The organism is Paenisporosarcina sp. P4_B8, assembly GCF_056402175.1.
This window is the reverse complement of sequence record NZ_JBFUHX010000010.1, coordinates 54,584-112,254: the sequence shown is the minus strand read 5'-3', so window position 1 is coordinate 112,254 and position 57,671 is coordinate 54,584. Positions and strand designations below refer to the sequence as shown.

Annotated in this window: 63 protein-coding genes and 2 other annotated features (2 of these 65 running past the window's edge); of the genes, 4 read left to right on the top strand and 59 right to left on the bottom strand. The window is 42.4% G+C overall.

Annotated elements, in window-relative coordinates:
• From rplF to AC1DSK_RS10960, 53 genes are all read right to left on the bottom strand, one after another.
• Window positions 1-397, bottom strand: partial view of a 50S ribosomal protein L6 gene (gene rplF, locus AC1DSK_RS11220; protein ID WP_477547176.1) — the 5' portion only. Its footprint begins 143 nt before the window's first position; 397 of the gene's 540 nt are visible here — the first part of the coding sequence; the start codon lies at window positions 395-397; its stop codon lies beyond the left edge, outside the window.
• A 30-nt stretch (window positions 398-427) separates the two neighbouring features.
• Window positions 428-826: a 30S ribosomal protein S8 gene (rpsH, locus tag AC1DSK_RS11215; protein WP_016429896.1), complete on the bottom strand. Its 399-nt coding sequence runs from the start codon at window positions 824-826 to the stop codon at window positions 428-430.
• A 29-nt stretch (window positions 827-855) separates the two neighbouring features.
• Window positions 856-1,041, bottom strand: a complete 186-nt coding sequence (locus AC1DSK_RS11210; protein ID WP_016429895.1) for a type Z 30S ribosomal protein S14 — start codon at window positions 1,039-1,041, stop codon at window positions 856-858.
• A gap of 19 nt (window positions 1,042-1,060) precedes the next feature.
• Window positions 1,061-1,600, bottom strand: a complete 540-nt coding sequence (rplE, locus tag AC1DSK_RS11205) for a 50S ribosomal protein L5 (protein WP_016429894.1) — start codon at window positions 1,598-1,600, stop codon at window positions 1,061-1,063.
• Between the two features lie 25 nt (window positions 1,601-1,625).
• Window positions 1,626-1,937, bottom strand: coding sequence for a 50S ribosomal protein L24 (gene rplX / locus AC1DSK_RS11200; protein ID WP_016429893.1), 312 nt, complete (start codon window positions 1,935-1,937; stop codon window positions 1,626-1,628).
• Window positions 1,938-1,973: 36 nt separating this feature from the next.
• On the bottom strand, window positions 1,974-2,342 hold the full coding sequence (rplN, locus tag AC1DSK_RS11195; protein WP_016429892.1) for a 50S ribosomal protein L14: 369 nt from the start codon (window positions 2,340-2,342) through the stop codon (window positions 1,974-1,976).
• Window positions 2,343-2,387: 45 nt separating this feature from the next.
• Window positions 2,388-2,651, bottom strand: a complete 264-nt coding sequence (gene rpsQ, locus AC1DSK_RS11190) for a 30S ribosomal protein S17 (protein ID WP_016429891.1) — start codon at window positions 2,649-2,651, stop codon at window positions 2,388-2,390.
• Between the two features lie 18 nt (window positions 2,652-2,669).
• A complete protein-coding gene (gene rpmC, locus AC1DSK_RS11185) occupies window positions 2,670-2,870 on the bottom strand; it encodes a 50S ribosomal protein L29 (protein ID WP_016429890.1) in 201 nt (66 codons plus the stop codon).
• Entirely contained in the window at window positions 2,860-3,294 is a 435-nt protein-coding gene (gene rplP / locus AC1DSK_RS11180) for a 50S ribosomal protein L16 (protein ID WP_016429889.1), read from the bottom strand. The genes rpmC and rplP overlap by 11 nt, the downstream gene beginning before the upstream one ends.
• 1 nt (window position 3,295) lies before the next feature.
• Window positions 3,296-3,952, bottom strand: coding sequence for a 30S ribosomal protein S3 (gene rpsC / locus AC1DSK_RS11175; RefSeq protein WP_016429888.1), 657 nt, complete (start codon window positions 3,950-3,952; stop codon window positions 3,296-3,298).
• Between the two features lie 3 nt (window positions 3,953-3,955).
• Window positions 3,956-4,297 carry a 50S ribosomal protein L22 gene (rplV, locus tag AC1DSK_RS11170; protein WP_016429887.1) on the bottom strand — a complete coding sequence of 114 codons (342 nt, stop codon included), beginning with the start codon at window positions 4,295-4,297 and terminating at the stop codon, window positions 3,956-3,958.
• 19 nt (window positions 4,298-4,316) lie between these two features.
• Window positions 4,317-4,595, bottom strand: a complete 279-nt coding sequence (gene rpsS, locus AC1DSK_RS11165; protein WP_016429886.1) for a 30S ribosomal protein S19 — start codon at window positions 4,593-4,595, stop codon at window positions 4,317-4,319.
• 60 nt (window positions 4,596-4,655) lie between these two features.
• Window positions 4,656-5,486, bottom strand: coding sequence for a 50S ribosomal protein L2 (gene rplB, locus AC1DSK_RS11160; protein ID WP_016429885.1), 831 nt, complete (start codon window positions 5,484-5,486; stop codon window positions 4,656-4,658).
• Window positions 5,487-5,531: 45 nt separating this feature from the next.
• Window positions 5,532-5,816 carry a 50S ribosomal protein L23 gene (gene rplW, locus AC1DSK_RS11155; RefSeq protein ID WP_016429884.1) on the bottom strand — a complete coding sequence of 95 codons (285 nt, stop codon included), beginning with the start codon at window positions 5,814-5,816 and terminating at the stop codon, window positions 5,532-5,534.
• Entirely contained in the window at window positions 5,816-6,439 is a 624-nt protein-coding gene (rplD, locus tag AC1DSK_RS11150; protein ID WP_016429883.1) for a 50S ribosomal protein L4, read from the bottom strand. The genes rplW and rplD overlap by 1 nt, the downstream gene beginning before the upstream one ends.
• A 26-nt stretch (window positions 6,440-6,465) precedes the next feature.
• Window positions 6,466-7,095 carry a 50S ribosomal protein L3 gene (gene rplC / locus AC1DSK_RS11145; RefSeq protein WP_269926748.1) on the bottom strand — a complete coding sequence of 210 codons (630 nt, stop codon included), beginning with the start codon at window positions 7,093-7,095 and terminating at the stop codon, window positions 6,466-6,468.
• A 50-nt stretch (window positions 7,096-7,145) separates the two neighbouring features.
• Window positions 7,146-7,454 carry a 30S ribosomal protein S10 gene (gene rpsJ / locus AC1DSK_RS11140; protein WP_004233624.1) on the bottom strand — a complete coding sequence of 103 codons (309 nt, stop codon included), beginning with the start codon at window positions 7,452-7,454 and terminating at the stop codon, window positions 7,146-7,148.
• A 259-nt stretch (window positions 7,455-7,713) separates the two neighbouring features.
• Window positions 7,714-9,030 carry a Na+/H+ antiporter family protein gene (locus tag AC1DSK_RS11135; RefSeq protein WP_477547174.1) on the bottom strand — a complete coding sequence of 439 codons (1,317 nt, stop codon included), beginning with the start codon at window positions 9,028-9,030 and terminating at the stop codon, window positions 7,714-7,716.
• A gap of 633 nt (window positions 9,031-9,663) precedes the next feature.
• Complete coding sequence (gene tuf / locus AC1DSK_RS11130; protein ID WP_016429880.1) at window positions 9,664-10,851, bottom strand: elongation factor Tu; 1,188 nt, start codon at window positions 10,849-10,851, stop codon at window positions 9,664-9,666.
• A 120-nt stretch (window positions 10,852-10,971) separates the two neighbouring features.
• The gene (gene fusA, locus AC1DSK_RS11125; protein WP_477547173.1) at window positions 10,972-13,047 is read right to left on the bottom strand and encodes an elongation factor G; all 2,076 of its coding nucleotides are present in this window, start codon (window positions 13,045-13,047) and stop codon (window positions 10,972-10,974) included.
• 51 nt (window positions 13,048-13,098) lie between these two features.
• Window positions 13,099-13,569, bottom strand: a complete 471-nt coding sequence (rpsG, locus tag AC1DSK_RS11120; protein WP_016429878.1) for a 30S ribosomal protein S7 — start codon at window positions 13,567-13,569, stop codon at window positions 13,099-13,101.
• Between the two features lie 42 nt (window positions 13,570-13,611).
• Window positions 13,612-14,034 (bottom strand): 30S ribosomal protein S12, encoded by a 423-nt coding sequence (gene rpsL, locus AC1DSK_RS11115; RefSeq protein WP_016429877.1) that lies wholly within the window; start codon window positions 14,032-14,034, stop codon window positions 13,612-13,614.
• Window positions 14,035-14,135: 101 nt separating this feature from the next.
• The gene (locus tag AC1DSK_RS11110) at window positions 14,136-14,384 is read right to left on the bottom strand and encodes a ribosomal L7Ae/L30e/S12e/Gadd45 family protein (RefSeq protein ID WP_477547172.1); all 249 of its coding nucleotides are present in this window, start codon (window positions 14,382-14,384) and stop codon (window positions 14,136-14,138) included.
• A 172-nt stretch (window positions 14,385-14,556) separates the two neighbouring features.
• A complete protein-coding gene (gene rpoC, locus AC1DSK_RS11105) occupies window positions 14,557-18,159 on the bottom strand; it encodes a DNA-directed RNA polymerase subunit beta' (RefSeq protein WP_477547171.1) in 3,603 nt (1,200 codons plus the stop codon).
• Window positions 18,160-18,296: 137 nt separating this feature from the next.
• Window positions 18,297-21,848, bottom strand: a complete 3,552-nt coding sequence (gene rpoB / locus AC1DSK_RS11100; protein ID WP_477547170.1) for a DNA-directed RNA polymerase subunit beta — start codon at window positions 21,846-21,848, stop codon at window positions 18,297-18,299.
• A gap of 235 nt (window positions 21,849-22,083) precedes the next feature.
• Window positions 22,084-22,689 carry a class I SAM-dependent methyltransferase gene (locus AC1DSK_RS11095; RefSeq protein ID WP_016429873.1) on the bottom strand — a complete coding sequence of 202 codons (606 nt, stop codon included), beginning with the start codon at window positions 22,687-22,689 and terminating at the stop codon, window positions 22,084-22,086.
• Between the two features lie 82 nt (window positions 22,690-22,771).
• On the bottom strand, window positions 22,772-23,134 hold the full coding sequence (gene rplL, locus AC1DSK_RS11090; protein ID WP_016429872.1) for a 50S ribosomal protein L7/L12: 363 nt from the start codon (window positions 23,132-23,134) through the stop codon (window positions 22,772-22,774).
• Between the two features lie 75 nt (window positions 23,135-23,209).
• On the bottom strand, window positions 23,210-23,710 hold the full coding sequence (rplJ, locus tag AC1DSK_RS11085) for a 50S ribosomal protein L10 (protein WP_477547169.1): 501 nt from the start codon (window positions 23,708-23,710) through the stop codon (window positions 23,210-23,212).
• A 33-nt stretch (window positions 23,711-23,743) separates the two neighbouring features.
• Window positions 23,744-23,883, bottom strand: a sequence feature (ribosomal protein L10 leader region).
• A 41-nt stretch (window positions 23,884-23,924) separates the two neighbouring features.
• The gene (gene rplA / locus AC1DSK_RS11080; protein ID WP_477547168.1) at window positions 23,925-24,626 is read right to left on the bottom strand and encodes a 50S ribosomal protein L1; all 702 of its coding nucleotides are present in this window, start codon (window positions 24,624-24,626) and stop codon (window positions 23,925-23,927) included.
• Between the two features lie 117 nt (window positions 24,627-24,743).
• Window positions 24,744-25,169 (bottom strand): 50S ribosomal protein L11, encoded by a 426-nt coding sequence (gene rplK / locus AC1DSK_RS11075; protein WP_016429869.1) that lies wholly within the window; start codon window positions 25,167-25,169, stop codon window positions 24,744-24,746.
• A gap of 405 nt (window positions 25,170-25,574) precedes the next feature.
• A complete protein-coding gene (gene nusG / locus AC1DSK_RS11070; RefSeq protein WP_016429868.1) occupies window positions 25,575-26,108 on the bottom strand; it encodes a transcription termination/antitermination protein NusG in 534 nt (177 codons plus the stop codon).
• Window positions 26,109-26,212: 104 nt separating this feature from the next.
• Window positions 26,213-26,398 carry a preprotein translocase subunit SecE gene (gene secE / locus AC1DSK_RS11065; RefSeq protein ID WP_477547167.1) on the bottom strand — a complete coding sequence of 62 codons (186 nt, stop codon included), beginning with the start codon at window positions 26,396-26,398 and terminating at the stop codon, window positions 26,213-26,215.
• A 41-nt stretch (window positions 26,399-26,439) separates the two neighbouring features.
• On the bottom strand, window positions 26,440-26,589 hold the full coding sequence (gene rpmG, locus AC1DSK_RS11060; RefSeq protein WP_081637847.1) for a 50S ribosomal protein L33: 150 nt from the start codon (window positions 26,587-26,589) through the stop codon (window positions 26,440-26,442).
• Between the two features lie 84 nt (window positions 26,590-26,673).
• On the bottom strand, window positions 26,674-27,324 hold the full coding sequence (gene sigH / locus AC1DSK_RS11055; protein ID WP_477547166.1) for an RNA polymerase sporulation sigma factor SigH: 651 nt from the start codon (window positions 27,322-27,324) through the stop codon (window positions 26,674-26,676).
• 69 nt (window positions 27,325-27,393) lie between these two features.
• Window positions 27,394-27,903 carry an NYN domain-containing protein gene (locus tag AC1DSK_RS11050; protein ID WP_016429865.1) on the bottom strand — a complete coding sequence of 170 codons (510 nt, stop codon included), beginning with the start codon at window positions 27,901-27,903 and terminating at the stop codon, window positions 27,394-27,396.
• Between the two features lies 1 nt (window position 27,904).
• Complete coding sequence (rlmB, locus tag AC1DSK_RS11045; RefSeq protein WP_477547165.1) at window positions 27,905-28,657, bottom strand: 23S rRNA (guanosine(2251)-2'-O)-methyltransferase RlmB; 753 nt, start codon at window positions 28,655-28,657, stop codon at window positions 27,905-27,907.
• Window positions 28,654-29,085, bottom strand: coding sequence for a Mini-ribonuclease 3 (locus AC1DSK_RS11040; RefSeq protein WP_016429863.1), 432 nt, complete (start codon window positions 29,083-29,085; stop codon window positions 28,654-28,656). Before AC1DSK_RS11040 ends, rlmB begins: the two co-directional genes overlap by 4 nt.
• A complete protein-coding gene (gene cysS / locus AC1DSK_RS11035; protein ID WP_477547164.1) occupies window positions 29,082-30,482 on the bottom strand; it encodes a cysteine--tRNA ligase in 1,401 nt (466 codons plus the stop codon). Before cysS ends, AC1DSK_RS11040 begins: the two co-directional genes overlap by 4 nt.
• Window positions 30,479-31,141: a serine O-acetyltransferase gene (cysE, locus tag AC1DSK_RS11030; RefSeq protein WP_016429861.1), complete on the bottom strand. Its 663-nt coding sequence runs from the start codon at window positions 31,139-31,141 to the stop codon at window positions 30,479-30,481. Before cysE ends, cysS begins: the two co-directional genes overlap by 4 nt.
• Before the next feature lie 259 nt (window positions 31,142-31,400).
• Window positions 31,401-31,625: a binding site (T-box leader), on the bottom strand.
• 54 nt (window positions 31,626-31,679) lie between these two features.
• Window positions 31,680-33,143 (bottom strand): glutamate--tRNA ligase, encoded by a 1,464-nt coding sequence (gltX, locus tag AC1DSK_RS11025; protein ID WP_477547163.1) that lies wholly within the window; start codon window positions 33,141-33,143, stop codon window positions 31,680-31,682.
• A 56-nt stretch (window positions 33,144-33,199) separates the two neighbouring features.
• Complete coding sequence (ispF, locus tag AC1DSK_RS11020; RefSeq protein WP_016429859.1) at window positions 33,200-33,676, bottom strand: 2-C-methyl-D-erythritol 2,4-cyclodiphosphate synthase; 477 nt, start codon at window positions 33,674-33,676, stop codon at window positions 33,200-33,202.
• Window positions 33,677-34,372, bottom strand: a complete 696-nt coding sequence (ispD, locus tag AC1DSK_RS11015) for a 2-C-methyl-D-erythritol 4-phosphate cytidylyltransferase (protein WP_477547162.1) — start codon at window positions 34,370-34,372, stop codon at window positions 33,677-33,679. It abuts the gene before it with no gap.
• A gap of 97 nt (window positions 34,373-34,469) precedes the next feature.
• Window positions 34,470-35,549, bottom strand: coding sequence for a PIN/TRAM domain-containing protein (locus AC1DSK_RS11010; protein WP_016429857.1), 1,080 nt, complete (start codon window positions 35,547-35,549; stop codon window positions 34,470-34,472).
• A gap of 243 nt (window positions 35,550-35,792) precedes the next feature.
• Window positions 35,793-37,169, bottom strand: coding sequence for a DNA repair protein RadA (radA, locus tag AC1DSK_RS11005; RefSeq protein ID WP_477598221.1), 1,377 nt, complete (start codon window positions 37,167-37,169; stop codon window positions 35,793-35,795).
• A gap of 111 nt (window positions 37,170-37,280) precedes the next feature.
• Window positions 37,281-39,719, bottom strand: a complete 2,439-nt coding sequence (gene clpC, locus AC1DSK_RS11000; RefSeq protein ID WP_477547160.1) for an ATP-dependent protease ATP-binding subunit ClpC — start codon at window positions 39,717-39,719, stop codon at window positions 37,281-37,283.
• A complete protein-coding gene (locus AC1DSK_RS10995; protein WP_016429854.1) occupies window positions 39,709-40,809 on the bottom strand; it encodes a protein arginine kinase in 1,101 nt (366 codons plus the stop codon). Before AC1DSK_RS10995 ends, clpC begins: the two co-directional genes overlap by 11 nt.
• The gene (locus AC1DSK_RS10990) at window positions 40,799-41,344 is read right to left on the bottom strand and encodes a UvrB/UvrC motif-containing protein (RefSeq protein ID WP_016429853.1); all 546 of its coding nucleotides are present in this window, start codon (window positions 41,342-41,344) and stop codon (window positions 40,799-40,801) included. Before AC1DSK_RS10990 ends, AC1DSK_RS10995 begins: the two co-directional genes overlap by 11 nt.
• Before the next feature lie 12 nt (window positions 41,345-41,356).
• Window positions 41,357-41,827, bottom strand: a complete 471-nt coding sequence (locus AC1DSK_RS10985; RefSeq protein ID WP_016429852.1) for a CtsR family transcriptional regulator — start codon at window positions 41,825-41,827, stop codon at window positions 41,357-41,359.
• 490 nt (window positions 41,828-42,317) lie between these two features.
• A complete protein-coding gene (locus AC1DSK_RS10980; protein WP_477547159.1) occupies window positions 42,318-43,637 on the bottom strand; it encodes a YjiH family protein in 1,320 nt (439 codons plus the stop codon).
• Between the two features lies 1 nt (window position 43,638).
• A complete protein-coding gene (locus AC1DSK_RS10975) occupies window positions 43,639-44,598 on the bottom strand; it encodes an agmatinase family protein (protein ID WP_477547158.1) in 960 nt (319 codons plus the stop codon).
• The gene (gene hutI / locus AC1DSK_RS10970; protein WP_477547157.1) at window positions 44,599-45,852 is read right to left on the bottom strand and encodes an imidazolonepropionase; all 1,254 of its coding nucleotides are present in this window, start codon (window positions 45,850-45,852) and stop codon (window positions 44,599-44,601) included. It abuts the gene before it with no gap.
• On the bottom strand, window positions 45,849-47,522 hold the full coding sequence (gene hutU / locus AC1DSK_RS10965; RefSeq protein WP_477547156.1) for a urocanate hydratase: 1,674 nt from the start codon (window positions 47,520-47,522) through the stop codon (window positions 45,849-45,851). The genes hutI and hutU overlap by 4 nt, the downstream gene beginning before the upstream one ends.
• A 244-nt stretch (window positions 47,523-47,766) precedes the next feature.
• Entirely contained in the window at window positions 47,767-48,060 is a 294-nt protein-coding gene (locus AC1DSK_RS10960) for a helix-turn-helix domain-containing protein (protein WP_477547301.1), read from the bottom strand.
• A gap of 1,432 nt (window positions 48,061-49,492) precedes the next feature.
• On the opposite strand from AC1DSK_RS10960, the gene AC1DSK_RS10955 reads away from it, so the two are divergent.
• Together AC1DSK_RS10955 and AC1DSK_RS10950 are read left to right on the top strand one after the other, a co-directional pair.
• A complete protein-coding gene (locus AC1DSK_RS10955) occupies window positions 49,493-49,834 on the top strand; it encodes a PadR family transcriptional regulator (protein WP_342542685.1) in 342 nt (113 codons plus the stop codon).
• Window positions 49,809-50,855, top strand: coding sequence for a DUF4097 family beta strand repeat-containing protein (locus AC1DSK_RS10950; RefSeq protein WP_477547155.1), 1,047 nt, complete (start codon window positions 49,809-49,811; stop codon window positions 50,853-50,855). Before AC1DSK_RS10955 ends, AC1DSK_RS10950 begins: the two co-directional genes overlap by 26 nt.
• A gap of 59 nt (window positions 50,856-50,914) precedes the next feature.
• Here the strand turns inward: AC1DSK_RS10950 and AC1DSK_RS10945 are convergent, their stop codons facing one another.
• The 3 genes from AC1DSK_RS10945 to AC1DSK_RS10935 all read right to left on the bottom strand — a co-directional run bounded on the left by AC1DSK_RS10945 (window position 50,915) and on the right by AC1DSK_RS10935 (window position 52,919).
• On the bottom strand, window positions 50,915-51,250 hold the full coding sequence (locus AC1DSK_RS10945) for a L,D-transpeptidase (protein ID WP_477547154.1): 336 nt from the start codon (window positions 51,248-51,250) through the stop codon (window positions 50,915-50,917).
• Between the two features lie 152 nt (window positions 51,251-51,402).
• Window positions 51,403-51,903, bottom strand: a complete 501-nt coding sequence (locus AC1DSK_RS10940) for a DinB family protein (protein WP_477547153.1) — start codon at window positions 51,901-51,903, stop codon at window positions 51,403-51,405.
• Between the two features lie 65 nt (window positions 51,904-51,968).
• Window positions 51,969-52,919: a hypothetical protein gene (locus AC1DSK_RS10935; RefSeq protein ID WP_477547152.1), complete on the bottom strand. Its 951-nt coding sequence runs from the start codon at window positions 52,917-52,919 to the stop codon at window positions 51,969-51,971.
• Window positions 52,920-53,074: 155 nt separating this feature from the next.
• Here AC1DSK_RS10935 and AC1DSK_RS10930 point away from each other — a divergent pair, with 155 nt between their 5' ends.
• Window positions 53,075-53,446 (top strand): hypothetical protein, encoded by a 372-nt coding sequence (locus AC1DSK_RS10930; RefSeq protein ID WP_477547151.1) that lies wholly within the window; start codon window positions 53,075-53,077, stop codon window positions 53,444-53,446.
• 414 nt (window positions 53,447-53,860) lie between these two features.
• Here AC1DSK_RS10930 and AC1DSK_RS10925 read toward each other — a convergent pair whose 3' ends face one another.
• Window positions 53,861-56,461, bottom strand: a complete 2,601-nt coding sequence (locus tag AC1DSK_RS10925; protein ID WP_477547150.1) for an MMPL family transporter — start codon at window positions 56,459-56,461, stop codon at window positions 53,861-53,863.
• Between the two features lie 3 nt (window positions 56,462-56,464).
• Window positions 56,465-56,908 carry a MarR family winged helix-turn-helix transcriptional regulator gene (locus AC1DSK_RS10920; protein ID WP_477547149.1) on the bottom strand — a complete coding sequence of 148 codons (444 nt, stop codon included), beginning with the start codon at window positions 56,906-56,908 and terminating at the stop codon, window positions 56,465-56,467.
• 132 nt (window positions 56,909-57,040) lie between these two features.
• On the opposite strand from AC1DSK_RS10920, the gene AC1DSK_RS10915 reads away from it, so the two are divergent.
• Window positions 57,041-57,418: a YkvA family protein gene (locus AC1DSK_RS10915; RefSeq protein ID WP_477547148.1), complete on the top strand. Its 378-nt coding sequence runs from the start codon at window positions 57,041-57,043 to the stop codon at window positions 57,416-57,418.
• A gap of 39 nt (window positions 57,419-57,457) precedes the next feature.
• Here the strand turns inward: AC1DSK_RS10915 and AC1DSK_RS10910 are convergent, their stop codons facing one another.
• Window positions 57,458-57,671 carry the end of a GGDEF domain-containing protein gene (locus AC1DSK_RS10910; protein ID WP_477547147.1) on the bottom strand. 1,031 nt of this gene lie beyond the right edge of the window, so only the last 214 of its 1,245 coding nucleotides appear in the window; its start codon lies off the right edge, out of view — the gene reads right to left on this strand; it ends in the stop codon at window positions 57,458-57,460.

Genomic DNA, 57,671 nt, shown 5'->3' with positions numbered 1-57,671 from the left:
TGATCTTAGTGTTTGTAGGAACTTCTACAATTAAGCCATCTTCAGGAGTAAATTCTACTGGATGAGAGAAACCAACGTTCAATACAAGTTTTTCACCTTGTAAAGAAGCGCGGTAACCAACACCAACTAATTCAAGATTGCGTTCGAACCCTTTAGATACACCTTCAACCATGTTTGCAAGCAAAGCACGAGTTGTACCGTGAATCGTACGGTGTTCTTTAGATTCAGAAGGACGTGTTAAAGTAACAACGTTTTCTTCTTTTTCGATTTTAATATCTGCATTAAAAGTACGAGTAAGCTCGCCTTTTGGACCTTTTACAGTAACTTCATTGTTTGCACCAATTGTTACAGTAACGTCAGCAGGAACCTCAATTGGTTTTTTACCTACACGAGACATTTATTTGCACCTCCATTCGTTTGTTGCTTTTTACCAAACGTAAGCTACGATTTCGCCGCCAACTTGTTTAGCGCGTGCTTCTTTATCAGTTAATAGACCATTAGAAGTTGAAACTAAAGCAATCCCAAGTCCATTTAATACTCTAGGTACTTCATTAGTTTTCGCATATACACGAAGACCAGGTTTTGAAATACGTTTTAAACCAGTAATAACGCGCTCGTTGTTTTGACCGTATTTCAAGAAAATGCGAATGATACCTTGTTTGCTATCTTCAACATATTCTACGTCACGAACAAAACCTTCACGTTTAAGGATCTCAGCGATCTCTTTTTTCATGTTTGAAGCAGGTACTTCCAGTTTTTCGTGGCGAACCATGTTCGCGTTACGAATACGTGTCAGCATATCTGCAATCGGATCTGTCATTGTCATTACATTAACCTCCTTCCCAGTTTAGGGGATTACCAGCTGGCTTTTTTCACGCCAGGAATTTGTCCCTTGTAAGCAAGTTCACGGAAACAAATACGGCAAAGTTTAAATTTACGTAAGACCGAATGCGGACGTCCGCAACGTTCACAACGTGTGTAAGCTTGTACATTATGCTTTGGCGTGCGCTTTTGTTTAGCGATCATTGATTTTTTAGCCACGTTTACGCCTCCCTTATGTTTACTTTTGGAACGGCATTCCGAATTGTGTTAGTAACTCACGAGCTTCTTCGTCAGAGTTCGCAGTTGTTACAATTACGATATCCATACCGCGTACTTTAGACACTTTATCGTAGTCGATTTCAGGGAAGATCAATTGTTCTTTCACACCTAATGTGTAGTTACCGCGACCGTCGAATGCTTTTTTAGAAACACCACGGAAGTCACGTACACGTGGAAGAGAGATAGCAATTAATTTGTCCAAGAATTCGTACATACGCTCACCGCGTAATGTTACTTTCGCGCCGATTGGCATACCTTCACGAAGACGGAAGCCAGCGATTGATTTCTTAGCTTTAGTTACAACAGGTTTTTGACCTGTGATGATAGTTAATTCTTCTACAGCAGCGTCAAGTGCTTTAGTGTTTTGAACAGCGTCACCAACACCCATGTTGATAACGATTTTATCCACTTGTGGCACTTGCATTACTGATTTATATTCAAACTTGCTCATTAGAGCAGGAGAAACTTCCTTAAGAAACTTTTCTTTTAGGCGGTTCATGTGTGTACCTCCCTTCTTCTTTTACTTATTTATCGATTTGTTCGCCAGATTTTTTTGCAACACGAACTTTTTTGCCATCTTCCACTTTATAACTTACGCGAGTCGGCTCGCCTGATTTAGGGTCGATTAACATAACGTTCGATACGTGAATTGATGCCTCTTGGCTGACAATTCCACCTTGCGGATTTGCCTGGTTTGGTTTCATGTGCTTTTTCACAAGATTCATACCTTCAACTAGCACACGGTCTTTCTTTGGAAAAGCAGCAATGATTGTACCAGTTTTGCCTTTTTCTTTCCCTGAGATCACCATAACTTTGTCGCCTTTTTTAACATGCATTCTGTCGCACCTCCTTGTTTAGCACTTTCGAGTTGATTAAAGAACTTCCGGAGCTAAAGATACGATTTTCATGAAGCTATTGTCACGTAATTCACGTGCAACAGGTCCGAAAATACGAGTTCCGCGCGGGCCTTTATCGTCACGAATGATAACGCATGCGTTTTCATCGAATTTGATATAAGTACCGTCTTTACGGCGTACACCGCTTTTAGTGCGAACGATAACAGCTTTAACGACGTCACCCTTCTTGACAACGCCACCTGGTGTTGCTTTCTTAACTGTACACACGACGATATCGCCGATGTTAGCAGTTTTACGACCAGAACCACCAAGCACTTTAATTGTTAAAACTTCACGTGCACCTGAGTTGTCAGCAACTTTCATACGACTCTCTTGTTGGATCACTTAGGTAACCTCCTCTCGGAATTTGGTCTGTTCCGAAATTTCTATTTAGATAATAACCGCTTTTTCTACAACTTCCACTAGGCGGAAACGTTTTGTAGCAGACAACGGACGAGTTTCCATGATACGAACTACGTCGCCTAATTTAGCTTCGTTTTGCTCATCATGCGCCTTGAACTTTTTAGAGTACTTAACACGTTTACCGTAAAGCTTATGCTTTTTGTATGTTTCTACCATAACAGTTACAGTTTTGTCCATTTTGTCAGAAACAACACGGCCCGTATATACTTTGCGTTGGTTACGCTCAGTCATGCTCGAAAACCTCCTTTATCAGTTATTTGCACTGATTTCTCTTTCACGAATCACAGTTTTCATACGCGCAATAGCTTTACGTACTTGGCTAATGCGAGCTGTGTTTTCTAATTGACCAGTCGCCAATTGGAAGCGAAGGTTGAAAAGCTCTTCTTTCAGTGATTTCACTTTTTGTTCGATTTCTGCAGTGGTAAGGTCACGGAGTTCATTAGCTTTCATTAGATTCACCACCAATTTCTTCACGTTTTACGATTTTACATTTCACAGGAAGCTTATGTGATGCAAGTCGAAGTGCTTCGCGTGCTACCTCTTCAGAGACACCAGCGATTTCGAACATGATCTTTCCTGGTTTAACTACCGCTACCCAACCTTCAGGAGAACCTTTACCGGAACCCATTCGAACCTCAAGAGGCTTTTTAGTGTAAGGCTTATGTGGGAAAATTTTAATCCATACTTTACCGCCACGTTTCATGTAACGTGTCATTGCAATACGAGAAGATTCGATTTGACGGTTAGTGATCCAGCTAGCTTCAACAGCTTGTAAGCCGAATTCACCGAAAGTGATTTCTTTACCGCCTTTCGCTTCTCCGCGCATTTTTCCGCGGTGTTCGCGACGATATTTAACGCGTTTAGGCATTAACATATTATTTGCCTCCTTCCACAGAATTCTTCTTAACTGGAAGGACTTCACCACGATAGATCCAGACTTTAACACCAAGCTTACCATAAGTTGTGTCAGCTTCAGCGTGTGCATAATCAATATCAGCACGTAAAGTATGAAGTGGTACAGTTCCTTCACTGTAGTGTTCAGCACGCGCGATGTCAGCGCCGCCTAGACGTCCAGATACTTGAGTTTTAATACCTTTAGCGCCTGCACGCATAGTGCGTTGTAATGATTGTTTTTGTGCACGACGGAAAGATACGCGGTTTTCTAATTGACGCGCAATGTTTTCAGCAACTAATTTTGCGTCTAGATCCGCACGTTTGATTTCAACGATGTTAATATGAACACGCTTGCCAGTAGTAGCGTTTAGGTTTTTACGAAGTGCTTCCACTTCAGTACCACCTTTACCAATAACCATACCTGGTTTCGCAGTGTGAATTGTAACGTTAACACGGTTTGCAGCGCGCTCGATTTCTACTTTAGAAACAGAAGCCTCTTTCAAACGTGTTTCGATGTAGCTACGAATTTTTAAGTCTTCGTGAAGAAGAGTTGCATAGTCTTTTTCTGCGTACCATTTAGACTCCCAGTCACGAATAATGCCGATACGTAATCCTATTGGATGTACTTTTTGACCCACGAATTATCCCTCCTTCTTCTCAGATACCACGATTGTAATGTGGCTTGTGCGTTTGTTAATTGCGCTTGCACGCCCCATTGCACGTGGACGGAAACGTTTTAATGTTGGACCTTCGTCAACAAAAACTTCAGAAATAACTAGTTTATTTACATCTAAATCATAGTTGTGCTCAGCGTTTGCAACCGCAGATTTCAACACCTTTTCAACAACAGGTGATGCCGCCTTAGGTGTAAGGCGCAAAATCGCAACTGCTTCACCGATTTGCTTGCCTCGGATTAAATCAACGACTAATCGTACTTTACGAGGGGCAATACGCACTGTTTTAGCAATAGCTTTAGCTTGCATCAGGATATCCTCCTCTCAATTAGCGTCTTGTTTTCTTATCGTCATTGCCATGGCCTTTATACGCACGTGTTGGTGCGAATTCGCCCAATTTGTGCCCTACCATATCTTCAGTCACGTATACAGGAACGTGTTTACGTCCGTCATATACTGCGATCGTTAATCCGATAAAAGTCGGGAAAATTGTTGAACGGCGAGACCAAGTTTTGATCACTTGTTTTTTCTCAGAGTCCTTTTGTGCGTCAACCTTCTTCATAAGATGGTCATCAACAAAAGGTCCTTTTTTCAAGCTACGACCCATTTTGGAACCTCCCTCAGTGATCTCGCTACGGCTCTCTGTTCGAACCGCAGAAGAATCACATTATTTTTTACGACGACGAATGATAAGTTTGTCGGATTTGTTTTTCTTTTTACGAGTTTTGTAACCAAGAGTTGGTTTACCCCAAGGAGTCATTGGTGATTTACGACCAATTGGAGAACGTCCTTCACCACCACCGTGTGGGTGATCGTTCGGGTTCATTACAGATCCACGTACAGTTGGGCGTTTACCTAACCAACGGTTACGACCTGCTTTACCGATGTTGATTAACTCATGTTGTTCATTACCAACTTGACCAATTGTAGCACGGCAAGTTCCCAAAATCATGCGAACTTCACCAGATTGAAGACGAATAATTACGTACTTATCTTCTTTACCAAGTACTTGCGCAGAAGTACCAGCAGAACGTACTAATTGTCCACCTTTACCAGGTTTCATTTCGATGTTATGGATTGTAGAACCCATAGGGATGTTTTGTAATGGTAGTGCGTTACCTACTTTGATATCAGCTTCTGGACCTGACATGATAGTCATGCCAACTTCTAAGCCTTTAGGTGCTAGGATGTAACGTTTTTCACCGTCTAAGTAGTTAATTAATGCAATATTCGCAGAGCGGTTTGGATCATACTCAATAGTAGCAACGCGTCCTGGAATGCCATCTTTAAATCGTTTGAAATCGATGACACGGTATTGACGCTTATGGCCGCCACCATGATGACGAACAGTTAACTTACCTTGGTTATTACGGCCGCCTTTACGTTTGACAGGCTCAAGCAATGATTTCTCAGGCTTGTTAGTCGTGATTTCAGCGAAATCAGAAGCTGTCATGTTACGTCGACCATTGGAGGTAGGTTTGTACTTTTTAATCGCCATGTTTATTCCCTCCTTCTTGTTAGTTCAATTTGAATCCTGTATGGATTAAACTTCGAATAATTCGATGTCTTTGCTATCAGCAGTCAACTTAACAATTGCTTTACGGCGTTTGTTAGTGTATCCACCAAATTTACCAACGCGTTTGAATTTACCTTTGTAGTTCATGATGTTAACTTTCTCAACATCTACTCCAAAGATTTCTTCGATTGCGTGTTTAACTTGAGTTTTGTTGGCGCGAGTGTCCACTAAGAAAGTGTACTTTTTCTCTTCCATGATTTCAGAAGAACGCTCGGTAATGACCGGACGTTTAATAATATCACGTGCTTCCATTATCCAAGCACCTCCTCGATTTTTTCTACTGCAGCTTTTGTCACAACAATTTTGTCGTGTCCAAGCAAGTCAAGAACATTAATGCCTGTTGCTGTTACGACTGTTACTCCTGGGATGTTACGAGCAGATAATGCTACGTTTTCATCAAGTTCAGCTGTAACGAACAAAGCTTTTTTCTCGATAGAAAGGTCTTTCAACACTTTCAAGAAATCTTTAGTTTTTGGTGCGTTGAAAGCTAAGCCTTCAAGAACTACGAAATTCTCTTCTAACACTTTCGCAGAAAGAGCAGAACGTAGAGCTAAGCGACGAACTTTCTTCGGTAATTTGTAGCTGTAGCTACGTGGAACTGGACCGAATACAACACCACCGCCACGCCATTGTGGAGAACGAATTGAACCTTGACGAGCACGACCTGTTCCTTTTTGTTTCCATGGCTTACGACCACCACCAGCAACTTCAGAACGGTTTTTAACTTTATGATTACCTTGACGAAGTGACGCACGTTGAGCGACTACAGCATCAAATAATACATTACTGTTTGGCGCGATTCCGAAAACCGCATCGTTTAATTCGATTTCACCAACAGATGAACCTGTTTGGTTAAGTAAAGATACCTTTGGCATTCCTGTTTCCTCCTTCCTCTATATAATTAGTTAGCTTTGATAGCAGTTTTAACTACTACTAATGCTTTACGAGAACCAGGAACATTACCTTTAACAAGTAGCAAGTTACGATCCGCATCAACTTTTACGATTTCTAAGTTTTGGATTGTTACCATTGTGCCACCCATTTGACCAGGTAATTTCTTTTGTTTGAATACGCGGTTCGGAGCAACAGGCCCCATTGAACCAGGACGACGGTGGTAACGAGATCCGTGAGCCATAGGTCCGCGAGATTGTCCGTGGCGTTTAATAACACCTTGGAAACCTTTACCTTTTGTCACACCTGATACATCTACTACATCGCCTTCTGCGAAACTTTCAACCTTGACTTCTTGACCAACTTCGTACTCAGCAATATTCAAGCCGCGGAATTCGCGGATGAAGCGCTTAGGAGCAGTGCTAGCTTTTGCTACGTGTCCTTTAGCAGGTTTGTTAGAAAGCTTTTCACGCTTATCTTCAAAGCCTAACTGGATCGCTTCGTAGCCGTCTGTTTCAACTGATTTCTTTTGAAGCACTACGTTTGGAGACGCCTCAATTACAGTTACAGGGATTAAGTCACCGTTCTCAGCAAATACTTGCGTCATACCGATTTTTCTACCTAAGATTCCTTTGGTCATTTGTCACACCTCCTACAGTAATTGTGTTTAGTTCTATTTGTTGTTTACCATTAAAGTTTGATTTCAATATCAACGCCAGATGGTAAGTCAAGCTTCATTAACGCATCAACAGTTTGTGGTGTTGGGTTAACGATATCGATCAGACGTTTATGCGTACGCATTTCGAATTGTTCACGAGAATCTTTGTACTTGTGAACCGCACGAAGAATTGTGTACACAGACTTCTCAGTTGGAAGTGGAATCGGACCTGATACACTTGCACCTGAACGTTTCGCAGTTTCCACAATTTTTTCAGCAGACTGATCAAGAATTCGATGATCATACGCTTTCAAACGGATACGAATTTTTTGTTTTGCCATAATTTTCCCTCCTTTTCGCCTATTTACTAGACATTCTCAACGAAAATTTTCCAACATCCCGCCATGGCAAAGCGGCCGGGTGTGTCGGTAACCTCTCGCATCATCGCAGTCAGATAAAGACCAACTTCAATATTATACATAAAGAAAAAGAATAACGCAAGTGGTTTCACGAAATTCTTTTTATCGCTTTCCTATTGTATGATGAATCCTATTTTCTTTCAATAGCTTGAGTAATTGTCCGAACATTAAGTTCTTCCGTTTAAAGAACCATAATCGCAATCCAGCCGAAAACCAGTAGCGGAATATTGTAATGGATGAACGTCGGTACGCACGTATCCCAAATGTGATTGTGTTGGCCGTCTACATTCAATCCAGCAGTTGGTCCCAGCGTACTATCTGACGCTGGCGATCCAGCATCTCCAAGCGCACCAGCCGTGCCAATCAAAGAAATAATGGCGAGCGTGCTGAATTCGAACTCTACAGCAAGCGGCACGAAGATTGCTGCGATAATCGGTATCGTCGCAAATGAAGAACCAATTCCCATCGTGATTAATAATCCAATGACAAGCATGAGCATTGCTGCGAGCGCTTTGTTCCCTTCTAATAATGAAGAAGCACTGCCTACCAATGATTCAATGTCTCCAGTTGCTTGAATAACAGAAGCAAATCCATTTGCAGCAATCATGACGAAACCGATGAATGCCATCATGCGCATACCTTCAGTTAATAAGTTATCGGCTTCCTTCCATTTGAGGACGCCAGCAACATACAGCGTCAGAATTCCAGCAAGAGCTCCAATAATCATTGACTCGGTTTGTATTTGAGCTACGAGAGCAACAACTAACGCAACAATTGTAAAGACAATATCTTTTTTACTAACTAGAATCGCTTCTGAAGCTTCTATAGTAATATCTTGTTTATACTCTCTTGGTCTTCTGTAAGAAAAGAAGATGGCAACCAACAGTCCGACAACCAATCCTCCTGTTGGAATTAGCATGGCGTACGGGATATCTTTCATATCGATTGCAAGACCCGCAGCTTCCATTTGCGTTGCGATGATCTCATGGAAGATAAATCCGAAGCCATACGGCAATAAAATATAAGGTGCTGTTAAACCAAATGTCAGAACAGCTGCAATCAGCCGACGATCAAGTTTAAGCAAATTCATTACATTCAAAATGGAAGGTACAAGTAATGGAATAAAAGCAATATGAATAGGGATTAAATTCTGGGAGAATACAGCCATTAATAGTAACGCCAAAATAATGAGCGTTTTAGCCAAAGCAGTCTTTTCTGTTTCTCCATCTTTATTAATTAGTTTTAGTATGCTTGCAACAAGAAGCTCTGGAATCCCTGTTTTAGAAATAGCGACGGCAAACCCACCGAGCAATGCATAGCTCAACGCAATGGAAGCCCCTCCACCTAGACCGTCTGTAAAAGCAGTGATCGTATCTGTCATGGTTAAACCACCTGCCAACCCACCCGAAACGGCCCCTACAAGCAATGCAAACACAACGTTAACTCTCAACAAGCTTAATAGCAGCATGACTCCTACAGCGATTAATACAGCATTCATCTATATGATCTCCTTTACGCTTTAGTTCACTAGTGTAGTAGTACAACAGATTAAAGAATATCAAGTTGTGTTGAAAAAGTCAACAATACAAAATGTGGAGAATCATTCCAATAATAATATTGGTAGTGGATCAGAGGTTAATAGAAGGGGTACCTAAACCGAGGCTAAATTAAACGATATTGTTATTTACCGTACATTTGCACTTGCCGCATATTCAACGTGCACGTGAGACTCACACTTTACACTCTCGCGGCTTGCTAGGCGTAATGCAGACTTTCATTATTATTTATTACTTTAGTTAATTAGCTTTCTATAGAAATAGCTAAATTCAGTGTTTACGCTTTAGAGAATCTATGAAAAAGCACTGCTCCTGTTTGTGTATCGCTACGGTAGCTTCGAAACAGGAAAGTACGTTGCATCGATACGCTTGCTTCGTCCGCTGAATGGGAGTAGCATTCCCTCTTTTATTATGAACTTGTTAAACGATAGCTATTTATCGTACATTGCGCTTGTACCATATAAGGTGTAAATGCACTCTTTTGTTCCTTATTCAAGATCAACATCTTAAATTAACATTGCTTAAACAGAAAAAAACCTTGCCAGCGTCCCGGCAAGGTTTATGAAAAGGTTAAATTATTTAGTGATAGTAGCAACTACGCCAGCACCAACAGTACGTCCACCCTCACGGATAGAGAACTTAGTACCTTCTTCAAGCGCGATTGGAGCGATAAGAGCAACAGTCATTTCGATGTTGTCTCCAGGCATAACCATTTCAACGCCTTCAGGTAAGTTACAGATACCAGTTACGTCAGTTGTACGGAAGTAGAACTGAGGACGGTAGTTAGTGAAGAATGGAGTGTGACGTCCACCTTCTTCTTTTGATAAAACATAAACTTCTGCTTTGAATTCAGTATGTGGAGTGATTGAACCTGGTTTAGCCAATACTTGTCCACGTTGGATATCTTCACGAGCTACTCCACGAAGAAGAGCACCGATGTTGTCACCAGCTTCTGCATAGTCAAGAAGTTTACGGAACATTTCAACGCCAGTTACTGTAGTTGATTTCGGCTCTTCAACGATACCGATGATGTCAACAACGTCTCCAACTTTAACTTGTCCACGCTCAACACGACCAGTAGCAACTGTACCACGACCTGTGATTGAGAAAACATCCTCAACAGGCATCATGAATGGTTTGTCAGTTTGACGTTCTGGAGTTGGGATATAAGAGTCAACAGCGTCCATTAATTCAACGATTTTCTCTTCCCAAGATTCTTCACCTTCAAGAGCTTTAAGAGCAGAACCTTTGATTACTGGAATGTCGTCGCCAGGGAAGTCATATTCAGAAAGAAGATCACGAACTTCCATTTCTACTAATTCAAGTAACTCTTCGTCGTCTACCATGTCACATTTGTTCATGAAGACTACTAGGTAAGGAACACCAACTTGACGTGAAAGAAGGATGTGCTCACGAGTTTGTGGCATTGGGCCGTCAGCAGCAGATACTACTAGGATCCCGCCGTCCATTTGTGCAGCACCAGTGATCATGTTTTTAACATAATCGGCATGTCCTGGGCAGTCAACGTGTGCATAGTGACGAGCTGCAGTTTCATACTCAACGTGAGAAGTGTTGATTGTGATTCCGCGCTCTTTTTCTTCAGGAGCGTTATCGATTTGTGCATAGCTCATTGCAGTACCACCAGAACGTTTTGCAAGAACTGTTGCGATTGCAGCTGTTAAAGTTGTTTTACCATGGTCAACGTGACCGATTGTACCAATGTTAGCATGTGTTTTAGAACGATCGAATTTAGCTTTTGCCATTAGGGATGTCCTCCTCAAAATTATATGATTAGTTTTTGTTATGAATGATGATGGTCTAGATCCATCACCATTCATAGCTTACAAAATAGTTATACAAGATTAAAAATCAAACTTCAATGATTAACCTTTATTTTTTTTGATAATTTCTTCTGAAATTGATTTCGGCACTTCTTCGTAGTGATCGAAAGTCATAGAGAATACTCCACGACCTTGAGTTGCAGAACGAAGTGTTGTCGCATAACCAAACATTTCTGCAAGTGGAACCATTGAACGAACAACTTGTGAATTACCACGAGCGTCCATACCTTCTACGCGACCACGGCGAGAAGTGATGTTACCCATAATATCTCCTAAGTATTCTTCAGGAATTACTACTTCCACTTTCATCATTGGCTCAAGAAGAACTGGTTTACATTTTGAAATTGCGTTTTTCAATGCCATAGATGCAGCAATTTTGAACGCCATTTCATTTGAATCGACATCATGGTAAGAACCATCAAATAGACGAGCCTTAATGTCGATAAGTGGATATCCAGCTAGTACACCATTGTTTAAAGAGTCACGAAGACCTGCTTCAACAGCTGGGATGTATTCACGTGGTACAACACCACCGACAACGCCATTTACGAATTCAAAGCCTTTTCCTTCTTCGTTTGGAGAGAATTCAATCCAAACGTGTCCGAATTGACCACGACCACCTGATTGACGAACGAATTTACCTTCAACTTGAGCAGACTCACGGAATGTCTCACGGTAAGATACCATTGGAGCACCAACGTTAGCTTCTACTTTAAATTCACGGCGCATACGGTCAACTAAGATATCAAGGTGAAGTTCACCCATACCAGAGATGATTGTTTGTCCAGTTTCTGTGTCAGTATGAGCACGGAAAGTTGGATCTTCTTCTTGAAGTTTTTGTAAAGCTTGACCCATTTTATCTTGGTCAGCTTTTGACTTCGGTTCTACAGATAAAGAGATAACTGGCTCTGGGAATTCCATTGATTCAAGAATAACTTGGTTTTTCTCGTCACATAGAGTATCACCGGTTGTAGTGTCTTTAAGACCAACAGCAGCAGCGATATCACCAGAATAAACTTTAGAAATCTCTTCACGGCTATTCGCGTGCATTTGTAAGATACGACCTACGCGCTCACGTTTACCTTTTGTAGAGTTTTGTACGTATGAACCTGATTCAAGAACACCAGAGTACACACGGAAGAATGTTAATTTACCAACATAAGGGTCAGTCATTACTTTGAATGCTAATGCAGAGAATGGTTGTGAGTCGTTAGATTCACGAACAACTTCGTCATCAGTATCAGGTAAGATACCTTTTATTGCTGGCACGTCTGTTGGAGCTGGAAGATAATCAACTACTGCGTCAAGCATTTTTCGAACACCTTTGTGTTTGAATGCTGAACCACAAATAACTGGGTAGAATTCAACTGCGATTGTTGCTTTACGGATAGCCGCTTTCAACTCTGCATTTGAGATTTCTTCACCTTCTAGGTATTTCTCCATAAGGTTTTCGTCAACGCTAGCTACCGCTTCGATTAGTTTCTCACGGTATTCTGCAGCTTGAGCTTTATGCGATTCAGGAATTTCGCCTTCTGTAATTGCAGTACCATCTTCGTTACCGTAGAAAGTAGCATTCATTTCAATAAGGTCGATAATTGCACTGAAGTCTTCTTCTGTACCAATTGGAAGTTGTACTGGATGCGCGTTCGCTTGAAGACGCTCGTGTAGAGTTCCAACAGAATACAAGAAGTCTGCACCCAATTTATCCATTTTGTTAATGAAAACAATACGTGGTACGCCGTATGTTGTAGCTTGGCGCCATACTGTTTCAGTTTGTGGTTCAACACCAGATTGTGCATCAAGAACCGTTACAGCACCATCAAGTACGCGAAGTGAACGTTCAACTTCAACAGTGAAGTCTACGTGACCTGGAGTATCGATGATGTTTACGCGGTGGCCTTTCCATGCAGCTGTTGTTGCAGCAGAAGTGATCGTGATTCCACGCTCTTGCTCTTGCTCCATCCAGTCCATTTGTGATGCACCTTCGTGCGTTTCACCAATTTTATGGATTTTACCAGTGTAATAAAGAATACGCTCTGTAGTAGTTGTTTTACCGGCATCAATATGGGCCATGATACCGATGTTACGTGTATTCTCTAAGGAGAATTCTCTAGCCATTTTGTATTTCTCCTTCCATCTCAAATTAGAATGATTAGTGGATGAAAAATCCTACCAGCGGTAATGAGCGAATGCTTTGTTCGCTTCCGCCATTTTGTGCATATCTTCACGTTTCTTCACAGAAGCACCTGTGTTGTTAGAAGCGTCAAGAATTTCATTAGCTAAACGCTCTTCCATAGTTTTCTCCCCACGAAGACGAGAATAGTTAACTAGGTAGCGAAGACCTAATGTAGAACGGCGTTCTGGACGAACTTCGATTGGCACCTGATAGTTAGAACCACCAACACGGCGAGCTTTAACTTCAAGTACTGGCATGATGTTAGCTAATGCTGCATCAAATACTTCCAAAGGATCTTTACCTGAACGTTCTTGAACAAGTTCAAACGCTCCATAAAGAATTTTTTGAGAAGTACCTCTTTTACCATCTACCATCATTTTATTGATTAAACGAGTTACAAGTTTTGAATTATAAATTGGATCTGGTAACACGTCACGTTTGGAAACAGGACCTTTACGAGGCATGTGTTTTCCTCCTTTCGATGAGATCTATAGTTTTATTTTTAATTAGCTTTTTTTAACTTTAGGGCGTTTAGTACCGTATAGTGAGCGGCTTTGCATACGACCGTTTACACCGGCAGTATCAAGAGCACCACGTACGATATGGTAACGAACACCCGGTAAATCTTTAACTCGTCCTCCACGGATTAGAACAACACTATGTTCTTGAAGGTTATGACCTTCACCCGGGATGTACGCAGTAACCTCAATTAGGTTAGTTAAACGTACACGCGCATATTTACGAAGCGCTGAGTTTGGTTTTTTTGGTGTCATTGTACCAACACGAGTACAAACCCCACGTTTTTGCGGTGAACTAACGTTTGTTAACGTTTTTTTAGAGCTGTTATACCCTTTGTTCAATGCTGGTGAGCCAGATTTGACTGTTTTGGATTTACGAGGCTTACGTACCAATTGGTTAATTGTAGGCATCGATTATTCCTCCCTTCTTGTTATCGTTGTAATACCACACATCCAGGTGGTTCATTTTTGGGTAAAAAACAAAGTCTTTGTGTTTTCATACACAAAAACTGTTACACAGTAATTGCAACAACTGCTGCACCCACTTGAAGTCCGCAGGCTTTACCGAGTTCTATTTTAGACTCTACAAAGTCAATCTTCACACCTTTTTCTTCCGCTAACTGAATAGCTGGCTGGGTGATCCGGTTGTCTGCATCACGAGCCACGAGAATTTCTACTACATGGCCACCATGGATTGCTTTTACTGTTTGCTTAGTACCGATGACGGTTTTCGTCGCCTGATTTACTTTTTCATAAGACATTTAGCATATCCTCCAAAGACCCAGACCTTCAACTATCAACCTTAAATATATTATCATCCATTAATTTTTCTGTCAACCCATTTCACAAGAAAAGTGGAAAGACCGCAACACTGATCGGTTGTCATTAAAATTCCGGGGGGCTGCTTATACAAACCCCCGGAACAGGATGAAATTATTCTGCGCTCACTGCTACTGCAGCTTCGTTTTTCTTCTCATCAACAATCTTGATCTGACGGTAACGTTGCATACCGGTACCCGCCGGAACGAGTTTACCGATAATAACATTTTCTTTCAGGCCAAGCAATTCGTCGCGTTTTCCTTTGATCGCCGCGTCTGTTAACACACGCGTAGTTTCTTGGAATGACGCAGCTGATAAGAACGATTCTGTTTCAAGTGAAGCTTTTGTAATACCGAGAATAACTGGGCGACATGTTGCAGGTAGTTTCCCATTTAACACTGCCTCTTTATTCGCATCCGCAAATTGGTGAATGTCGAGTAACGAACCTGGTAACAGTTCCGTTTCACCCGCCTCGATGACGCGCACTTTACGAAGCATTTGGCGAACCATTACTTCGATATGTTTGTCTCCGATTTCTACCCCTTGCATACGGTATACTTTTTGAACTTCTTTCAACAAGTACTCTTGCACAGTCGAAACGTCTTTAACTTTCAACAATTCTTTCGGATCAATTGAACCTTCAGTCAATACTTCACCGCGTTTAATGGCATCATTCAGTTGAACTTTCAAACGACCATTATAAGGAGCTAGGTATTTACGTGTTTCAACATCACCTTGAACTGTGATTTCTTTTTGACCTTCACGGATTTCATCAATTGCAGAGATAACACCTGTAATTTCAGAGATGACCGCTTGACCTTTAGGATTACGAGATTCGAAAATCTCTTGGATACGTGGAAGACCTTGTGTAATATCGTCTCCAGCTACCCCACCTGTATGGAACGTACGCATCGTTAACTGAGTACCTGGCTCACCGATTGATTGGGCAGCAATGATACCAACTGCTTCTCCAACCTCAACGTTTTCACCAGTTGCCAAGTTGATTCCGTAACATTTTTTACATACGCCGTGTTTCGTGTTACATGTGAATGCAGAACGAATAGTTAATTCTTCGAATCCAGCATCCAAAATAACTCGAGCTACGTCTTCTGTAATCAAACCATCTTTCTCCAGAATAACTTTTTTCGTTTCTGGATGGAAAATAGTTTTACGAGTATGACGACCGACAATACGCTCGTCGAACCCTTCGATTACCTCTGTACCGTCCATTAAGGCGCCGATCAATAAGCCACGGTCCGTTCCGCAATCGTCTTCACGAACAATAACATCTTGAGCAACGTCAACCAAACGACGTGTTAAGTAACCTGAGTCAGCCGTTTTAAGAGCTGTATCCGCAAGACCTTTACGAGCACCATGCGTAGAGATGAAGTATTCAAGTACAGTTAAACCTTCACGGAATGATGATTTAATCGGAAGCTCGATAATACGACCGGCCGGATTGGCCATCAAACCACGCATACCTGCAAGTTGAGTAAAGTTGGATGCGTTACCACGCGCTCCAGAGTCACTCATCATGAAGATTGGGTTCAAGTTGTCTAATGATTTCATTAGTTTTTCCTGAATAACGTCCTTCGCAGCACTCCAGTAAGAAATAACACGATCATAGCGCTCTTCTTCTGTAATTAATCCACGACGGAATTGCTTCAGAACTTTATCTACTTTGTCTTGAGCTTCTTCTAATACTTTACCTTTGTCTGGAAGTACCACGATATCTGAGATACCGATTGTAATACCAGCTTTAGTTGAGTATTTGAAACCAAGATTCTTCATACGGTCAAGCATTTTCGACGTTTCAGTAATATGGAAACGTTTGAATACTTCAGCGATGATGTTTCCAAGAATTTTCTTCTTGAATGGTGACACAAGTTCCATTTCATCAATGTGTTTACGCACATCAGTAGTTGTTGGAACAAAGTATTTAGACGGTGTTTCAACTTGAAGGTTGAAATCCGTTGGTTCGTTAATGTACGGGAATGTTTCAGGTAAAATTTCATTGAAAATTACTTTACCCACTGTCGTCAATAACAACATTTTGTTTTGTTCTTCAGTGAATGTTTGGTTGTTCAATGAACCTGCAGCGATTGCAATACGTGTATGCAAATGCGCATGTCCGTTTTGATAAGCAATCAACACTTCATTTGGACCGTAGAATGTAGTACCTTCGCCTGTTGCACCTTTACGCTCAAGTGTTAGGTAGTAGTTACCTAATACCATATCTTGAGATGGTGTAACAACTGGTTTTCCATCTTTCGGGTTCAAAATGTTTTGTGCAGCCAACATCAATAATCGAGCTTCAGCTTGCGCTTCTGCTGATAAAGGAACGTGTACCGCCATTTGGTCACCATCAAAGTCAGCGTTATAAGCTGTACATACTAGAGGGTGAAGACGGATTGCGCGACCTTCTACTAAAGTTGGTTCGAAAGCTTGAATTCCAAGACGGTGAAGCGTCGGTGCGCGGTTTAGTAAAACCGGATGCTCCTTAATGACGTCTTCTAATACATCCCAAACTTCTGAATGCATACGCTCAATTTTGCGTTTTGCACTCTTAATGTTGTGAGCTAAACCACGCTCAACAAGTTCTTTCATCACAAACGGCTTGAATAATTCAATCGCCATTTCTTTTGGAAGACCACATTGATACATTTTCAAGTTTGGACCTACAACGATAACCGAACGACCAGAGTAGTCAACACGTTTACCAAGTAAGTTTTGACGGAAACGACCTTGTTTCCCTTTCAACATATGTGAAAGTGATTTCAATGGACGGTTACCTGGTCCAGTAACTGGACGGCCACGACGACCATTATCAATCAACGCATCAACAGCCTCTTGTAACATACGTTTTTCGTTCTGAACGATGATGCTAGGTGCACCAAGGTCTAATAAACGTTTTAAACGGTTATTACGGTTGATAACACGACGATACAAGTCATTTAAATCAGAAGTGGCAAAACGACCACCATCTAATTGAACCATCGGGCGTAATTCTGGTGGAATTACCGGAAGTACGTCTAAAATCATCCAGTCTGGTTTGTTACCAGAGTTACGGAATGATTCAACAACTTCAAGACGCTTAATTGCACGGGTACGTCGTTGACCAGCTGCAGTTTTAAGCTCTTCCTTCAGCATTTCTGTTTCTTTTTCAAGATCAAGTTCTTGAAGAAGACGTTTGATCGCTTCAGCACCCATTGCTGCATAGAATTTCGTACCGTATTTTTCACGGTATGCACGGTATTCTTTCTCAGACAATAGTTGTTTGCGCTCAAGAGGTGTATTCGCAGGGTCTACAACTACATAAGAAGCAAAGTAGATAACTTCTTCCAATGAACGTGGAGACATATCCAGGATAAGTCCCATACGACTTGGAATCCCTTTGAAATACCAAATATGTGATACTGGAGCCGCTAATTCAATGTGACCCATACGCTCACGGCGCACTTTTGAACGTGTAACTTCAACGCCACAACGATCACAAACGACACCTTTATAACGAACACGCTTATACTTACCGCAATGACATTCCCAGTCCTTTGTCGGTCCGAAAATGCGTTCACAGAACAAACCATCTTTTTCAGGTTTAAGTGTGCGGTAGTTAATCGTTTCAGGCTTCTTCACTTCACCGTATGACCAAGAACGAATCTTGTCAGGAGATGCTAAACCAATCTTCATGTACTCAAAATTATTAACGTCTATCAAGGAGCCTACCTCCCTTAGTCTGGGTCTTTTAAAGACTTTATCCACTTAGCTCAGGCGGATAACTTTTATGGAAATGGAAATGCGGGCAGGTATGAAGGCCTGCCCTTATTTCTTAAAACTAATTTATATATATTGCCTTATTCGGCTGAGCCGACTGGCACTTCGTCCGTCATTGGCAGGATGTTGAGTGCATCAGCTGGTTGAAGATCGTCTTCCTCATCCAAATCACGCAATTCAATTTCTTGGTCGTTGATTGTCATCATCTTAACGTCCATACCTAAACTTTGAAGTTCTTTAATTAATACTTTGAATGATTCTGGAACACCTGGTTCCGGAACGCTTTCACCTTTAACGATGGCTTCGTATGTTTTCACACGACCTACCACGTCATCGGACTTCACCGTCAAGATTTCTTGAAGTGTGTAAGCGGCACCGTATGCCTCAAGTGCCCAAACCTCCATCTCACCGAAACGTTGTCCACCGAATTGTGCTTTACCACCAAGCGGTTGTTGCGTAACAAGAGAGTAAGGTCCAGTAGAACGAGCATGTAATTTATCGTCAACCATGTGGGCTAACTTAATCATATACATAATCCCGACAGAAACGCGGTTGTCGAATGGCTCACCTGAGCGACCATCATACAATGTTGTTTTACCGTCACGGTTCATACCTGCTTCTTCCATCGTATCCCAAACGTCTGCTTCATTGGCACCATCAAATACTGGTGAAGCCATATGGATGCCAAGTGTACGGGAAGCCATACCTAAGTGAAGCTCCAATACTTGACCGATGTTCATACGAGATGGAACCCCTAGAGGGTTAAGCATGATATCAACTGGTGTGCCGTCTGGAAGGAAAGGCATGTCTTCTTCTGGAAGAATACGCGAGATAACACCTTTGTTACCATGACGTCCAGCCATTTTATCCCCAACAGAGATTTTACGTTTTTGAACGATGTATGCACGAACGAGTTGGTTCACACCTGGTGGAAGCTCGTCGCCATCTTCGCGGTTAAACACTTTAACATCCAGGATAATTCCGCCTGCACCATGAGGTACACGTAGAGAAGTATCACGGACTTCACGTGCTTTTTCACCGAAGATTGCATGTAATAAACGTTCTTCAGCCGTTAACTCAGTAACCCCTTTAGGTGTTACTTTACCTACTAAGATATCGCCGTCGCGAACTTCCGCACCGACACGAATGATTCCGCGGTCATCTAGGTTACGAAGCGCTTCTTCACCCACGTTTGGAATATCACGTGTGATTTCTTCAGGTCCGAGCTTAGTATCACGGGATTCTGACTCGTATTCTTCGATATGCACAGAAGTGTACACATCGTCTTTTACAAGACGTTCACTCATGATAACAGCATCTTCATAGTTGAAACCGTCCCATGTCATGAAAGCAACAAGCACGTTACGTCCAAGTGCCATCTCACCGCGCTCCATAGAAGGACCATCAGCAAGAATATCAAGTGGTTTCACGCGATCGCCAACTTTAACGATTGGACGTTGGTTATAACTCGTCCCTTGGTTAGAACGAATGAATTTTTGTAATTTATATTTCGTTAAATCGCCTTTAACTTCTTTGCCGTCGATTTCTTCAATGCGACGAACTCGAATTTCTCTCGCTTCTACATGTTCAACGATTCCGTCAAACTTAGCGATGACCGCAGCACCTGAGTCACGCGCATTCACATGTTCCATCCCTGTTCCTACGAAAGGAGCTTCAGGATTTAACAACGGAACCGCTTGACGTTGCATGTTCGCACCCATAAGGGCACGGTTGGAGTCATCGTTCTCTAAGAACGGGATACACGCTGTCGCTGCAGAAACAACTTGTTTAGGCGATACATCCATATAATCGATTGATGAACGTTTGAATACCGTGTTATCTCCGCGGAAACGACCAACAACTTCTTCGTCGACAAATTCACCATTGTCAGAAAGACGGGCATTAGCTTGCGCTACTACGTAGTTGTCTTCTTCATCTGCTGTTAAATAATCGATGCGAGTTGTCACAAGGCCAGTCTCAGGATCTACGCGACGGTAAGGTGTTTCAATAAATCCGAATTTGTTCACTTTCGCGAAACTTGAAAGTGAGTTGATCAACCCAATGTTTGGTCCCTCAGGCGTTTCAATCGGACACATACGACCGTAGTGGGAGTAATGAACGTCACGTACTTCAAAACCAGCACGTTCACGCGTTAAACCACCGGGTCCTAATGCCGATAGACGGCGTTTGTGCGTCAATTCAGCAAGTGGATTTGTTTGATCCATGAATTGAGACAACTGAGAACTACCAAAGAACTCTTTAATTGATGCAATAACCGGACGGATATTAATCAATTGTTGTGGCACTATAGATTGTGTGTCGTTAATTGACATACGCTCACGTACCACACGTTCCATACGGGAAAGACCAATACGGAATTGATTTTGTAATAATTCCCCTACTGAACGTAAACGACGGTTACCTAGATGATCGATGTCATCCGTGTTTCCAACGTTGTAAAGTAGGCCGAAGAAGTAACTAACAGAAGAAATAATATCAGCAGGTGTGATGTTTTTAATCGCATCTTCAATATAAGCATTGCTGATGACATTAATTTCTTGTTGAGCTTCATTGTTTGGAGCGTAAATTTTGATTGATTGCAACGTGATATCGCCATCTAATACGCCACCTACTTGAGAAATTGTGCGGAATCCGATTCCATTCTCAAGATGTGGGATTAAACGATCAAGTAAACGACGGTCAATCAATGCACCTTGTTCGGCTAAAATTTCACCAGTTTCTGGATCAACTAGCGTTTCAGCAACTGTCTGGTTGAATAGACGGTTTTTAATGTGCAGTTTTTTGTTCATTTTGTAACGACCAACATTCGCTAAGTCATAGCGTTTTGGATCGAAGAAACGTGAGTACAACAGGCTCTTCGCACTTTCAACTGTTGGCGGCTCGCCTGGACGAAGACGCTCATAAATTTCAAGCAACGCTTTATCTGTGCTCTCCGTGTTATCTTTTTCTAAAGTATTACGAAGGTATTCATTATCGCCGATAAGGTCGATAATTTCTTGATCAGAACCGAAGCCAAGTGCACGCAGAAGTACCGTTACTGGTAATTTACGTGTGCGATCGATACGTACATATACTACGTCCTTCGCATCGATTTCGTATTCCAACCATGCGCCACGGTTAGGAATAACCGTTGCACCGAAACCTTTTTTACCGTTTTTATCTGTCTTATCATGGAAGTAAACACTTGGTGAACGGACTAACTGAGATACAATTACGCGCTCAGCACCGTTGATGACGAAAGTACCTGTTTCTGTCATGAGTGGGAAATCACCCATAAACACATCTTGTTCTTTCACTTCATCTGTTTCTTTGTTGTGCAAACGTACTTTTACGCGAAGTGGTGCAGCGTAAGTTACGTCACGTTCTTTTGATTCATCGACCGGATACTTAGGTTCACCTAATGTATAATCGATGAATTCCAGTGAAAGATTACCTGTGAAGTCTGCAATCGGAGAAATGTCTCGGAACATTTCACGCAAACCTTCTTCCAGGAACCATTCATAAGATGCTGTTTGAATTTCGATTAAATTCGGAAGTTCCAGCACCTCATTAATACGCGCAAAACTTCTGCGCTGGCGGTGTTGTCCGTACTGAACTAGTTGACCTGCCAACTCATTCACCCCTCAATAAAGCAATATTAGGACTTTTCGGCACACCATATTTAGTGTATGATGTCGAAAAGACAAAAAGAAAACGAGTTCTATAAGAGCTCATTTTCGGTTAACTAAATTTATTCTTGGTAAGTATACCCACTCGCAAAACACCTTTATACAAAAGGGCATACGACCGCAAAATAATATTTTTGCATTTTATTATAATATCATAGCGATTTTGTCAAGTCAATAATCATTTGACTTTCTCAGCCTTAATGATCCAGTAACCTCTTACCTTATCGATCACTTCAACTTGACCGAAAATTTCTTCTAATCGATCGAAAGTTGACGGAGCTCCTTGTTTCTTCTGAATGACAACCCACAACTCTCCACCCACACGCAATTTCGCATAGGCATCTAAATAAAAACGAAAAATCGTTTGTTTTCCAGCACGGATCGGCGGGTTTGTTAATATTGCAGCAAAGTCAGTTTCCGTAACGTCGGTTAACCCGTCACTTTCATAGATTCGTACATTTTGTACCCCGTTACCCTCCGCATTTTTACGCGAAAGTTGCACTGCACGTTCGTTGATGTCTACCATGTGAATTGTACGATCTGCTTCAGTTTTAGCGATGGATAAACCAATTGGTCCATACCCACATCCTACATCAAGCACAGGTCCTTCAGTCGCAGGCATTACAAACGCATCAATTAAAACACGGGACCCAAAATCTACTTCGCTTTTACTGAAAACACCCGTATCCGTTTCAAAATGAAACAGCTCACCACGCAGTGTAAAACTCCATGACTTAGGCTTACTTTCAGTTTGAGGTTTTTTTGAATAATAATGATCAGCCATTCGGGCACCCTCCAACCTGTTGATGAAATGAAGAAAAAGCCCGCCGTTAACTGACGAGCTTTCCATTACTTATTAAAAGAAATTATTTAACTTCTACTGAAGCGCCAACTTCTTCAAGTTTAGCTTTGATTTCTTCTGATTCTTCTTTAGTTACGCCTTCTTTAAGAGCTTTAGGAGCGTTGTCTACAACTTCTTTAGCTTCTTTAAGACCTAATCCAGTGATTTCACGAACCACTTTGATTACTTTGATTTTTTGATCTCCTGCAGAGTTAAGGATTACATCAAATTCAGTTTTTTCTTCTTCAGCAGCAGCACCGCCACCAGCAGCCATAGCCATTGGTGCAGCAGCTGTAACGCCGAATTCTTCTTCGATTGCTTTTACTAAGTCGTTTAATTCAAGAACTGTCATACCTTTGATTGCTTCAAGGATTTGAGTGTTGTTCATTGTATGTTCCTCCTAATAGGAATATTTTTTTGTTTGGGTTATACCCGGTTTTAAACAGCTAAGCCGTGTAACGAATTACGCGCCTTGCTCTTCTTTTTGTTCTGCAACAGCTTTTGTTGCAAGCGCGAAGTTGCGCATTGGAGCTTGTAGAACGCTGAGTAGCATTGACAACAAACCTTCGCGAGAAGGAAGTTCTGCAAGTGCTTTAATATCGTCAGCAGTTGCGATTGCACCTTCGATCACACCAGCTTTGATTTCAAGGTTCTCGTTCTTTTTAGCGAAATCGTTAAGGATTTTCGCTGGCGCTACTACGTCTTCTGTTGAAAACGCAATTGCGTTTGGACCTGTAAGACTTTCATTCAAGCCTTCAAGACCAGCAACTTCAACTGCACGGCGAGTCATTGTGTTTTTATACACTTTGAATTCAACGCCAGCTTCACGAAGTTGTTTACGAAGTTCAGTTACTTGAGAAACACTCAAGCCACGGTAGTCAACTACTACTGCAGTTGCTGCTGTTTGGAACTTTTCAGTAATTTCTTCAACACGAACTTTTTTAGCTTCGATTGCTCTGCTCATCTGGACACCTCCTAATAGAATGAGTCATTTATACCGCCAAAAGAAAAGCCCCTGGATCTATATAGACACAGGGGCTGAAACGTCATCTTAAAAAGAATCTGAATGCATGTCCTCGGTAGGATCATTATGCGACAAGTCGCCCCTACTGTCTACGGTACAAATAATTTATTTACAACAAAAGTCATCTTAACAGATAGACTTTAAACTGTCAACCTTATTTGTTAACTTTTACGCTAGAAGAATCCACTTTTACAGATGGACCCATTGTAGTTGTAACGTTAACTGATTTCATGTAAGTTCCTTTAGCTGCCGCAGGCTTAGCTTTTTGAACTACATCAAATACTGCCAAGAAGTTTTCAACTAACTTGTTGTCGTCGAAAGAAACTTTACCGATTGGTGCATGGATAATACCAGCTTTGTCAGCACGGTACTCAACTTTACCAGCTTTGATTTCTTCGATCGCTTTAGTTACGTCGAATGTTACAGTACCAGTTTTAGGGTTTGGCATTAAGCCTTTTGGTCCTAAAACGCGACCTAATTTACCAACTTCACCCATCATGTCAGGAGTAGCTACGATTACATCGAAGTCAAACCATCCTTGTTGGATTTTGGTAATGAACTCTGTATCGCCAACAAAGTCAGCGCCAGCAGCTTCTGCTTCTTTTAATTTTTCGCCTTTAGCGAAAACTAATACACGTTGAGTTTTACCAGTTCCGTTTGGAAGTACTACTGCTCCACGGATTTGTTGGTCATTTTTACGTGTGTCGATTCCTAATTTGAATGCCACTTCAACTGTTGCGTCAAAGTTAACAGTGCTCGTTTTTTTAGCAAGTTCGATTGCCTCTTGAGCTGCGTACAATTTAGTACGGTCTACCAATTTCGCTGCATCTTGCAACTTTTTACCTTTTTTAGCCATTGTAAAATGTCCTCCTTGATTGTGGTTTTAGCGGAATAAACCTCCCACGAATAAGGGTTGCGTGTCTTATAGACATCCGCAACCCCCCAAAAACTAATGCATCATCAAGTGCAGGGATTAGTCTTCGATGACGATACCCATGCTGCGCGCAGTACCTTCAACCATCAACATAGCTGCTTCAACTGATGCTGCGTTTAGGTCTGGCATTTTTTGTTCAGCGATTTCGCGAACTTTATCACGCTTCACCGTAGCAACTTTTTTGCGGTTTGGTTCACCAGAACCTGACTGGATACCAGCCGCCACTTTAAGTAATACTGCTGCAGGTGGAGTTTTTGTAATGAATGTAAATGAACGGTCTTCAAATACAGAAATTTCAACAGGGATAATTAGTCCAGCTTGATCTGCCGTACGTGCGTTGAATTCTTTACAGAATCCCATGATATTAACACCTGCTTGACCCAATGCTGGACCAACCGGCGGTGCTGGATTTGCTTTACCAGCAGGAATTTGTAATTTTACTACCTTAACAACTTTTTTAGCCACGAGACACACCTCCTTAAGTCCGTGATGTGGTAATTGGGTTGCCCCTCCCACTCAATATCTGTCTGTCAGCTACTAGCTGAGCATAAGCTAAAATTTTCGCAGACTACACTATTTCAGTCTGACCTTTGAAATAATACCATTTTTCCAAAACTTAAGCAAGTAGCTTTTGGAAAAAGGTTCTATGAACTAGATTTTATATGCTTTTTTTCCATTCAAGATTGCTAATGTCTAGTTGCAAGCGCCAGCTCTCACCTAAGCTTAGGGCCACAGGATGTGGGTCATGAAGGCGTTCCTACACGATGTCGGGAATTTAGCCTTCCCTCCCCTAACCTAGCGAAAGCTAGCTTTCGCATCGTGTCTTCCAGTGCCAGTGCAGAGCTTGAGTGGCGCTTTCCACTTTTCTTTTTACATTTTAATAACTTGGTCGTAGTCAAGTTCCATTTTCGTTTCGCGTCCAAACATATCAACAGAAACTTTCAACTTGCCTTTCGCATCATCAATCTCTTCCACTTTTCCTTGGAAGTGTGCAAATGGTCCTTCAAGAACTTCAACCATTTCCCCAACCGTGTATTGCGCTTCTATTTTGCGCTCTGTCATACCCATTTGTTTCAGGATGAATTCTACTTCTTCCGGCAATAATGGTGTCGGTTTTGCTCCACCACCCGAAGAACCGATAAATCCAGTAACGCCTGGCGTATTTCGCACGACATACCAAGAATCGTCTGTCATCACAAGTTCAACTAAAACATACCCAGGGAATGTTTTACGCATAACTGTACGTTTTTTACCATCTTTAAAATCCGTTTCTTGCTCTTCCGGGATAATGACGCGGAAGATCAGATCGGACATACCCATTGTTTCAACACGTTTTTCAAGATTTGCTTTTACTTTGTTCTCGTATCCAGAATACGTGTGAACAACATACCAATTCTTTTCCATAAGTAGCAGGACTGTTCGTCCGTCCCTCCATTTCTTAGACAAATGAAAAAACCCGTTCTAAGTTTCTGACGGGCTATTCTCCACAAGTGCTATCTGTTATCAAATTACAGTTTAAGGAACCAGCGAAATGCTTGTGAAATTCCTAAGTCAACGACTGCGAAAAATACTGCCATAATTACGACCGTTGAAAGTACAATGACTGTATAACGAGTCATTTCCTTACGTTTAGGCCAACTAACTTTTCTCATTTCCGAGACAACATTACCAAAGAAACCACTGATATTAGCCATTCTGATTTAACCCTCCGAGTAAAAATTATCTATGTCTATATTTACAACGTTTGCTTATGAACCGTATGCGCTTTGCAATGGGAGCAATACTTTTTCAGTTCCAGACGCTCACTCGATCCTTCTTTTGAAGCAGGAACTGTATAGTTTCGCGAACCACATTGCACACAGCTTAAGACGACTTTATTAGCCATTTTATCACCTTTTAAGTCAGCATTTGTCTTTTTAAAGACTATCACCTACGGTTTAGACTGTCAACAAACGCTCAGGTGAAGATTTCAATGAACGCCACCAATTTCAATGTGCCGTTCAAGTTTCCGCTTCACGCGCTGCAATGCGTTGTCTATGGATTTTACATGACGATTTAATTCTTCTGAAATTTCATGGTAAGACTGTCCATCCAAATACAAGGCAAGTACTTGCCTCTCCAATTCGCTCAGAATTTCACTCATTTTTTCTTCCATGTAATCAAAATCTTCCCGGTGAATCATCAGTTCTTCGGGATCATCAATAGCAGAGCCCGAAATCACATCCATTAGTGTGCGGTCTGATTCTTCATCAAAAATCGGCTTGTCCAATGACACATATGAATTGAGTGGGATATGCTTTTGACGTGTAGCTGTTTTGATAGCAGTTATAATTTGACGTGTAATGCAAAGTTCTGCGAATGCTCGAAACGATGAGAGCTTGTCCCCTCTGAAATCACGAATCGCTTTGTAAAGTCCAATCATTCCTTCTTGAATGATATCTTCTTTATCAGCCCCGATTAAAAAGTAAGACCTGGCTTTCATACGCACAAAAGATCGATATTTGGTGATTAAAAAGTCAAGCGCATCAGAATCGCCATTGTGAACCAATTCCACAAGCTCGTCATCTAGTAAGTCTTCAAATTGGTGCAGCTTCACGTGTACATAGTCACTCTTAATCAACAGTATCACCTCGGCCGTCTGCATAGTTTGACCCTAGTATACAGGATGTGGAAATCGAGCGTCAACGACTCATTTCATCCCTCTGCGCCATTTTTCAAAAATTTCTGCCACTTCATTACTTAGCTGGATTTTGGAAAACGGGCGCTGCTCCTGGATAGCCTTCACCTTCTTCGTGATATTCTCCTGAACTAACTCCATTTCAATTTCAAGTTCTCGTGCAGACTTTCTTAGTGCGCCTTGTGCGAAAATCACCCATTGTTCCGTCAAATCAGATGTAGCTACATGCACTTGATCACGTCTTGTCATTAATTGTGATGTTAATTTTTCAATGCGTTCATCCGCAGTTTCGTTTTCCCTGGTGAAAATAACTTCGACATCATATTGTTTCTTCTTTTTTTCAATCCCAGGTACGAGATGTGCATCAAACACTACAATGACTCGCCAACCTGAATAAGCTTTGTATTCCGCCATCATTTCAATCAGCCTGTCTCTGGCATCAATGAGCTTGTCTGTTTTTAATGCACGCAATTCTTTCCATGCGCCGATAATGTTATAGCCATCGACGAGTAAAATGTCCATCTCAATTAACCGGCAGGCGATTACGCAATACTTCGTACATCAGGATAGCAGCTGCTACGGATGCATTTAACGACGTTACGTGCCCAACCATCGGCATGTTATAGAGGAAGTCGCACTTCTCTTTCAGCAAACGACTCATTCCTTTTCCTTCACTGCCTATAATGATTGCCAATGGTAATTTCGCATCCATGCGACGGTAATCAGCCGAGCCTTTGGCATCCGTTCCCGCGATCCACACGCCACGCTTTTTCAAATCTTCAACGGTTTGTGCTAGATTGCCAACGCGTGCTACCGGCACATGCTCAATTGCCCCTGTAGATGTTTTCGCCACGACTGCAGTTAGTCCAACTGCACGACGCTTCGGAATAATGACACCATGCACGCCGGTCGCATCAGCTGTTCGCAAAATCGAACCCAGGTTATGTGGATCTTCCAACTCATCCAAAATCAAAAAGAATGGATCTTCATTGCGTGAAGCAGCACGTTCGAAAAGCTCATCAATTTCTGCATAACGGTAAGCTGCTACTGAAGCTGCTACCCCTTGGTGATTGGCTCCGTCCGTCAATTGGTCCACTTTGTTTTTTGGCACAAACTGGACGATGATGCCCGCTTCTTTCGCAAGTTGTAACAACTCGGCGATTCCCGCTTTCTTGACACCTTCTGCTACCCATACTTTGTTCATATCTCGCCCGGAGCGAAGGGCTTCCAGCACTGGATTTTTTCCTGATACGATTTCATTGTCAAGTTCAGTCACGATATCGATTCTCCTTTCGGTTCTTCTATAGTGGTAATAGCTTTTTCGATTATTTCCTTCACGCGTTCAAAGTTGCCGGATAGGTACAAACTTCCGAGAACCGCTTCAAACGCCGTACTATATTTGTACGTCTGTACATCTGTATTTTTTGGGATGGTGCCAGACTTAGCATTACGCCCGCGTCTTAGCACCGCTTCCTCATCTTCCGTCAAAAACTTTTCTTGGAGTAGCACACGCACCACGGATGCCTGGGCTTTCGCCGAAACATATTTAGTTCCTTCTTTATGCAACGTATTGGGTCTAACCCGTCCTGAACGAATCAAATGTTCACGAATCGCTTGCTCTAGGACGGCATCCCCCATATACGCAAGGGCCAGTGAATTCAATTGTTTTACATCTGCCGGACGAAGTGAATATTCTTTGTTCATCCGCGTTTCCAACGGATGCCTTGCGCCGTATCTTCCAATAAAATATTCATTTCTTTCAATTGATCCCGGATGGCATCTGCGCGAGCGAAATCTTTATCTTTACGAGCCTGGATTCTCTCCGCAATAAGAGCGTCAATTTCTTCATCCAGTACTTCTGTTTTTACTTCCACTTCAATACCCAAAACAAGTGATAGTTCTTTCAATGCCTTCATGAATGCAGTAAGAACAGCCGCTTCCGTATGTTTTTCAATTAGATATACATTAGCCAGACTCGCCAGTTCAAACAAGGCAGCAATTCCGTTGGCTGTATTGAAATCATCGTCCATTGCCGTAACGAATTGGGTGCGGACTTCTTCGATTTTGTTTAACCAGATATCCTTGTGATCCCCTAGTTCAGGAGATGCTTCAAGACGATGCGCCAAATTCGAATATGATGTTCGAATGCGCGCCAGCCCATTTTCCGCATTTTCTACAAGCTCTTGCGAGAAATTGATTGGGTGACGGTAATGAACCGACAACATAAAGAATCTCAACACTTGCGGATCGATTTGTTTACGAATGTCGTTCACCAATACAAAGTTACCAAGGGACTTCGACATTTTTTCGTTGTCAATATTGATATATCCATTATGCATCCAGTAGCGCGCAAATTGCTTGCCTGTATATGCTTCAGACTGTGCAATTTCGTTTTCATGATGCGGGAATGTCAAATCCTGTCCACCTGCGTGAATGTCAATCGTATCTCCCAAAATTTCACGAGCCATAACGGAACATTCAATATGCCATCCCGGACGACCATTGCCCCAGGGACTCTTCCAGAAAATCTCTCCTGGTTTCGCATCTTTCCACAAAGCAAAATCAAGTGCATCTTCTTTCTTTTCTCCCGCTTCAATGCGTGCGCCGATTTTTAAATCATCAACCGATTGTTGGGACAATTTACCGTACCCTTCAAACTTGCGTGTGCGGTAATAAACGTCACCTTGCGACTCGTAAGCATAGCCTTTTTCGATTAAGACTTCGATGAATTCGATGATAGAGTCCATATGTTCCGTGACACGTGGGTGAGCATCCGCTTTCTGGCAACCAAGTGCAACCACATCTTCAAAATAAGCGGCGATAAAACGTTCGGTTAATTCGGATACTTCTTCACCCAGTTCATTTGCCGTTTTGATGATTTTATCGTCAACATCCGTAAAGTTAGAAACGAAATTCACTTCATATCCACGGTACTTCAAGTAGCGACGTACGGTATCGTAGACGATGACCGGACGGGAGTTCCCGATGTGGATGTAGTTATATACTGTCGGTCCACATACGTACATTTTCACCTTGCCTTCTTCAAGCGGCACAAATGGTTCTTTTTGACGCGTCAATGTGTTGTAAATATGAATGCTCATTTAACGTTTCGCTCCTTTTCGAATTGTTCACTGACAAGCGCGACTTGCTCGCGCAAGACGGCAATTTTTTCTTCTAGCATATTGCATTTATCCGCTACTGGATCCGGCAAGTCCTGGTGATCCAAGTCACGTTTCACTTTGATTCCATCTTGCACGACGACTGTTCCAGGAATACCTACAACCGTTGAATTTGGCGGAACATTTTTCAATACAACCGAGCCTGCACCAACTTTACTGTTTTCGCCGATCGTAATCGACCCAAGTACTTTTGCTCCTGTTGCTACCAATACATTATCGTGTAACGTGGGGTGTCGTTTCCCTCGTTCTTTACCTGTACCACCAAGTGTCACTCCTTGGAAGATCGTTACATTATCACCAATTTCACATGTTTCCCCTATGACTACACCCATCCCGTGGTCTATGAAAAAGCGGCGACCAATTTTGGCACCCGGATGGATTTCAATTCCGGTGAAAAATCGACTCACTTGCGATACGACTCTCGCCAGGAAAAAGAATTTCCGCTTAAAGAGCGCATGTGCGACACGGTGTGCCCAAACCGCATGTAACCCGGCATACGTCAGCACAACTTCCAGCACACGTCTGGCAGCTGGATCTTGCTCGAAGACGACTTCAACATCTTCTTTCATTCGACTGAACATCATCGTTCCTCCTGTGTTAGTTTTTGTTAAATGATTTGTTTGATTTTGATTCGATCGGTAGCCCTATATTTGGCTTATGAATAATTTATCGCTCAAACTGGCATGTTTGTCGATCAAACTGAGGATTTATCACTCAAACTGGAGATTTATCAATCAAACGGAATGATATATCACTCAAATGCGTCTCTTCTCCAAGTTTACTTTACGAGATAACCTCACATTTTTTTGACCAAAATAAAAAGCGCCCCTGTCATTAACTGACAGAGACGCTGTAATAGCGCGGTTCCACTCTGATTGGAAGGATGTTTTGCGGTCCTTCCCACTTGGCGTCTTGTAACGTAGACGGTACGGCTCGCTTACTAAATGGTTCAGCTGAGCGCTCAGAGGTGCATTTCCATAATGCCTAAGCTCAGACCACTTTCAGCCGGTGGTGGTCCTCTCTAAAGAGCGTGCCTTATGTACTTCTCCTCATCAAAGCGTTTTGATGTTTTGGTTAAAGATAGCTTCATTTTCACACCATCATGCATGAAAGTCAAACTTATTGTTTTGCGAATTTCTCCACACGCGCAAGTACTTTTTCTTTGCCGATTAACGCGATTGCGTTAGGCAATTCCGGACCGTGTGTTTGACCAGTCGTCACAACACGGATTGGCATGAACAAGTTCTTGCCTTTATGTCCCGTTTCTTTTTGCACGGCTTTGATTGCTGCTTTGATAGCATCTGCTTCAAACACTTCCAGTTGTTCAAGTTGCGTTTTGAAAGATGCCATAACTTCCGGCACTTGTTCGCCAGCTAAAACAGCAGTAGCTTCTTCATCATATGCAAGTTCATCCTTAAAGAATAGGTCAGTTAGCTCAGTAATTTCAGCACCGAAACTCATTTGTTCATGGTAAAGCGCGATAACGCCCGTTGCCCATTGTTTTTCTTCTTCTGTCAATGTTTCAGGCAAGCGACCAGCTTTTTGTAAATGAGGCAATGCAAGTTCAACTACTTCTTCAAGAGACAGTTGCTTCACATATTGATTGTTCATCCACGTTAGTTTTTGCTTATCGAACATCGATGGCGATTTAGATAAACGATTGACGTCAAACTGGCGAATAAATTCTTCTTTCGTGAAGATTTCTTCTTCCCCTTCAGGAGACCAGCCAAGAAGTGCAAAGAAATTGAACATTGCTTCTGGGATATAACCAAGATCTTTATACTGAGCAACGAATTGAATAATCGATTCGTCACGTTTTGAAAGTTTTTTACGGCTTTCGTTGATGATTAATGTCATATGACCGTATTCAGGCGCTTTCCAACCAAATGCATCAAATACCATCATTTGTTTTGGTGTATTTGATAAATGTTCTTCCCCACGGAATACGTGAGAAATCTTCATGAAATAATCATCCAACACGACTGCATAGTTATAAGTCGGAATACCATTTGCTTTAACAAGCACCCAGTCACCAACATCTTTCGATTCAAATGAAACCGAACCGCGCACCAAGTCTTCAAATGTATACGTTACATCTGCAGGTACACGCATGCGAATGGTATGTGCAAGTCCTGCCGCCTCTTTTTCCGCCACTTGTTCTTTCGTTAAGTTACGGCATGTACCTTTGTACATTGGTGCAGCGACACCTTTTGCTTTTTGCTCTTCACGCTCAACTTCCAACTCTTCCGTTGTGCAGAAACATTTGTACGCATGACCATTTTCAAGCATTTCTTCTGCATGCTTTTGGTAAATGTCCAAACGTTCCATTTGACGGTAAGGAGCATATGGTCCACCGATATCAACAGACTCATCATATTCCATGCCAAGCCATTTCAAGTTTTCCAGTTGCGATAATTCGCCACCTTCAATGTTACGTTCAATATCCGTATCTTCAATACGAACAATGAATTTACCGCCGTGATGGCGTGCAAATAAATAGTTGAATAAGGCAGTGCGGGCTCCACCAATATGTAAGTTTCCTGTTGGGCTTGGTGCGTAGCGTACGCGAACTTCTTGTGTCATGTGTGTGTCCTCCTCGAATACGTGCTAAACTTTGTCCAGTTTAACACAGGTCATACTTATTTTTGAATGAGTAATATCGTCGCCTGTGCCGCGATGCCTTCTCCACGTCCCGTAAAGCCAAGCTTTTCGGTTGTTGTCGCTTTGACATTCACTTGTGTTGGTTCGGCATTCAGCAGTTGTGCGATGCGGTCACGCATTTGATTAATGTAAGGTGCCATCTTTGGTGCCTGTGCAATAATCGTGCAATCAACATTGCCTAATTTATAGCCTTTTTCTTCAACGATGTTCCAAATGTATGCAAGTAATTTTGCGGAATCTGCATCTTTAAATTCAGGGTCCGTATCGGGAAAATGACGTCCAATATCCCCTTCGCCAATTGCGCCCAGTGCCGCATCCGTTACTGTATGTAATAAAACATCGGCATCTGAATGACCGATTAAACCTTTTTCGTATGGAATCGTCACGCCACCCAAAATAAGCGGTCTATTCTCTGCAAATTCATGTACATCAAACCCTTGTCCAACTCGAAACATTTAGTTTTCCTCCTGCTGTCGTTTTTGTAAGATGGCTTCGCCTATCAATAAATCTTCTTGTGTCGTCATTTTTACATTATCATACGTACTCTCTACCACGTACACAGGGATATTCAGTCGTTCGACTAACATGGATTCATCTGTCCCGAGAAACCCATCTTGTTCCGCTTGCTGTTGTGCCTTCATCAAAATGTCCTTACGGAAAGCTTGTGGAGTCTGGATCATCCACAATTGATCACGGTCCACTGTTTCTTCAATAATGTGATTGCGTACACGTTTCATGGTGTCTTTTGCTTTCACACCAGCGATGGCAGCACCGGTCTCATGAGCTTTTTGAACCAATTGGGCAATCACGGCTGGTTCGATGAAAGGCCTTGCCGCATCGTGCACGAGAATCAAGTCAGCCTCATGCTCAGCTGCTTGGACGCAGGCATACACACTGTATTGACGTTCCTCGCCACCTTCAGGCATCCCTTTCACTTTCGTAATGTTATGCTCGTTCAACATCTCCTGAATCGTCACACGCTCTTCAGGCTTCACTGCGAGCCAGATCCCAGCACAATTTGTATCTTGTTCAAAGACCTCAAGTGTATGGATGAGAATTGGCTTATCGCGCAATGTAAGAAATAATTTATTACGTCCGGCCTTCATCCGTTTCCCGCTACCCGCAGCCGGTAATACAACGATATATTTCATTTCAAGTATTCTCCTCTTTCTTGATGGAAAAGGAGGCCGCCTTAGCTGTCTAGTGTTGTTGACAGAAAGGGCAGCCTCTTATTTTAGGTGTAATTGTTTATTTCGTTTTAGCAAAAATCATTCGCCCAGCCGAAGTTTGAAGAACACTTGTAACAATGACGTTAATTGCTTGGCCGATATACGACTTGCCATCTTCCACGACAATCATCGTTCCGTCGTCTAGATAAGCTACACCTTGATTTTGTTCTTTGCCATCTTTGATGACCACGATATGCATTTCTTCACCGGGAATCACGACTGGTTTGACCGCATTCGCAAGATCATTGATATTCAGAACAGGCACTTGATGCAATTCACACACTTTATTCAAGTTGAAATCATTGGTCACTACCATGCCGTCCATTTTCTTCGCAAGACGCATCAGTTTCAAATCAACTTCTGCCACATCATCAAAATCTTCTTCTGTAATCAAAACAGCTGAAGCTCGCTCCGACTGAAGTTGTTTCAAGATATCAAGACCACGTCGACCTCGTGTACGTTTCAATGTATCCGAAGAATCGGCAATATGCTGAAGTTCAGTCAATACAAACTGTGGTACGACAAGCACCCCTTCTAGGAAGCCCGTTGCAGAAATATCAGAAATCCGACCATCGATAATGACACTTGTATCGAGTAATTTATATGATGCTTGTTGCAATTCCTGAGGGTTGTTTTCATCGAACTTTTTCTTTTGTACAACCGTTTTGTTAGCAGTAAACATTTGAACAATTTCATCGCGCTTCTTGAAGCCTACCTGGAAACCAAGATATCCTAAAGTGATGGTCAGCAATATGGGAAGTACCGCATCAATGACTGGAAGCTGTATGGAATCCACCGCAAAATTCAAAAGAAATGCGACACTAAGCCCAATAATCAGACCGAGTGTACCAAACAACAAATCACCGATTGGCGCTTTCAGCAATCGATCTTCCATCCAACTTAAAAACTCGATTAAATAGTCGGTCAACAGTAAAGCAAGTACAAACAAAAGAATGGCTCCTATTAGCACAGACACATACGGATTGTTCAGCCAAGGGTTAGAAGATAAATGTATAAGATCGTATAATTGCGGTAAAAAAAGTAACCCGAGCGTTCCACCAATCAAGATAAATGTAATTCGAATAATCCACTTTAACACTAGCCCACCTCCTGTTTTTGATTATACACGTTTTCAAACGGAAACACCTACTTGACGAAGAAGGCAATCGTAAAGTTTCTTATAACAAGCGTCAGTCACTATAGTTAATCGGCGTGGCAGAGGTTTTAATCCGCATGAATTGCTGTTTAATCGGCATGTAACGCAATTTAATCGGATTCACCCAGATTATCCCAGTGGTATCACCTCCTTCGAGATACTAGAGAAAAAGCTTTCCCAAAACGCCTAAGCGTTCGGGAAAGCTTCTTTTAATGCCTGATTTACGGTTTCAACGCCAACCACTTGAATACCTTTCGGATAGTCCCAGYCGCCAAGGTTCGACGCTGGAATAATTGCACGTTTGAATCCAAGTTTCGCCGCTTCCTGCACGCGTTGTTCCACTCGGGACACACGACGCACTTCACCTGTTAACCCCACTTCTCCAATAAAGCAGTCATGTGCACTCGCCGCGACATCACGGAAACTGGAAACGATGGTCGTCAAGACAGCTAAATCGATGGCTGGCTCGTCCAACTTAACGCCACCGGCTACTTTAATGTAGGCATCTTGCGTTTGCAGCAGCATTCCGACCCGCTTCTCTAATACGGCCATCAGTAAAGAAATCCGGTTTTGATCAATCCCGCTTGCCATACGCTTCGGATAGTTGAAACTCGTCGGCGTAATCAAAGCCTGAATTTCAACCAGAATCGGTCGTGTCCCTTCCATAGAAGCGACAACGGTTGAACCTGCCGCTCCTTGTGAACGTTCTTGCAAGAACAATTCAGAAGGGTTCAATACTTCTTTTAATCCACCTTGTAACATTTCAAAAATAGCAATCTCGTTGGTTGAACCAAAACGGTTTTTCTGTGAACGCAAAATGCGATACGTATGGTGACGTTCGCCTTCGAAGTACAGAACTGTATCCACCATATGTTCAAGTAATCGCGGTCCGGCAATCTGACCTTCCTTCGTTACATGACCCACAAGGAAAATCGCAATGTTTTTCGTTTTGGCAATGCGCATCAATTCCGCTGTACATTCCCGCACTTGTGAAACGCTACCTGGGGCAGACGTAACTTCAGGATGGTGAACTGTTTGAATGGAGTCGATTACGACAAACTTTGGTTCGACTTGATCGATTGCCTCATTCACTAGTTCCAAGTTTGTTTCTGAATAAATGTAGAGCTCAGAAGATGCCACACCCAAACGCTCTGCACGAAGTTTCGTTTGTCGGATGGACTCTTCCCCAGACATATACAATACGCGTTGCCCTTTGTTCGCCAGTAATGAGGAAACTTGCAGCAACAGTGTGGATTTACCGATACCGGGGTCTCCACCAATCAAAATAAGGGACCCAGGTACAATCCCACCTCCAAGTACACGGTTCAATTCAGCAAGATCCGTATCTACGCGTGGTTCATCAACCGTTTCAATAGCTGTAATTGGGGTCGCTTTTTGTGCGATTTTTTCAGAATGCTGGAACGTGCGGCGGGGTCCTTTTACGACCACTTCCACTTCTTCCACCATGGTGTTCCATGCGCCACAACCAGGGCAGCGTCCCATCCATTTAGCAGATTCATAGCCACATGAGTTACACAAGAATTTTGTTTTACGTTTAGCCATAGTACCTCCTACTTTCGCAGATTCCTTTACTACTATCAACAACATCGTTTACATAGAGCATTATGTAAAAAAGAGCATTCCGAACAGCCTCGCCGGAATGCTCCAATAGTTTTATTCTGTTACTGCTTCTTTTTTACGAACGATAAATTCATCGTTTTCAACATCGAACACAATATTGTTTCCTGTCAACACCGTACCTTTTAATAGTTCTTCAGACAAGCGATCTTCCACGTGTTTTTGAAGTGCACGACGGAGCGGACGTGCACCGTACTCTGGGTCGTACCCTTCTTTTGTGATTTTTTCTTGAGCCGCTTCTGTTAACACAAGCTCAATTTCCTGCTCTTTCAAGCGTTTCGTTAATTGAGCTGTCATTAATGTTACGATTTCTTTCAAGTGTTCTTTTTCTAAAGAATGGAACACAATCATTTCATCAACGCGGTTTAAGAATTCAGGACGGAAGGCTTTTTTCAACTCTTCGAGCATTTTGCCTTTCATGTCTTTGTATTTCTGTTCGCCGTCTTGCAAGTTGAAGCCGACGTATTTGTTTTTCTTCAACGCTTCCGCGCCAACGTTGGATGTCATAATAACAACCGTGTTGCGGAAGTCGACTGTGCGTCCTTTAGAATCAGTTAGGCGACCATCTTCCAACACTTGCAACAAAATATTGAAGACATCTGGATGTGCTTTCTCGATTTCATCTAAAAGAATAACAGAATACGGTTTGCGACGAACTTTTTCTGTCAATTGGCCGCCATCTTCAAATCCAACGTAACCAGGAGGTGAACCGACAAGTCGTGAAGTCGAGTGTTTTTCCATGTACTCGGACATGTCGACACGAATCATTGCATCTTCGTCACCAAACATGCTCTCTGCAAGTGCACGGGCAAGTTCTGTTTTACCGACACCAGTTGGCCCAAGGAAAATGAATGAACCAATTGGACGTTTTGGATCTTTCAATCCAGCGCGTGCTCGGCGTACTGCACGAGAAATCGCTGTAACTGCTTCCGCTTGACCGATAACACGTTGGTGCAATGTATCTTCTAATTTCAATAATTTCTCAGACTCGGTTTGTGCCAGTTTTGAAACCGGAATTCCCGTCCACATGGACACAACTGCCGCGATATCTTCCACAGTTACTTCAGATTCGGCTCTGCCTTGTTCTTCTTTCCAAGACTTCTTCGTGCTTTCGAGTTCTTCTTTCAGCTTTTGTTCCGTATCACGGAATGATGCTGCTTTTTCAAACTCCTGGCTTTGAACTGCCGCGTTTTTCTCCGAACGGATTGCTTCTAAACGAGTTTCCAGTTCTTTCAAATTCGGCGGTGTCGTGTATGAACGCAAACGCACTTTCGAACCGGCTTCATCAATTAAATCAATGGCTTTGTCCGGTAAGAAACGGTCGGAAATGTAACGGTCTGACATTTTAGCCGCTGCAGTAATCGCTTCATCCGTAATTTTCACACGGTGATGGGCTTCATAACGATCACGAAGTCCTTTGATGATTTGAATGGACTCTTCAACTGAAGGTTCATCCACTTGAATCGGTTGGAAACGACGCTCCAAAGCAGCATCTTTTTCAATATATTTACGGTATTCATCAAGCGTTGTTGCACCAATACATTGAAGTTCGCCACGAGCAAGTGACGGTTTCAAGATATTTGAAGCATCAATAGCGCCTTCTGCACCACCGGCACCAATCAATGTGTGAAGCTCATCGATAAATAGAATGACGTTACCCGCTTGGCGAATTTCATCCATCACTTTTTTCAAGCGATCTTCAAACTCACCACGGTATTTTGTACCCGCAACAACTGTCCCCATATCCAATGTCATGACGCGTTTGTCACGCAGAATTTCCGGTACTTCATTTTGCACGATTTGTTGTGCCAAACCTTCAGCGATAGCTGTTTTACCGACACCCGGTTCCCCAATAAGAACAGGGTTATTTTTCGTACGACGTGATAACACTTCAATGACACGCGTGATTTCTTTGCTACGTCCAATGACAGGATCCAAGCTTCCTTCGCGTGCGATTTGTGTTAAATCACGAGCCAAGCTATCAAGAGTTGGTGTGCTCGCAGCAGGATTGTTTCCGCTGTTCGCTTGAACATGATCGTTGCTACCCAGTAATTGCAGCACTTGTTGACGTGCTTTATTCAAGCTGACACCTGAATTGTTAAGCACACGAGCAGCTACACCTTCACCTTCGCGAATCAATGCCAGCAATAAATGCTCTGTGCCGATGTATGAATGGCCCAGTTTACGCGATTCGTCTACTGATAACTCAATGACTTTCTTCGCACGTGGTGTGTAATGAACGATTGGACCTACGTCACCAGTTCCCATTCCTACCAGTTCTTCAATGCCTTCTTCAATCATTTGCGGGCTGACTTCGATTGCTTCCATTGCTTTGGCAGCAATTCCGCCACCCTCTCGAATTAATCCTAATAATATATGTTCAGTACCAATTGACTCGTGCTTCATACGAATGGCTTCTTCTTGAGCTAATTGGAGTACTTTTTGTGCGCGTTGTGTAAATCGATTAAACATCATGAGGTTCCTCTCCTTCATTGTCTAAATTATTGTCTACTTGCAACCGTTCCCTAAACAACTTTGCCCGAAATACATCGCGTTCTTCGGGTTGCAGGGACGTATCTGCATACTTCTGTAAAAAACCTGGTTGCATGAAAACCATGCATTCATTCAAAATTGAAACATCGACACCTTTAATCAAACCGAGATCGATGCCAAGACGCACGTCTGATAAACAGCGTCCCGCTTCTTCTGTTGTTAAAAGCCGTGCATACGTCAAAACACCAAGTGAACGATACAGACGATCTTCCAATACATTCGGTCTCGTATGTAAGAGAGCCGCTCTTGCTTCACGTTCTTTTTGAATAATTTGTTCAGTGATGCTTTGCAAATCAGTTAAGATATCTTCTTCTGATTTCCCGAGAGTTGTTTGATTTGATACTTGATACACATTGCCGAGGGCTTCGCTACCTTCTCCGTAGATGCCGCGTACGACCATCCCGAGACGTGTAATCGCTGTTACAATGCGATCCATTTGTTTTGTCATCGTGAGTGCTGGTAAATGCATCATCACCGATGCCCGCAGGCCAGTGCCCGTATTCGTCGGACAACTCGTTAAATAGCCAAACTGTTCATCAAATGCATAGGGCAGTTCTTTTTCAAGGACGTCATCTATATGGTTTGCCTGACGCCATGCTTCGTTTAACTGCATTCCCGGGAAAATACATTGTATGCGAATATGATCTTCTTCATTGACCATCACACTGACCGCTTCATCATCTGATAATAAAACGGACCCTGCTATTTCCGAGTGAGCCAATTTCGGACTGATTAAATGCTTTTCAACCAGCACTTGCCGATTGAGCGCAGATAGCTCTTTTATATCTATATACGAAAAGGTCGACTCAAGTTCCGCTTCTGCATCAAGTAAAACTGAGGAAATCGCTTGATCTACTTGCAGCGCTTCATTTTCCGTAAAAGAAAGTGGAAATCGGTAACCTGTTAAATTTCGGGCGAGCCGGATTCTCGTGCTCATCACGATATCTGCATGCTCTCCCTCGCCGGCCATCCAACTTGTAACGGAATTATTCAGAAAACGTTCAATGGACATCGCGGTTTTCACCTCCGCTGTGCAGCTGTTCCTCTAACGAGCGAGCTTCATCCCGAAGTCGTGCCGCCTCTTCAAAATTTTCAATCTCAATCGCCGTGCGCATGGACGTGCGAATTGCTTCAATTTGTTTTTTCAATTGCAGTGTTTGGCCAAATGTACCTGGCGCTTTCCCCACATGTTTCACATTGCCGTTGTGCAATTTTTTGAAGACGTCGGGTAATTGTTCGTGAAAGCTTTCATAACAATGTGCACACCCAAACTTCCCTTGGTTTAAAAACTGTCGGAATGTCCATCCACATGAACTGCATGTCTTAGCTTCTGGTTGAGGTTTTTGTTGAACTTGTTTGCTTTCCGGGACGCCAAACCAATTGGACAATAACTGATGTAGCGAAAGTGGATCCTGCTGAAAATCCAAATGAAACGGATGGAAATTTTTTGCGCAGACCTCACAATAATGTCGTTGCACCTGTTCTCCATTTTGTATTTGCGTCACGGTAACTTTTGCCGGACGATGTTTACAATTCTCACAAATCATCTCGCGCTCGCCTCACTTTAACTGTTCATACTTGAATGTCATAAGCATCGCTTGCAATATGCGTGAACGCAATTCATCTCGATGCGGCAATGGGGTATTGAGAGTTGTACGATCGAGTGCCGCGAGCATCATTTTCGCCTCACGCTTCGTCACTACATTCTCATCGATTAAACGAAAGATAATATCTTCCGTCATCGTTTGAGAAGCTCCACGCTCTAAACTTGCCAGAATGGTTTCAATTAAATCAGCCTTCGTATGAGCGCGTACCCGAACTATTCGAATATACCCCCCGCCCCCTCGCTTACTTTCAACGAGGTAACCGCGGTCAGCGGTGAAGCGCGTATTAATCACATAATTAATTTGTGAAGGCACACATTGAAACTGCTCCGCAATCTCACTGCGTTTTATCTCAACATGCCCTTTTTCATCTAATTCGATAACTTTCTTTAAATACCCTTCAATAATATCTGATATATTCCGCATGCAATCACCTCCTGATCAATTAACTCTGAGTGCGATTCAAGGTTAGTGGCTATATTTTACGTGGGCATTCCAATAGGATGCACCATGCACCTGACTTTGACTAACTTTGACTTTATTATATAAGGGGAGATAGGGAGTGTGCAATTCATATGCTTTCGTTCCGTTTTTTCTAAAATAAAAAGCTATTTTCTTAAGTGAAAATTCTAGCAAGAATATTCAGATATTATTAATCTCTACTCGGATAGTGTGACGATTTCACTGCCTACTTTAAGTTTGTGAAATTTTATCAATCAAACTGAAGTGTTTATCGCTCAATCTAGAGATTTATCGTTCAAATTTGCGAATTTATCAATCAAACGAGCAAGATTATCGCTCAAACACGTCTCACATCCTAGTTAACTTTTAGAGACATGATTTAATGGTCTTTGTTTCCGCTACGCTCCTGTTACACAAAAAAGTGCCATCCTTTTATGCAAGGATGGCACTTCTATTAAAACAGCATGAAAGCAATCGGCGTAACAATGATTAAAGTCAGAATGACACGTTGAACCCAGATAACGATTAATTTCGGTATTGAAATCGGAATTTCTGTTGCCACGATGCAAGGAACAACTGCAGAGAAGAAAATGATGGACGATATAGATACAACCGCAATTACGAATTTTACAATCATCCCCGATTTCACAACCAGCAATGCAGGTAGGAACATTTCAGCTATTCCAAGTGCACTTGCTTTTGCGACTAGCATTGGTTCAGGAAGCTGCAAAATGTAGGTGAACGGATAGAAGATGTAACCGATCCAGTCAAATATCGGCGTGAATTCCGCTAACACTAAACCAAGTAATCCAATTGATAAAATTGATGGTAAAATCGCCATAGCCATTAATAAGCCGTCTCGCAAGTTCTCCCATATGTTCTCAAGTAAACTAGGTGCTTGTTTAACGGTTTCCTGCGCTTCATTCCAAGCGGCTGTCAAGCGACTGCCTTCAGGTTTCACCTCTGGTTGTGGCACACTGCCTTCATAGTAATCGTCTTTAATACGATTCAGCGGCCAGATGCGAGTTGTAATTGCCGTCACGATGAACGTGACGATTAGTGTTACCCAAAAGTACAAATTCCACATATCCATTAAGCCAAGTGTTTTCGCAACGATAACCATGAACGTAGCAGATACAGTCGAGAAGCCCGTTGCAATAATTGCTGCTTCTCGTGCTGTGTATTTTCCTTCTTTATAAACACGATTCGTAATTAGCAAGCCCAATGAATATGAACCAACGAAAGAAGCTACTGCGTCAATTGCAGATCGACCCGGTGTTCGCCAAATTGGTCGCATAATCGGTTGCATTAGAACCCCAATAAATTCAAGTAATCCATAACCTACTAATAATGCTAAAAATACCGCCCCGATAGGGACTAATAAACCTACGGAAATCACTAATTTATCGAACAAGAACGGTCCCATATCAGGAGCAAATAACCACGCCGGACCAAATCCAAAAACAATCATAATCCCAACGACTAAACCTATGATTTTAAAGAATGAAAACACCATGTCGACGGTCGATTTTTTCCAGGTCCCCGAGTAAAACGGATATAATGCGCCAGCTAGAATAAGTGCTAATGAGTAATATGGTAAAACCCCAGTTGCATTTGCTTGAATCCATGACACGATGTGGTCAAGCATGATTGAATTTTTTTCACCAATTGTGACCGGCACGAAAAACATGAACGTACCAATAAAACTGTATACAAAAAACTTCCACATCCCCGTACTTGAACGTATTTTTGAACGTTCTCCCACTTGTTGCATATTAAATCCCCCTTTGTGATAGAACTCTCCCCGTGATAAATTCCAACCATGCATACACTCCTGTTTTAACCGTGGCGCTTGTCGGTACATCTCGTGTTGGATCTAGACATACAAAATCGATATGTCGAACCGCATCCTGTTGGCCAATCCGCACTAAACTTTGGAATAGCTCTTCCGCCGTCATGCCTCCTGGTGTAGAAGCGGGAACACCCGGTGCGACTGCAATGTCCAACACATCCATATCGACAGTTACGTATACGCGGTCCACTCGTTGTGCTAATTCCTTTAATTGTTCTTCGACGCACTGAGCCACCCCTAGCTCACGTGCTTTACGTAAAGTAATCATTCGAATACCGTGTTCCTTCGCATAAGCCACCAATGGTGCTGCGTTGAAGTACCCGTGAAGACCAATATTGACGACATCTTCCCCGTAGACAGTGCCCCCATCAATCAGTTGACGAATGGGCGTGCCATTTGCAGGTCCCAAATCGGCCGGGTCGCGCACATCTAGATGTGTATCTAGTTGTAAAATGCCAATCCGCTCGTCTGGGTAGGCCTTCTTAAGACCTCTTACCGCACATGCAGTTACAGAATGATCTCCACCAATTAAACATGTAGTTGATCGCTCAAATGTGCGGACTAATTCATATGTCGTGTCTTCAATACGTTCATGTGACATTAAAATATCGGTCGTATGCATAACGACATCTCCCGCATCACGAACGATGTAGCTAGATAAATCCAAGTCCTCATCTAAGTTATACGTGGAGAACCCTTTCCACAATTTGCGGAATTCCATTGTATATAAGGAAGCGCCGGAAACACTGATTGAAGAACGGGAAATGGGCGCGCCATAAATCACCATGTCCGGAGACTGTTCAGCAAGCGGTTTTACCCACTGATGAACGAAATCTCCAGAAGTATCGCGCCACGACCATTCAGGCGGTTGTAAATGTTTCATTTAACCCACCACCTGCACGCCTTTTTTCCACACTGAACCAACGTGATTCACGCCGAAAAGATATTGCAGCTCCTGGTAATTGGATACATTCCACATTACGACATCCGCTTGTTTGCCAGCTTCCAATGAACCGACTTTCTCTTGCATGCCAATGGCACACGCAGCGTTCATCGTTGCGGCAACCAATGCTTCTGCCGGAGTTAGACGCATAGAGATGCAGGCCAAATTCATGACCAAAGGCATCGAAGTCGTTGGTGACGAACCAGGATTGCAGTCTGTCGAGATTGCTACGGCTACACCTGCATCAATCATCGCACGGCCTTTTGCTGCTTCTTCACGTAAATACAGAGCTGTCGCTGGCAAAAGACAGGCAATGACGCCTGCTTCAGCCATTAAACTCACACCTTCATCAGATGCTTTCAATAGATGTTCCGCTGAAATTGCACCGACTTTTGCAGCCAGTTCCGCGCCACCGTAAGACTCAATTTCATCAGCATGAATTTTGGGAATCAAGCCGAGTTTTTTGCCTGCTTCTAAAATTCGTTCGGACTGTTCTGGTGTGAATACTCCGACTTCGCAAAAAACATCGTTAAAAATAGCTAATTTTTCTTCCGCCACTTTCGGCAACATGTCATTTACCAAAAGATCGATAAACTCGTCTTCTCGTCCTTTATATTCCTGAGGGACTGCATGTGCGCCCATAAACGTTGGAACCAAGTCAATCGGATGACTTTCATTCAATCGTTTCATCACTCGCAGTTGTTTCAATTCCGTTTCCAAATCTAGTCCGTAGCCACTTTTGCCTTCCACGGTTGTCACACCATGCTCAAGGAACGAGTCCAGGCGGCGCGTTGTTTGTTCTACCAGTTCGTCTTCTGACGCCTCACGTGTCATACGTGTTGTCGCATGAATACCGCCACCAGCATTCATGATTTCCATGTACGTTGCACCTTCGAGACGCATTTCGAATTCACGTTCGCGGCTTCCTCCATATGCTATGTGCGTATGTGGATCGACCAGCCCCGGTGTCACTAAACGCCCTGTCGCATCGATAATATCCGCTTCATGGGCACGTGTGCCATATAAGGCTTCAAGCTCAGACGTCGTGCCCACCGCCACTACTTTTCCTTTTTCCATCCACACACTGCCATCTGCGATTAACCCGAGGTCAGACATTCCTTCCCGAACTCGGGGGCCGTTTTCACCGGCTACCGTTACAAGTTGTGCCGCATTTTTTATCCAAACCGGTATCATGCTTCAGACCCCTTTAGCATCGGAATGTTGACGCCTCTTTCACGCGCAGCCTCAATCGCCAAATCATAGCCTGCATCGACGTGACGGACGATACCCATTCCTGGATCCGTAGTTAATACACGTTCCAAACGAACTTCTGCTTCTTTTGTACCGTCAGCTAAAATGACCATCCCGGCATGAATGGAATAGCCCATGCCTACACCACCGCCATGGTGAACGGATACCCATGTCGCGCCGCCCACTGCATTGACCATCGCGTTCAAAATCGGCCAATCCGCAACAACGTCCGAGCCGTCTTTCATTGCTTCTGTTTCACGATTCGGTGAAGCTACTGATCCTGAGTCCAAATGGTCACGTCCGATAACGATTGGCGCACTCAATTCGCCGCTTGCTACCATATCGTTAATGATTTTCCCGAAACGTGCACGTTCGCCGTATCCCAACCAACAAATGCGTGAAGGAAGGCCTTGGAACTGAATTTTCTCCTGAGCCATTTTAATCCAGTTACATAAATGCTTGTTGTAGCTGAATTCGCGTAAAATCACTTCGTCTGTTTTGCGGATATCTTCCGGGTCACCAGAAAGTGCTACCCAACGGAATGGTCCTTTACCTTCACAGAACTGTGGTCGAATGTAAGCTGGAACGAATCCTGGGAAGTCAAACGCACGTTCAACCCCTTCATCTTTTGCCACTTGACGGATGTTGTTGCCGTAATCAAAAGTAATGGCGCCTTTGTCCATCATCTCTACCATTGAAGAAACATGCTTCGCCATCGATGCTTTAGAAAGCTTGACGTACTCCGTCGGGTTTTCTGAACGGAGCTTCGCTGCTTCTTCCAATGACATTTTTGATGGGATATAGCCGTTCAATGGATCATGTGCAGAAGTTTGATCCGTTAACACATCCGGAATAAAGCCACGTGCGATCATTTCCGGTAAGACGTCTGCCGCATTGCCAAGCAACCCAATCGATAACGCTTTTCCTTCCGCTTTTGCCTCTTCCGCTAAACGGATTGCTTCATCCAACGAATCTGTTTTTACGTCAGTATAGCGCGTTTCAATACGTCGATCGATACGCGTCTCGTCTACTTCAATACCAATACAAACCCCGCCAGCCATTGTTACTGCTAATGGTTGAGCACCGCCCATACCACCAAGACCAGCCGTCAATGTAATGGTACCTTTCAACGATTCTCCGAAATGTTGTTTTGCCAGTTCAGCAAATGTTTCATATGTTCCTTGGACAATCCCTTGTGATCCGATATAAATCCAGCTACCAGCTGTCATTTGGCCGTACATCATCAAGCCTTTTTTATCTAGCTCATGGAACGTTTCCCAGTTTGCGTAGGCTGGTACAATATTCGAATTCGCAATCAACACACGTGGTGCATCTGTATGAGTTTTGAAAATCGCAACCGGTTTTCCGGATTGAACAAGCAAGGTTTCATCGTTCTCCAACTCTTTTAATGAGCGCACAATAGCGTCGAAGCTTTCCCAGTTACGCGCCGCTTTACCGATTCCTCCGTATACCACTAAATCTTCAGGATGCTCTGCCACATCTGGATGTAAATTGTTGCTTAACATACGAAGTGCGGCTTCTTGTTGCCATCCTTTCGTGTTCAATTCTGTTCCTCTATATTGGATAACTCGATCAGTTGTATTCGCTTTCATTTTCATTCGCCCCCTTATTAATAGTTTCATTGTATCGTGAAAGTTCTGATAATTTATTTATAATTTAGTTTATTTTTTATGTTTTATTGAATTATTTCTTTGATTTGAAAAGATTTTTATAATTTATTCCCGTTTCAATACAAAAAAGACCGATTGGATAATCGGCCTTGTAAAATAATTTTTTCTCCAAAGAGACAACTAATGATATAACCAGAGAATCTAATTTATAATCGAAAAACTCGATTCATCTTCCCCAATTAAATCGATACTGGGTTGGGGTTTTCCCAGTTGATGCTCTGAACTTCGCATTGAAATAAGATTGATGTGTGAAACCCGCCAATCTCGATACATCTTCTAAAGATGCGTTTGTTTCTTTTAATAATCGTTTTGCTTCTCCAAGGCGAATTTCTTGTAGCGTTTCCCTGAAATTCTTGCCTGTACTTTTCGAAAACCTTCGACTTAATGTGCTTTTATTCATTTGCAAAGCATCTGCACAAGCCGCCAAGTTCCAATTCGAATCCCAATAATTTGATTCCATCATCATTCTTACTCTATCTGAGAAATTAGACGTCCCTGATTCCACTAAACTTGTTACTTTCATCAAATCCGCTGTGAAGTCACCAAAGCTTTGAATGATGTGATACATAACCGGCTCGCGGATGATGTCTTGAAATAGTTGATGGTACTGTTTTTCAAGGGGGGGATTTTGAATCGAATTGGCCGACATATATCTTCTGATTTGCGCAAGAACACTAGTCAAACGGATTCGCACCATTTCAGGATCCGGGTAAGGTGCTTCAAGGGTTAGAAAATCTTGCTCCAACCATTGACGAATTGCTTTAACGTCCTGTTTTCCTAGCATTTCAATCCACATCCGTTGCTCTATGGGAGACAAAAACGGATCCATTTCACACCACGTTAAATCTTCAGCTTCAACGGATAAAATATCATAGCCATCATAAAAAACACGTTCTTGGAAGCGACGCATTTTTTGATAAAGTGAACGAATATCTTGGTCGCCAGGTGATTCGTATAAGTAAATGGACAACAGTGTATTGGATTGGCGTTTCCAAGACGCATAAAACGCCAGATAGGCTTCCTGCATGCTTTCAAGTTCAGGTAGTCGGTGTACAACAACAATAAAATCGGTAAACGGAAATAGTTCAAAATGCGAGGGGAATGCGAACTCTTCCAGCGATTTCACCAATTGTGTTCCCTCTTCTCGACTCGCAGGAACAATTGCACTTAAGAGTACAGAAGTCCTTGGGTACGTTTTCGCCAACAATAAATCTTCATATGTAAAATTCGATTCTTGAAATGAATCAAGTTGAGGAATCCCTTTCTTTTCGTTACGTACACGAAAACGCGTTTGCTGGATATGCTTAATCAGATGTTCGGGCTGGAAAGGACGGAACAATAAATCTTCCGCTTTATGTTTAAGTGCACGGTATGCAGTCTGAAACGTTCGATCTGAGGATACCCCTAGCCACCTCGCTCCTGAAGGCAGGATACTTTCTTCCGAGGCAGACCATAAGTCCATATCAATAATATAAAAATCAAATTCCCTGGAAACCATATCTTTTTGTAGAGTAGTGACTGAGTCCCCCAACTCCACAAAAACATCTCGCAGCTGCGAAGAAATCATCCATTTTATGCCTTGTGCTTCTAGTGAGTCCTTCGTCAGAACGTATACATACATAAAGAAAACCCCTTCTTCCATTACTTATCATTCGCACAACCATCTATAAAAAGTGCCCGAAAACACTTTAGGTACAGGTAAAGAATATACGTACATTGTCATGTCTGCTCTCTTCATAAGCAAGAACTTTTGAAAAATCTCAAAGATAAACAGCAATCCCTTTCACAAAAAAAATAATTATTTTCCAGTACCTTGCATAGAATAATACTACATGATATATTGTTCTCAACAGTACTGCACATTGTCTAGTAGTGGAAGGAGGGGGTTTAAGGTGAATATTCAATTCAAGAAAGGCGTACTTAATCTTTGCGTACTTGTGTTATTGGATCAAAAAGATCGATATGGGTATGAACTTGTACAAAAAATCTCGGACCAAATATCAATTTCCGAGGGATCTGTATATCCGTTATTGCGACGTCTGACCAAGGAAGGTTATTTCACTACTTATTTACAAGAGTCTACAGAAGGTCCTTCCCGAAAATATTACAAACTGACCGATTTAGGCAGAACGTATTTACAGGAACAGTTAAATGAATGGAAAAGCTTCACAAACGGCGTGAATACTTTGATTGAGGAGAGTGTAAAAGATGACGGAACAACAATTTCTAAATGAACTTGAAATGGCTTTGACTAAACTTCCTTCCGATGAAAGAAACGATATTTTCCAGGATATTAAAGAGTATTTTACGGATGGACGTGTAGATGGTAAATCAGATAGCGAAATTGCCGCGTCCCTTGGCTCTCCAAAAGAAATTGCTGAAGAACTTCTTGCCAATTATGTGCCCGAGAAAATTGATACAAATACAGACACGAAAATGATTCATATAACGAATGATAACTTCACAAAAGTTGCCATGAACATCAAAATTGGCTCTTTACATGTATATCCATCTGATTCAGATGTCACCACTATTGAGCTAGTAAACGCGCATGAAAAATTAGCATTAACAGCAGACGTTATTGGAGACACACTATCGATTGACCTAAAAGCCCCCAAATTTGCATTCTTTGGATTTCTTCAGATCTTCAAAGGCGTAAAGGTCAATGTGGCTCTCCCTAAAAAACTATATACAGCTATTTCCATGAAGACAGATAATGGAGGCATTGTAGCGATAAAAGTTCTTGGAAAAACAGTGAAAGCAACTTCTGACAACGGAAGCATTGAAATAAAAGAAATTGCAGCAATGGTTCTGGACGTTGAAACAGATAATGGCCGTATAGCAATCGATAACGTTCAAGTCGACAAACTAACTACCGAGACGGACAATGGCAGAATTGAAATGCGGAATGTCGATGCCGAACAGGTTCACACAGAAACGGATAACGGACGAATCATCATGGAATATGTGAATGGAAATATTACCGGAAGAACGGATAACGGACAGATTTCACTTTTAACAACAAGCCTTGACCGCATGATTGATTTGGAAACGGACAATGGAAGCATTTCGGTTGCGACTGAAAATAATCCGACAGATGTTTCGATTCGTGCAAGGGTTGACCATGGAAAAATTGATGTGTTTGGGGAGAAGAATTCCCGCACGACTTTCGGAAGTGGCACGAATACGGTTCAACTTTCTACGGATAACGGGAAAATAACTGTCTTTAAGAAAGAAGCAAACGTACCCGTTTAATTTCCATCAATCATATAGACATCAAAAAAGCCCCTTGTGAGGGCTTTTTTTGTTCTTTTTCATGCGTGTATATAGACATTTGTTCCGATTGGCACGAAGGATGAAAGCTCCGTTACGTCATCGTTATACATCCGAATACACCCGTGCGAAACTTTCTTGCCAATGGACGAGGGATTATTTGTGCCGTGTATTCCGTAATGTGGTTTAGATAAACCCATCCATAACACCCCATATGGGCCACCTGGGTCATACTCTTTGTTCACAACAATATAATTTCCTCTCGGTGTAGGCGTTAACATTTTCCCGACTGCTATCGGATACGTTTTCAGCAGTATACTGGCGTCGTAAAGTTTCAGCTGGCGTTTACTTACATTTACATCAATCCAAACCACCATAATTCCATCTCCCAAAATTGACTTACTTTAGGTATATGGAATGCCAAGTGGATATGACCACGTTAGGTTGGAAAGTCATTCAATAGATGAGGCGAACATCGATTTTCGCATACAAAAAAGCAACTCCATTTTCGAAGTTGCTTTTGTTTACCTTATTTTGGAACGTCGCCCCCATAGGATGTCCATTCTTCACGGGATGGACCATACACTCCGATCATCGGCAGTCCTGCCAGGCGCATCAACATTGTCATTTGGCCGCGGTGGTGGATTTGGTGCTTAACGAGAACGTTCAGTGTAGTAGCATTCGTCCACATTTCGCCATACATGTCGTGTTCTTCAGAAAGATTGGCATCCGTCCATTGTGAACGAATGGCTTCCTTGAATGCCATGTTCACCTGTTTGTATCCAGCAGCAATTTCTGCTGCTGATTCCGGCATTGGTGCATCGTGATGTGGTGCTTCAAACTTCAGTCCGACACGTGACATCATTTCATTGATAGAAACGATCGTATGCCAAGCAAGGAAACCTAACGAACGCTCTCCTTCTTTAACTCTTGTTCCTAACGAATCATCGTTAAACAAGTCCAGTATTTGTTGGGTAGAGTCACTTTCGTAAGTCCATTCAGTTAAAAACTCATCAATTGTATGATACATAATTTACCTCCTTAAGATCTCTTTCCTCTTAAGTATCTTTCGTGACAATAGACAAAATCCCTTCCTTACGCTTCGATTAATTTTTTTCTTCTCTCTTCAATGTCAACGAGTTCAGCATCCAATACATGCTTTTTGCCGGCTAATGAGTGCATGACCTTCATGATTTCTTTTACCGTATTTTTCAAGTTCCCTTGAGATTTGGATATTCGTGAATGAATGGTCCACTCACTGAAAATATCATCAAAAAAGTAATCGGCCATTTTGATAAACTCTCCGCGTTCCACGATAAAAGAATTGGCTTCAAGTGCCTGCACATCTTTGACTTCCGTTCTGAAGCGATGGAGAGCCATTTGTGCTTTATGAATCGTATCTTCTGAGTCATCGATTGCACTATGCTTCATCGCAGTCACAATCATTCCGCCACCCAAAAACGTATCCCATGTTGAATAGTTGCGTGCAGATTCGAGCTGACTGATTGCTTTGGATAAAAGTACATTTGCTCTACTTCCTGCATCCCGTGCTTCTTCGATTTCACGAAGCATCGTTTGGACAACTGTTTTGCGGTCATACAGTTCTTCCATCACCGCTTTATCTTGCGGGGAATTGACTCGCAACCATCGCTCTTTTTCAATCATTAACTGTTGCCAGTTCGCATGAAGGTCTTGGAACTGTACATCTGCTAATGCTTGACGAATGTTAGCTGATTCTACTTCCAGGTCTCGTACCACCTTCACCGCTTCGTTCCACTTCAATTCTATTGAAGCTGCTTCAGCCATTTCTTGATTACGGACATCTTCCTGCGTCCCTTTCCACTTTCTCATCATGTTGGAAAATGAAAACTCATCCAATTTTGCGACATCCCGTTGTTCTTTTGTCAGCTTACTTTCGAGTTCATTTCGTTTATGTGTGTGTTCCAGGATTTCCGTTTGAAAAGAAGCTAATTTCTTTTGCAAGCGTTCTTGTTCATTGATTAATAGTTGTAGCTCCGATTGTCGTTGTTGAAACATTGACCACATAGTCCATCACTCCCTTAGCTACTATACGAATTTCCAGATATGAAGTTTCAGTTAATTTGTTTTTTGGAAATCCAGTGAAATGTTGGAACTTTTTAGTGAGTTTTAGAGTCTAATGAGTAACTATTAATTTCGTGATGGATGGGATGGGTTTTGAGATGAAAAAGTGGATACTTCTGTTTGTCATACTGTTCCTTCTTGCGGTATATGCTGCTTTGTCAACTAAATTTCATTATCCCGAGCTTCCATTTTCTAATAAAACTAAGCAGGAAGTCGCAAAACTTGCTGTCTCATCGGAATTGCCGCTTTCTAAAGTGGCACAGCAAGACGGCTATGTTTGGCTTGTAACGGATGATTCCCTCGATGTGGCACTTAATTCCCTCAAGCAGCGAATGAAAAAGAATGGATGGGAATTTGTCGAACAGCACGGCTCCAGCTATTTGTTTGAAAAGGGCAATGAAAAAGTATTCATTGCAAGTCAACAATGGACAGGCAATTTCCTGCTCTTTCAATTGCCGATTGGGTTGTAAATTTATTCTCTTATACTTTTTTAAATAGAGAAATGAATCGGCTCCCTTTCCGCGGACGAACTGGCAAGCCTCCTAATAAAACCGGTGCGCCTGCGGTTACTCGGCGCAGTATAGATTGCTCCTGCATCGCTGCGCTAGCTTCGTCGCAAACGAATTGTGCACAATTCGTTCGTTGCGGGGTCTTGCCCGCCCGTTATTCCGCAGGAAAGAATTTGGCCAAAGGTTTTGATTTGGACCGATTCTTTGCGACGAGTAACCGCAGGAGTAGCACTTTCGAAGCGTGAGACCCACAAGTATGTAGTTTTCATACTTGTTGGCTCATGCGGAACATGCGGCTCGCGTAAATGTACGATAAACAATATCATAGTAAATCAAAAAGCCCTTCGAGAATAATTCGAAGGGCTTTTCTTACAGCTATTTTTTCTTTTTAATGCCGAATGGCCACCATACACCACGATCAAATGATACGGTAATGGCCGGTATGAGTAATGGCAAGACAATCAAGCCGTATAGCAATAATCCAATAACCACGATTGATGCAATCTGCATCAAGCTTAGTACTCCGGAAGGCATCATTGCACCGAATGTACCCGCCAAGATGATGGCTGCCGTGATGATGACCGTTCCCATTTTGGCCATCGAAACACGCATAGCTTCTCGAACAGACAAACCACTTTCCGCCTCTTCTCGGAACCGGTCGAGTAGGAAAATGGAATAATCGACGCCAAGTGCAATCAGCATGACGAAACCGAAGAATGGAACTGCCCAGCTGATGCCGTCATATCCAAGTAGATTCTCGAAAATCAGTTCAGCAATGGCAATTGACGTAAAGTACGTCAGTAATAACGAGCCAATCATGAACAATGGCATGATCATGGAACGGAATAAGTTAGTCAAGACGACAAACAAACTAATCAACATAATCATGACAGTGCTTGAAAAATCGCTCGAAGAGATATCCGCTAAATCACTATTTACGCTCGATATGCCACCAAAGGCAATGCTTGCATCTTCAAACGGTGTTCCTTTTACTTCGGATGCCGCCGCGTCTTTCAAGCGTTGTACAGTTTTAATGGCTTCGGGAGAATATGGGTCATCCGAAAGGACTACTTCCATTTTTATCCCCTTGCCATCAGCGAATGTATATCGGTCCAATACTTGAGAAAATTCTTCACTTTCAAGTGTACCTGCAGGAATATACAGTCCAGTATCACGCACACTATCACTTTCACTCATCGCCTTCATCATGTCGCTGACTTCAGTAAGTCCATTTGCAATTTGTGTTAGACCCTTATTGGCAGCTGCAAGCCCCTCAGTTACCTGAGATAATCCTTCACCGCCGCCACTTGCTCCGGCAAGGCCTTGCTGAATTTGACCAAGTTGACCACTGATCGCAGTCAAAGCACCGACTGTTTGTTGAACATTGCCGGTCTGTTGTAACCCTTGTGTTGTCAGTGCCAACTGGTCGTTTAACTGACCAAGTCCTGCCGCAACTTCTCCAAGTCCACCACTATTGCCAGCTCCAGCCAATCCGCTTTGAATTTGCTCAAGACCCGCTCCGATTTCAGTGAGTCCTTCGCGAGCTTCTGTTAATCCATCCGCCATCAAACCAAGTTGACGATCGACATATAAGTCTTCGATCATTTCCCCAGTAGGTCGGGTGACTGTTCTAATCTTCTCAACGCCTTCAATTTGTTCAAAGCGTTGACTTAAACTCTCCACATACGGAATCATTTCTTCGTTTGCTAGCTTCTCATTCGATTCAATAATAACCTGAACAGGCAAAGAGTCACCTTTTCCAAAGCCATTTTCAATGGCGCGTAACCCTTGAACCGATTCATAGTTACCGCCGATTTCATCCACCGTGTTAAATGACAAGGAATTATCGTATGTCAGCAACAAAGGAACCGTCATAATTGCGACAACCAGCATAGATAGAACGGGGCGATTGACGGAAAGCTTGCTCATCCATCCCCATAAGACGCTGTCGTGGTGCGCTGCCGATTTTTTCGAAGGCCAGAATAGTTTTTCTTTCAATACCAACATAAACACTGGCACAATCGTAAACAACACGAGCAATAGAACCGCTATTCCCACTGCAACGGCTACGGCCGATTTAAATATCGGAAAATCAGCAAAACCAATAGCAAAGAACCCGATAAATACAGCAAGACCGCTGATAAGTAACGTACGGCCGGCAGTTTTGTAGGTGTTTACAATGGCTTCTTCAACAGAGTTGCCAGCAGATAATTCTTCCTTGTAACGGCTCAGCAGTAAAATACAGTAGTCCGTTCCAATCCCGAACAATATCGCCACCAAGAAAATCTGGGTATAGTTAGAAACCGGGAAACCAAACCAATCGATGAAAAATGCCACAAGTGATTGGCTCAATAAATACGTAAGACCCACTGCCACCAAAGGAATGAATGGCGTGACAATCGAACGGAAAACCGCAAGCAACAAACCAAAAATCAACACAACTGTAATAATCTCTGTCCGCTTTAAGCCTTCTTGCGCACTTTTATTAACATCATTGTTGATGATGGCTTCGCCTGTCACGTAAGCTGTCATGTCTGACGGAATGATTGAATCGCGAATTTCTTGTGCAACATCATTAACTTCTTCATCAGACCCATCCACTGTAATGGGAATGAGTACTGTTTTTTTATCTTCCGAAACGAGTTGACTCTCGAGCTCTTCACTTTCAACGGGATTTAAGACACTGGTCACCGTTTCTGAAAGTGCTGAGATTTTCTTCGCCATATTGCCCAATTGGTCACGGTCAGCATCCATCAGTGCTTTATCAAGTTCCACAACAACGGAAATCGTTTGGTCACTTTCGCCTGCATCCGCCAACATTTTGGCGGCTTGTTGTGACGACGCATCTCCAGACAGCTGGATTGAGCCCGCTTCTTCCGCTTGTTTCGTCAAATTTGGGGCGATGATAAATAAGAGAATCGTGATGGCGAGCAAACCTATGGTGATCGGCCATTTCCATTTTAATATCGTTTTCATTCGTCAGACTCCATTCATTTTCAAAATTTCTCTTAACTTGCGGAACGTCACTAAAAATTGGTCAATTTCCCGATCATCAACTTGATTGGACATCAATTTTCCAATATATTCATGCAATACTCGGTCTGATTCATTGATGACATCTCCCCCTAAACTCGTCAGCACAAGGATCTTCTCTCGCTTATCTCCTGAAGGCTTTGTGTCAATCAACTCTTTTTCCATCAGTTTTTTTATACGATTGGATATGGCGCTTTTATGTACGCCTTGCAAAATGGCGAGTCGACTTGATGTTATTTCCCCTTCTTTGTAAATCAGTTTCAATACTTGAATTTGTTCAGGTGAATATTCTTTCCATATTGGGTCATCCACACTTCGAATGACGCGTTCAGTCCCATATATGAGTACCTCTTCAAAGAGTGATACCGCTTCTTTTATTCTTTCATCCATAATAGTTTACCCCCTAAACCAATAGTAGTAGTTTAGGGGGTAAACTATGCAAAGTCAATGATAGGCTTGTGACAAATTGGAGCGGGATATATGATAAAAAAAACAAGTATTGTAGAAAGGAGGATTCAACATATGTGGAGAAAATTGAAGGAATGGGCACGTTTCATGAAGAAATCTCTTTATACGCTATACTTCGCAACAAAAGACACACGTGTTTCTTTGCCTGTGAAAGTATTTACTGTCGCCGTCGTCGCTTATGCATTTAGCCCAATTGATTTGATTCCCGACTTCATACCGATTCTCGGATATGTCGATGATGTATTGATTGTACCCGTCGGTATTTATTTTGCACTGAAAATGCTTCCTCAAATCGTCATTCAGGACAGCACTAAATTAGCTGAAGAACAGTTGCTATCGGACAAACCCAAAAATTGGTTTGCTGCGGTGATTATTCTCATGATTTGGTTTGCTGTGTTAGTGTGGGGTACTTTTGTTTTTATCTACAAATGAACATAAAAAATCTCCTCAACAACATCGAGGAGATTCGGCTTATGCATAAACAGATGATCGCTCACCATTCTTGACCACGTGACGATTGCGTCCCTGTTCTTTTGCTTTTAATAATAGTTGATCAGCGTAAATATAGGCACGTTCCATTGGCAATTCTTCCGTCATTTTATTGAAATACAGACCAAATGATGCGCTATAAACGATGGATATTTCATTTCCATCATATTCCACATCAGCTGGGTGTGCATTTACA

Coding starts and splice junctions, on each gene's coding strand:
- rpsH (WP_016429896.1), bottom strand. CDS start 826: ATGACAATGACAGATCCGATTGCAGATATGCTGACACGTATTCGTAAC.
- rplE (WP_016429894.1), bottom strand. CDS start 1,600: ATGAACCGCCTAAAAGAAAAGTTTCTTAAGGAAGTTTCTCCTGCTCTA.
- rplX (WP_016429893.1), bottom strand. CDS start 1,937: ATGCATGTTAAAAAAGGCGACAAAGTTATGGTGATCTCAGGGAAAGAA.
- rpsQ (WP_016429891.1), bottom strand. CDS start 2,651: ATGACTGAGCGTAACCAACGCAAAGTATATACGGGCCGTGTTGTTTCT.
- rpmC (WP_016429890.1), bottom strand. CDS start 2,870: ATGAAAGCTAATGAACTCCGTGACCTTACCACTGCAGAAATCGAACAA.
- rplP (WP_016429889.1), bottom strand. CDS start 3,294: ATGTTAATGCCTAAACGCGTTAAATATCGTCGCGAACACCGCGGAAAA.
- rplV (WP_016429887.1), bottom strand. CDS start 4,297: ATGCAAGCTAAAGCTATTGCTAAAACAGTGCGTATTGCCCCTCGTAAA.
- rpsS (WP_016429886.1), bottom strand. CDS start 4,595: ATGGGTCGTAGCTTGAAAAAAGGACCTTTTGTTGATGACCATCTTATG.
- rplB (WP_016429885.1), bottom strand. CDS start 5,486: ATGGCGATTAAAAAGTACAAACCTACCTCCAATGGTCGACGTAACATG.
- rplW (WP_016429884.1), bottom strand. CDS start 5,816: ATGGAAGCACGTGATATTATTAAACGTCCGGTCATTACCGAGCGTTCT.
- rplD (WP_016429883.1), bottom strand. CDS start 6,439: ATGCCAAAGGTATCTTTACTTAACCAAACAGGTTCATCTGTTGGTGAA.
- rplC (WP_269926748.1), bottom strand. CDS start 7,095: ATGACCAAAGGAATCTTAGGTAGAAAAATCGGTATGACGCAAGTATTT.
- rpsJ (WP_004233624.1), bottom strand. CDS start 7,454: ATGGCAAAACAAAAAATTCGTATCCGTTTGAAAGCGTATGATCATCGA.
- AC1DSK_RS11135 (WP_477547174.1), bottom strand. CDS start 9,030: ATGAATGCTGTATTAATCGCTGTAGGAGTCATGCTGCTATTAAGCTTG.
- tuf (WP_016429880.1), bottom strand. CDS start 10,851: ATGGCAAAAGCTAAATTCGATCGTTCTAAAACACATGCTAACATTGGT.
- fusA (WP_477547173.1), bottom strand. CDS start 13,047: ATGGCTAGAGAATTCTCCTTAGAGAATACACGTAACATCGGTATCATG.
- rpsG (WP_016429878.1), bottom strand. CDS start 13,569: ATGCCTCGTAAAGGTCCTGTTTCCAAACGTGACGTGTTACCAGATCCA.
- rpsL (WP_016429877.1), bottom strand. CDS start 14,034: ATGCCTACAATTAACCAATTGGTACGTAAGCCTCGTAAATCCAAAACA.
- AC1DSK_RS11110 (WP_477547172.1), bottom strand. CDS start 14,384: ATGTCTTATGAAAAAGTAAATCAGGCGACGAAAACCGTCATCGGTACT.
- AC1DSK_RS11095 (WP_016429873.1), bottom strand. CDS start 22,689: ATGGCTGATCATTATTATTCAAAAAAACCTCAAACTGAAAGTAAGCCT.
- rplL (WP_016429872.1), bottom strand. CDS start 23,134: ATGAACAACACTCAAATCCTTGAAGCAATCAAAGGTATGACAGTTCTT.
- rplJ (WP_477547169.1), bottom strand. CDS start 23,710: ATGAGCAGAGCAATCGAAGCTAAAAAAGTTCGTGTTGAAGAAATTACT.
- rplA (WP_477547168.1), bottom strand. CDS start 24,626: ATGGCTAAAAAAGGTAAAAAGTTGCAAGATGCAGCGAAATTGGTAGAC.
- nusG (WP_016429868.1), bottom strand. CDS start 26,108: ATGGAAAAGAATTGGTATGTTGTTCACACGTATTCTGGATACGAGAAC.
- secE (WP_477547167.1), bottom strand. CDS start 26,398: ATGGCTAATATCAGTGGTTTCTTTGGTAATGTTGTCTCGGAAATGAGA.
- rpmG (WP_081637847.1), bottom strand. CDS start 26,589: ATGGCTAATAAAGTCGTCTTAAGCTGTGTGCAATGTGGTTCGCGAAAC.
- AC1DSK_RS11050 (WP_016429865.1), bottom strand. CDS start 27,903: ATGGACATTTTACTCGTCGATGGCTATAACATTATCGGCGCATGGAAA.
- AC1DSK_RS11040 (WP_016429863.1), bottom strand. CDS start 29,085: ATGAACAAAGAATATTCACTTCGTCCGGCAGATGTAAAACAATTGAAT.
- cysS (WP_477547164.1), bottom strand. CDS start 30,482: ATGAGCATTCATATTTACAACACATTGACGCGTCAAAAAGAACCATTT.
- cysE (WP_016429861.1), bottom strand. CDS start 31,141: ATGTTCAGTCGAATGAAAGAAGATGTTGAAGTCGTCTTCGAGCAAGAT.
- gltX (WP_477547163.1), bottom strand. CDS start 33,143: ATGACACAAGAAGTTCGCGTACGCTACGCACCAAGCCCAACAGGAAAC.
- ispF (WP_016429859.1), bottom strand. CDS start 33,676: ATGTTTCGAGTTGGACAAGGGTTTGATGTACATGAATTTGCAGAGAAT.
- ispD (WP_477547162.1), bottom strand. CDS start 34,372: ATGAAATATATCGTTGTATTACCGGCTGCGGGTAGCGGGAAACGGATG.
- clpC (WP_477547160.1), bottom strand. CDS start 39,719: ATGATGTTTAATCGATTTACACAACGCGCACAAAAAGTACTCCAATTA.
- AC1DSK_RS10995 (WP_016429854.1), bottom strand. CDS start 40,809: ATGTCCATTGAACGTTTTCTGAATAATTCCGTTACAAGTTGGATGGCC.
- AC1DSK_RS10990 (WP_016429853.1), bottom strand. CDS start 41,344: ATGATTTGTGAGAATTGTAAACATCGTCCGGCAAAAGTTACCGTGACG.
- AC1DSK_RS10985 (WP_016429852.1), bottom strand. CDS start 41,827: ATGCGGAATATATCAGATATTATTGAAGGGTATTTAAAGAAAGTTATC.
- AC1DSK_RS10980 (WP_477547159.1), bottom strand. CDS start 43,637: ATGCAACAAGTGGGAGAACGTTCAAAAATACGTTCAAGTACGGGGATG.
- AC1DSK_RS10975 (WP_477547158.1), bottom strand. CDS start 44,598: ATGAAACATTTACAACCGCCTGAATGGTCGTGGCGCGATACTTCTGGA.
- hutI (WP_477547157.1), bottom strand. CDS start 45,852: ATGATACCGGTTTGGATAAAAAATGCGGCACAACTTGTAACGGTAGCC.
- hutU (WP_477547156.1), bottom strand. CDS start 47,522: ATGAAAGCGAATACAACTGATCGAGTTATCCAATATAGAGGAACAGAA.
- AC1DSK_RS10960 (WP_477547301.1), bottom strand. CDS start 48,060: ATGGAATCAAATTATTGGGATTCGAATTGGAACTTGGCGGCTTGTGCA.
- AC1DSK_RS10950 (WP_477547155.1), top strand. CDS start 49,809: ATGACGGAACAACAATTTCTAAATGAACTTGAAATGGCTTTGACTAAA.
- AC1DSK_RS10945 (WP_477547154.1), bottom strand. CDS start 51,250: ATGGTGGTTTGGATTGATGTAAATGTAAGTAAACGCCAGCTGAAACTT.
- AC1DSK_RS10940 (WP_477547153.1), bottom strand. CDS start 51,903: ATGTATCATACAATTGATGAGTTTTTAACTGAATGGACTTACGAAAGT.
- AC1DSK_RS10935 (WP_477547152.1), bottom strand. CDS start 52,919: ATGTGGTCAATGTTTCAACAACGACAATCGGAGCTACAACTATTAATC.
- AC1DSK_RS10930 (WP_477547151.1), top strand. CDS start 53,075: ATGAAAAAGTGGATACTTCTGTTTGTCATACTGTTCCTTCTTGCGGTA.
- AC1DSK_RS10925 (WP_477547150.1), bottom strand. CDS start 56,461: ATGAAAACGATATTAAAATGGAAATGGCCGATCACCATAGGTTTGCTC.
- AC1DSK_RS10920 (WP_477547149.1), bottom strand. CDS start 56,908: ATGGATGAAAGAATAAAAGAAGCGGTATCACTCTTTGAAGAGGTACTC.
- AC1DSK_RS10915 (WP_477547148.1), top strand. CDS start 57,041: ATGTGGAGAAAATTGAAGGAATGGGCACGTTTCATGAAGAAATCTCTT.